Annotated in this window: 59 protein-coding genes and 1 pseudogene (1 of these 60 cut by a window edge); 36 read left to right on the top strand and 24 right to left on the bottom strand. The window is 38.6% G+C overall.

What is annotated here, in order from left to right:
• Both GSQ84_RS19700 and GSQ84_RS19695 read right to left on the bottom strand, forming a co-directional pair.
• Positions 1–553 carry the start of a hypothetical protein gene (locus tag GSQ84_RS19700; protein WP_158799062.1) on the bottom strand. It extends 914 nt beyond the left edge of the window, so 553 of the gene's 1,467 nt are visible here — the first part of the coding sequence; the start codon lies at positions 551–553; its stop codon lies off the left edge, out of view.
• A gap of 185 nt (positions 554–738) precedes the next feature.
• Positions 739–1,095 (bottom strand): helix-turn-helix domain-containing protein, encoded by a 357-nt coding sequence (locus tag GSQ84_RS19695; protein WP_158799061.1) that lies wholly within the window; start codon positions 1,093–1,095, stop codon positions 739–741.
• 120 nt (positions 1,096–1,215) lie between these two features.
• Between GSQ84_RS19695 and GSQ84_RS19690 the strand changes: the two genes are divergently transcribed.
• The 3 genes from GSQ84_RS19690 (at position 1,216) to GSQ84_RS19680 (ending at position 4,189) form a co-directional block, all read left to right on the top strand.
• Positions 1,216–2,280, top strand: coding sequence for an NADH:flavin oxidoreductase (locus GSQ84_RS19690; RefSeq protein WP_158799060.1), 1,065 nt, complete (start codon positions 1,216–1,218; stop codon positions 2,278–2,280).
• A 570-nt stretch (positions 2,281–2,850) separates the two neighbouring features.
• Positions 2,851–3,495 (top strand): HAD family hydrolase, encoded by a 645-nt coding sequence (locus GSQ84_RS19685; protein WP_254070923.1) that lies wholly within the window; start codon positions 2,851–2,853, stop codon positions 3,493–3,495.
• 94 nt (positions 3,496–3,589) lie between these two features.
• Complete coding sequence (locus GSQ84_RS19680; RefSeq protein ID WP_158799059.1) at positions 3,590–4,189, top strand: FMN-dependent NADH-azoreductase; 600 nt, start codon at positions 3,590–3,592, stop codon at positions 4,187–4,189.
• 53 nt (positions 4,190–4,242) lie between these two features.
• On the opposite strand, the gene GSQ84_RS19675 is transcribed toward GSQ84_RS19680, so the two are convergent.
• From GSQ84_RS19675 to GSQ84_RS19655, 5 genes are all read right to left on the bottom strand, one after another.
• Positions 4,243–4,428 (bottom strand): YtxH domain-containing protein, encoded by a 186-nt coding sequence (locus GSQ84_RS19675; RefSeq protein ID WP_158799058.1) that lies wholly within the window; start codon positions 4,426–4,428, stop codon positions 4,243–4,245.
• A gap of 51 nt (positions 4,429–4,479) precedes the next feature.
• Positions 4,480–4,761 (bottom strand): YtxH domain-containing protein, encoded by a 282-nt coding sequence (locus GSQ84_RS19670; RefSeq protein ID WP_158799057.1) that lies wholly within the window; start codon positions 4,759–4,761, stop codon positions 4,480–4,482.
• A gap of 279 nt (positions 4,762–5,040) precedes the next feature.
• Positions 5,041–6,330 (bottom strand): DUF2268 domain-containing putative Zn-dependent protease, encoded by a 1,290-nt coding sequence (locus GSQ84_RS19665; RefSeq protein ID WP_158799056.1) that lies wholly within the window; start codon positions 6,328–6,330, stop codon positions 5,041–5,043.
• A 403-nt stretch (positions 6,331–6,733) separates the two neighbouring features.
• A complete protein-coding gene (locus GSQ84_RS19660; RefSeq protein ID WP_158799055.1) occupies positions 6,734–7,561 on the bottom strand; it encodes a sensor histidine kinase KdpD in 828 nt (275 codons plus the stop codon).
• A gap of 173 nt (positions 7,562–7,734) precedes the next feature.
• Complete coding sequence (locus GSQ84_RS19655; protein WP_158799054.1) at positions 7,735–8,151, bottom strand: hypothetical protein; 417 nt, start codon at positions 8,149–8,151, stop codon at positions 7,735–7,737.
• A 210-nt stretch (positions 8,152–8,361) separates the two neighbouring features.
• Between GSQ84_RS19655 and GSQ84_RS19650 the strand changes: the two genes are divergently transcribed.
• Positions 8,362–9,549, top strand: coding sequence for a PAS domain-containing sensor histidine kinase (locus tag GSQ84_RS19650; RefSeq protein ID WP_158799053.1), 1,188 nt, complete (start codon positions 8,362–8,364; stop codon positions 9,547–9,549).
• A gap of 5 nt (positions 9,550–9,554) precedes the next feature.
• Here GSQ84_RS19650 and GSQ84_RS19645 read toward each other — a convergent pair whose 3' ends face one another.
• Positions 9,555–10,418 carry a universal stress protein gene (locus GSQ84_RS19645; RefSeq protein WP_158799374.1) on the bottom strand — a complete coding sequence of 288 codons (864 nt, stop codon included), beginning with the start codon at positions 10,416–10,418 and terminating at the stop codon, positions 9,555–9,557.
• A gap of 284 nt (positions 10,419–10,702) precedes the next feature.
• On the opposite strand from GSQ84_RS19645, the gene GSQ84_RS19640 reads away from it, so the two are divergent.
• On the top strand, positions 10,703–11,740 hold the full coding sequence (locus tag GSQ84_RS19640) for a response regulator (RefSeq protein ID WP_158799052.1): 1,038 nt from the start codon (positions 10,703–10,705) through the stop codon (positions 11,738–11,740).
• Here the strand turns inward: GSQ84_RS19640 and GSQ84_RS19635 are convergent.
• From GSQ84_RS19635 to GSQ84_RS19625, 3 genes are all read right to left on the bottom strand, one after another.
• Positions 11,737–12,486 carry a YoaK family protein gene (locus tag GSQ84_RS19635; RefSeq protein WP_158799051.1) on the bottom strand — a complete coding sequence of 250 codons (750 nt, stop codon included), beginning with the start codon at positions 12,484–12,486 and terminating at the stop codon, positions 11,737–11,739. The genes GSQ84_RS19640 and GSQ84_RS19635 overlap by 4 nt on opposite strands.
• 35 nt (positions 12,487–12,521) lie before the next feature.
• On the bottom strand, positions 12,522–13,556 hold the full coding sequence (gene adhP / locus GSQ84_RS19630; RefSeq protein ID WP_158799050.1) for an alcohol dehydrogenase AdhP: 1,035 nt from the start codon (positions 13,554–13,556) through the stop codon (positions 12,522–12,524).
• A 203-nt stretch (positions 13,557–13,759) separates the two neighbouring features.
• Positions 13,760–14,179, bottom strand: a complete 420-nt coding sequence (locus GSQ84_RS19625; protein ID WP_158799049.1) for an Hsp20/alpha crystallin family protein — start codon at positions 14,177–14,179, stop codon at positions 13,760–13,762.
• Between the two features lie 335 nt (positions 14,180–14,514).
• On the opposite strand from GSQ84_RS19625, the gene GSQ84_RS19620 reads away from it, so the two are divergent.
• The 3 genes from GSQ84_RS19620 (at position 14,515) to nhaA (ending at position 17,500) form a co-directional block, all read left to right on the top strand.
• A complete protein-coding gene (locus GSQ84_RS19620) occupies positions 14,515–14,697 on the top strand; it encodes a hypothetical protein (protein ID WP_158799048.1) in 183 nt (60 codons plus the stop codon).
• A 146-nt stretch (positions 14,698–14,843) separates the two neighbouring features.
• Positions 14,844–16,109 carry an arsenic transporter gene (locus GSQ84_RS19615; RefSeq protein WP_254070921.1) on the top strand — a complete coding sequence of 422 codons (1,266 nt, stop codon included), beginning with the start codon at positions 14,844–14,846 and terminating at the stop codon, positions 16,107–16,109.
• 71 nt (positions 16,110–16,180) lie between these two features.
• Positions 16,181–17,500 carry a Na+/H+ antiporter NhaA gene (nhaA, locus tag GSQ84_RS19610; protein ID WP_158799047.1) on the top strand — a complete coding sequence of 440 codons (1,320 nt, stop codon included), beginning with the start codon at positions 16,181–16,183 and terminating at the stop codon, positions 17,498–17,500.
• Between the two features lie 311 nt (positions 17,501–17,811).
• Here nhaA and GSQ84_RS19605 read toward each other — a convergent pair whose 3' ends face one another.
• The 3 genes from GSQ84_RS19605 to GSQ84_RS19595 are packed head-to-tail and all read right to left on the bottom strand — an operon-like array spanning position 17,812 to position 19,517.
• Positions 17,812–18,339, bottom strand: a complete 528-nt coding sequence (locus GSQ84_RS19605) for a DUF892 family protein (protein WP_158799046.1) — start codon at positions 18,337–18,339, stop codon at positions 17,812–17,814.
• A 17-nt stretch (positions 18,340–18,356) separates the two neighbouring features.
• Positions 18,357–18,719 (bottom strand): two-component system response regulator, encoded by a 363-nt coding sequence (locus GSQ84_RS19600; RefSeq protein WP_158799044.1) that lies wholly within the window; start codon positions 18,717–18,719, stop codon positions 18,357–18,359.
• 39 nt (positions 18,720–18,758) lie between these two features.
• A complete protein-coding gene (locus GSQ84_RS19595) occupies positions 18,759–19,517 on the bottom strand; it encodes a helix-turn-helix domain-containing protein (protein WP_254070920.1) in 759 nt (252 codons plus the stop codon).
• Positions 19,518–19,554: 37 nt separating this feature from the next.
• On the opposite strand from GSQ84_RS19595, the gene GSQ84_RS19590 reads away from it, so the two are divergent.
• Positions 19,555–20,760 carry a PAS domain S-box protein gene (locus tag GSQ84_RS19590; RefSeq protein WP_371416417.1) on the top strand — a complete coding sequence of 402 codons (1,206 nt, stop codon included), beginning with the start codon at positions 19,555–19,557 and terminating at the stop codon, positions 20,758–20,760.
• Positions 20,714–21,400: a cell wall metabolism sensor histidine kinase WalK gene (locus GSQ84_RS19585; RefSeq protein ID WP_158799040.1), complete on the top strand. Its 687-nt coding sequence runs from the start codon at positions 20,714–20,716 to the stop codon at positions 21,398–21,400. Before GSQ84_RS19590 ends, GSQ84_RS19585 begins: the two co-directional genes overlap by 47 nt.
• A 181-nt stretch (positions 21,401–21,581) precedes the next feature.
• On the opposite strand, the gene GSQ84_RS19580 is transcribed toward GSQ84_RS19585, so the two are convergent.
• Positions 21,582–22,556, bottom strand: coding sequence for an MBL fold metallo-hydrolase (locus GSQ84_RS19580; RefSeq protein ID WP_158799038.1), 975 nt, complete (start codon positions 22,554–22,556; stop codon positions 21,582–21,584).
• Positions 22,557–22,649: 93 nt separating this feature from the next.
• A complete protein-coding gene (locus tag GSQ84_RS19575) occupies positions 22,650–23,588 on the bottom strand; it encodes an NADP-dependent oxidoreductase (protein WP_158799036.1) in 939 nt (312 codons plus the stop codon).
• Between the two features lie 84 nt (positions 23,589–23,672).
• On the opposite strand from GSQ84_RS19575, the gene GSQ84_RS19570 reads away from it, so the two are divergent.
• Complete coding sequence (locus GSQ84_RS19570; protein ID WP_158799034.1) at positions 23,673–24,515, top strand: AraC family transcriptional regulator; 843 nt, start codon at positions 23,673–23,675, stop codon at positions 24,513–24,515.
• Positions 24,516–24,637: 122 nt separating this feature from the next.
• Here GSQ84_RS19570 and GSQ84_RS19565 read toward each other — a convergent pair whose 3' ends face one another.
• Positions 24,638–24,781: a hypothetical protein gene (locus GSQ84_RS19565; protein ID WP_158799032.1), complete on the bottom strand. Its 144-nt coding sequence runs from the start codon at positions 24,779–24,781 to the stop codon at positions 24,638–24,640.
• 174 nt (positions 24,782–24,955) lie between these two features.
• Between GSQ84_RS19565 and GSQ84_RS19560 the strand changes: the two genes are divergently transcribed.
• The 18 genes and pseudogenes from GSQ84_RS19560 (at position 24,956) to GSQ84_RS28095 (ending at position 41,712) form a co-directional block, all read left to right on the top strand.
• On the top strand, positions 24,956–25,594 hold the full coding sequence (locus GSQ84_RS19560) for a (2Fe-2S)-binding protein (protein ID WP_158799030.1): 639 nt from the start codon (positions 24,956–24,958) through the stop codon (positions 25,592–25,594).
• 13 nt (positions 25,595–25,607) lie between these two features.
• Positions 25,608–26,591: a xanthine dehydrogenase family protein subunit M gene (locus GSQ84_RS19555; RefSeq protein ID WP_158799028.1), complete on the top strand. Its 984-nt coding sequence runs from the start codon at positions 25,608–25,610 to the stop codon at positions 26,589–26,591.
• Positions 26,588–28,912 (top strand): xanthine dehydrogenase family protein molybdopterin-binding subunit, encoded by a 2,325-nt coding sequence (locus GSQ84_RS19550; RefSeq protein ID WP_158799026.1) that lies wholly within the window; start codon positions 26,588–26,590, stop codon positions 28,910–28,912. Before GSQ84_RS19555 ends, GSQ84_RS19550 begins: the two co-directional genes overlap by 4 nt.
• A gap of 152 nt (positions 28,913–29,064) precedes the next feature.
• Complete coding sequence (locus GSQ84_RS19545; protein ID WP_158799024.1) at positions 29,065–29,406, top strand: winged helix-turn-helix domain-containing protein; 342 nt, start codon at positions 29,065–29,067, stop codon at positions 29,404–29,406.
• Positions 29,407–29,491: 85 nt separating this feature from the next.
• A complete protein-coding gene (locus GSQ84_RS19540; RefSeq protein WP_158799022.1) occupies positions 29,492–31,699 on the top strand; it encodes a TonB-dependent receptor domain-containing protein in 2,208 nt (735 codons plus the stop codon).
• Between the two features lie 51 nt (positions 31,700–31,750).
• Positions 31,751–32,866 carry an XdhC family protein gene (locus tag GSQ84_RS19535; protein ID WP_158799020.1) on the top strand — a complete coding sequence of 372 codons (1,116 nt, stop codon included), beginning with the start codon at positions 31,751–31,753 and terminating at the stop codon, positions 32,864–32,866.
• Positions 32,866–33,456, top strand: a complete 591-nt coding sequence (locus GSQ84_RS19530) for an NTP transferase domain-containing protein (protein ID WP_216848994.1) — start codon at positions 32,866–32,868, stop codon at positions 33,454–33,456. The genes GSQ84_RS19535 and GSQ84_RS19530 overlap by 1 nt, the downstream gene beginning before the upstream one ends.
• Positions 33,453–34,433, top strand: coding sequence for a GTP 3',8-cyclase MoaA (gene moaA / locus GSQ84_RS19525; RefSeq protein ID WP_158799019.1), 981 nt, complete (start codon positions 33,453–33,455; stop codon positions 34,431–34,433). Before GSQ84_RS19530 ends, moaA begins: the two co-directional genes overlap by 4 nt.
• Positions 34,433–35,620, top strand: coding sequence for a gephyrin-like molybdotransferase Glp (gene glp / locus GSQ84_RS19520; RefSeq protein ID WP_254070919.1), 1,188 nt, complete (start codon positions 34,433–34,435; stop codon positions 35,618–35,620). Before moaA ends, glp begins: the two co-directional genes overlap by 1 nt.
• The gene (locus tag GSQ84_RS19515; RefSeq protein WP_216848993.1) at positions 35,617–35,766 is read left to right on the top strand and encodes a hypothetical protein; all 150 of its coding nucleotides are present in this window, start codon (positions 35,617–35,619) and stop codon (positions 35,764–35,766) included. The genes glp and GSQ84_RS19515 overlap by 4 nt, the downstream gene beginning before the upstream one ends.
• A gap of 4 nt (positions 35,767–35,770) precedes the next feature.
• The gene (locus GSQ84_RS19510; protein WP_158799018.1) at positions 35,771–36,004 is read left to right on the top strand and encodes a MoaD/ThiS family protein; all 234 of its coding nucleotides are present in this window, start codon (positions 35,771–35,773) and stop codon (positions 36,002–36,004) included.
• Positions 36,005–36,016: 12 nt separating this feature from the next.
• Complete coding sequence (locus tag GSQ84_RS19505; RefSeq protein WP_158799017.1) at positions 36,017–36,460, top strand: molybdenum cofactor biosynthesis protein MoaE; 444 nt, start codon at positions 36,017–36,019, stop codon at positions 36,458–36,460.
• 1 nt (position 36,461) lies between these two features.
• Positions 36,462–37,370 carry a bifunctional molybdenum cofactor biosynthesis protein MoaC/MoaB gene (gene moaCB, locus GSQ84_RS19500; RefSeq protein ID WP_158799016.1) on the top strand — a complete coding sequence of 303 codons (909 nt, stop codon included), beginning with the start codon at positions 36,462–36,464 and terminating at the stop codon, positions 37,368–37,370.
• Between the two features lie 563 nt (positions 37,371–37,933).
• On the top strand, positions 37,934–38,653 hold the full coding sequence (locus GSQ84_RS19495) for a LytTR family DNA-binding domain-containing protein (RefSeq protein WP_158799015.1): 720 nt from the start codon (positions 37,934–37,936) through the stop codon (positions 38,651–38,653).
• Between the two features lie 139 nt (positions 38,654–38,792).
• Complete coding sequence (locus GSQ84_RS19490) at positions 38,793–40,310, top strand: glycosyltransferase family 39 protein (protein ID WP_158799014.1); 1,518 nt, start codon at positions 38,793–38,795, stop codon at positions 40,308–40,310.
• 406 nt (positions 40,311–40,716) lie between these two features.
• Positions 40,717–41,328 carry a virulence RhuM family protein gene (locus GSQ84_RS27925; RefSeq protein ID WP_216848992.1) on the top strand — a complete coding sequence of 204 codons (612 nt, stop codon included), beginning with the start codon at positions 40,717–40,719 and terminating at the stop codon, positions 41,326–41,328.
• Positions 41,329–41,331: 3 nt separating this feature from the next.
• Positions 41,332–41,544, top strand: a pseudogene (locus GSQ84_RS28430) (type II toxin-antitoxin system death-on-curing family toxin); the annotation flags it as partial.
• Positions 41,545–41,553: 9 nt separating this feature from the next.
• Positions 41,554–41,712: a hypothetical protein gene (locus GSQ84_RS28095; protein WP_254070918.1), complete on the top strand. Its 159-nt coding sequence runs from the start codon at positions 41,554–41,556 to the stop codon at positions 41,710–41,712.
• Positions 41,713–41,968: 256 nt separating this feature from the next.
• On the opposite strand, the gene GSQ84_RS19475 is transcribed toward GSQ84_RS28095, so the two are convergent.
• Positions 41,969–42,463 carry a hypothetical protein gene (locus tag GSQ84_RS19475; protein ID WP_158799010.1) on the bottom strand — a complete coding sequence of 165 codons (495 nt, stop codon included), beginning with the start codon at positions 42,461–42,463 and terminating at the stop codon, positions 41,969–41,971.
• Between the two features lie 364 nt (positions 42,464–42,827).
• Between GSQ84_RS19475 and GSQ84_RS19470 the strand changes: the two genes are divergently transcribed.
• From GSQ84_RS19470 to GSQ84_RS19450, 4 genes are all read left to right on the top strand, one after another.
• Positions 42,828–43,712, top strand: a complete 885-nt coding sequence (locus GSQ84_RS19470) for an AraC family transcriptional regulator (RefSeq protein ID WP_158799008.1) — start codon at positions 42,828–42,830, stop codon at positions 43,710–43,712.
• A gap of 92 nt (positions 43,713–43,804) precedes the next feature.
• Positions 43,805–44,575, top strand: a complete 771-nt coding sequence (locus GSQ84_RS19465; RefSeq protein ID WP_158799006.1) for an SDR family NAD(P)-dependent oxidoreductase — start codon at positions 43,805–43,807, stop codon at positions 44,573–44,575.
• A 609-nt stretch (positions 44,576–45,184) separates the two neighbouring features.
• On the top strand, positions 45,185–46,054 hold the full coding sequence (locus GSQ84_RS19460; RefSeq protein WP_158799004.1) for an SDR family oxidoreductase: 870 nt from the start codon (positions 45,185–45,187) through the stop codon (positions 46,052–46,054).
• A gap of 652 nt (positions 46,055–46,706) precedes the next feature.
• Positions 46,707–47,285 (top strand): Crp/Fnr family transcriptional regulator, encoded by a 579-nt coding sequence (locus GSQ84_RS19450; RefSeq protein ID WP_158799002.1) that lies wholly within the window; start codon positions 46,707–46,709, stop codon positions 47,283–47,285.
• Between the two features lie 104 nt (positions 47,286–47,389).
• Here the strand turns inward: GSQ84_RS19450 and GSQ84_RS19445 are convergent, their stop codons facing one another.
• On the bottom strand, positions 47,390–48,343 hold the full coding sequence (locus GSQ84_RS19445) for an L-histidine N(alpha)-methyltransferase (RefSeq protein WP_158799000.1): 954 nt from the start codon (positions 48,341–48,343) through the stop codon (positions 47,390–47,392).
• 129 nt (positions 48,344–48,472) lie between these two features.
• Positions 48,473–49,231 carry an SDR family NAD(P)-dependent oxidoreductase gene (locus tag GSQ84_RS19440; protein ID WP_158798998.1) on the bottom strand — a complete coding sequence of 253 codons (759 nt, stop codon included), beginning with the start codon at positions 49,229–49,231 and terminating at the stop codon, positions 48,473–48,475.
• Positions 49,232–50,968: 1,737 nt separating this feature from the next.
• Between GSQ84_RS19440 and GSQ84_RS19435 the strand changes: the two genes are divergently transcribed.
• Both GSQ84_RS19435 and GSQ84_RS19430 read left to right on the top strand, forming a co-directional pair.
• A complete protein-coding gene (locus GSQ84_RS19435; protein WP_216848991.1) occupies positions 50,969–51,259 on the top strand; it encodes a hypothetical protein in 291 nt (96 codons plus the stop codon).
• 137 nt (positions 51,260–51,396) lie between these two features.
• The gene (locus GSQ84_RS19430; RefSeq protein ID WP_158798996.1) at positions 51,397–51,972 is read left to right on the top strand and encodes a DUF4142 domain-containing protein; all 576 of its coding nucleotides are present in this window, start codon (positions 51,397–51,399) and stop codon (positions 51,970–51,972) included.
• A gap of 213 nt (positions 51,973–52,185) precedes the next feature.
• Here the strand turns inward: GSQ84_RS19430 and GSQ84_RS19425 are convergent, their stop codons facing one another.
• On the bottom strand, positions 52,186–53,553 hold the full coding sequence (locus GSQ84_RS19425; protein WP_158798995.1) for a hypothetical protein: 1,368 nt from the start codon (positions 53,551–53,553) through the stop codon (positions 52,186–52,188).
• 265 nt (positions 53,554–53,818) lie between these two features.
• On the opposite strand from GSQ84_RS19425, the gene GSQ84_RS19420 reads away from it, so the two are divergent.
• Positions 53,819–54,631, top strand: a complete 813-nt coding sequence (locus tag GSQ84_RS19420; RefSeq protein ID WP_158798993.1) for a hypothetical protein — start codon at positions 53,819–53,821, stop codon at positions 54,629–54,631.
• Between the two features lie 336 nt (positions 54,632–54,967).
• On the opposite strand, the gene GSQ84_RS19415 is transcribed toward GSQ84_RS19420, so the two are convergent.
• The 3 genes from GSQ84_RS19415 to GSQ84_RS19405 form a co-directional block, all read right to left on the bottom strand.
• Positions 54,968–55,513, bottom strand: coding sequence for an RNA polymerase sigma factor (locus GSQ84_RS19415; RefSeq protein WP_158798991.1), 546 nt, complete (start codon positions 55,511–55,513; stop codon positions 54,968–54,970).
• An 856-nt stretch (positions 55,514–56,369) separates the two neighbouring features.
• Positions 56,370–56,609 carry a hypothetical protein gene (locus GSQ84_RS19410; RefSeq protein WP_158798989.1) on the bottom strand — a complete coding sequence of 80 codons (240 nt, stop codon included), beginning with the start codon at positions 56,607–56,609 and terminating at the stop codon, positions 56,370–56,372.
• A 72-nt stretch (positions 56,610–56,681) separates the two neighbouring features.
• Positions 56,682–57,671 (bottom strand): hypothetical protein (locus tag GSQ84_RS19405; RefSeq protein WP_216848990.1); only part of this gene is annotated, 990 nt, incomplete at its 5' end.

Genomic DNA, 57,671 nt, shown 5'->3' with positions numbered 1-57,671 from the left:
AACTATCATATACCGATGCGGGGTAACCTGCAATTCCGTCGTTGAATACAGATGGCCCCATAAACAAGCCATATTTCTCATCGTAAGTGAAATGCTCCAGGTCTTTCATCGTGTTTTTAGCACATCGATAAGCCGACACTAAAAAAGCCTTATCGCCTGTTACTTTATAATGGTTCATGGCAGCAATCGTCCATATGTTTTTGTCCCAGTACTGATGCCCTACCGAATCTTTCTTGATTGTCACGCTCCACAAAGAGTTTTCCGCTACCTGAGGTCTTAATAAGCTCGCGCAGTTCCAGGAGTTGATCGCAATATCCCTTACCCATTCGCCACCATAATCGCCACCAGCCGCTAATACACCACGTCTTACGTTGATATCAACAGTATTGACAGCCAGGTTAAAAGCGTCAACCAGTGACGGGTTATCCGACTTTATCTTTTGGGCACTTACTGAAAATGGTTTGGATACTACTAAAAGGAATAAACCTATAAAAATGTATTTTATGAAATGGAGAGGATTTTCGCGGTGTTTATTGATCATTGGTTTGGCCATTTGAGGTTGCTTTATTACAAGTACAAATAATTATAATGGCGGCGAAACTATCAATATTTTTCCAAAAAAATACAAACGATTGTGAATTAAATACCAAGGTATACCACATTTGTTTTTCGATAAAAGAGCATAATGATGCTGCCAAACTAAAGATCGGGACAGATTCATCCTCAATAAATTTTATTTCATTTGCCAGGGCTTATACTCATCTGCATATTCCCTTCGGTCACAAACTTTGTTTCCCACTCTTCCAGCAAAGAAAAAATAGGTAAAAGCGCTATCCCCTTTTCTGTAAGTCTATATTCCACCCGTGTGGGTAATTCCTTAAATTCTTGCCGGGTAAGTAATCCATCTGCTACCATTTCCTTTAACTGGTCTGTAAGTACTTTTCTTGATATGACACGAATGCGTGCCGCGATCTCACCAAAACGTAAAGAGCGGTTTTTGATCACAATAATAATTACTGGTTTCCACTTATTACCAAGTGCTGCAATGGCATTCGCTAACGGACATCTACACCTGTTGAGTTTAGCTTGTTTCATGCTACTAATCTGTTACTAATAACCGTTACTATAAAGTAACCAGTATTTTTTAATATCTGTTACAAAAGTAAACCAATAATACTTCCTTTGTATAACAATAAAGAAAAATAACATTTTAAGATGAATACAGAGTCATTGTTCCGTCCGTTCTACTACAAGACTCTTCAATTGAAAAATAGAGTTGTTATGGCCCCAATGACAAGGGCACAATCTCCCGGTGGGATTCCGACACAGCAGGTAGTGGATTATTATGCCAGGAGAGCGGCTTCCGAAGTTGGACTAATTTTATCTGAAGGTACTGTCATTAACAGGCCAGCTTCTAAAAACATGATTGATGTACCAGATTTTTACGGTACCGAGGCGTTACAGGGCTGGAAAAGAGTGATAGACTCTGTGCACCAAAACGACGGCAAGATGGGGCCTCAGATATGGCATGTAGGTGATACCAGAAGGGACGAGAAATATCCGGCTGTTCCAATGGAATCTGTATCAACTATGACCTTAAATGATATTGAAAATACTATTCAGCAATTTGCGGCTTCAGCAAAAGCGGCGCAAGAATTAGGATTCGATTGCGTTGAACTTCACGGTGCACATGGTTACCTGATTGATCAGTTCTTTTGGGAAGTTACGAACACAAGGACAGATGAGTACGGGGGTAAAACGTTGAAGGATAGAACTAAATTTGCGGTTGATGTGATCAGGGCAGTCAGGGCCGCAGTTGGTGATGAATTCACTGTCATTATCCGTTTGTCACAATGGAAACAACAGGATTTAGCCAGCAGAATTGCAGTTACGCCGGCAGCGATGGAAGATTGGTTGTTACCGATGAAAGATGCTGGAGTAGATATTTTTCATTGTTCGCAACGCCGGTTTTGGGAGCCTGAATTTGATGGCAGCGATCTGAACTTTGCCGGATGGGCTAAGAAGATAACAGGTCAACCCACAATTACGGTCGGATCAGTTGGTCTTAAAGGCGATGTTATCGGAGCCCTTGCAGCCGGAGAGAATAGCGAAAAAGCCGATCTTACCGAGCTAATACGCAGACTTGAAAGGCAAGACTTTGACTTGGTTGCGGTTGGACGTGCCCTGCTTAATGATTATCAATGGCTGAAAAAAATAAAGGAAGGAAAATTAGGTGAATTAAAGGATTTTTCTGCATCCAGTATCGGCACTTTATTTTAGGAAACGTGGTTCGTTAAAAAACAATTCCCGAAATATAATTCTATTTGTTACAGTTTTGCCGAAGTCCAACGAAATTTGCAATTGTACATAGCACATTTAAACAAATTCAGTAAATCTTAAAATTATACAAACTGCGCTGTCCTTCGTTTTTCTGATAACAAAGTGAATATAAAAAATCGAAGGACAAGCCGTTCTAAAGTCTTTAGCTAAGATTTTACCATCTTTATAAATCAATTATATGCGTATCCGGTATATCATTGATAATTGATTCTCCAAACGCAGATGCCGGAGATTGGTAGCCTACCTATCTTTCTGTAAAGATTTCAAATTGAATGGTTAAAGTATTCTAAAACAATCGTTTTAGATAATTATCTATGTCATAAATAAGCCAGTTTAAGTTTCTAAGCTCTTCCAGTTTGATTTATTGTTTTAGATTTAATAAATCCAGTTAGCATAAATCGTCATTTTAAAAAGCTAAAGGCGGCTGGAAAGCAATTGAAAAACATAAGCAACGCTGATCAAACAATAAAAAACCTGGTCTAATGATACACAGCAATAGAAAAATAAATTTTGATAAAAATTAACACTGTTATTTTTGATTTAGACGGAACACTTGCAGATACCTTACCCCTATGCATTGCTGCCTTCAAAAAAAGTATTGAACCCTTATTAGGCAAAACTATAAGTGAACGTGAAATTATAGCCACCTTCGGTCCTTCAGAAGAAGGAACAATTAGGCAACTGGTTCCCGAGCATGAAGAAGAAGGTGTAAAATCATACCTGAAATATTATGCGGCATTACACCATACCTGTCCGCAGCCATTTGACGGCATAAAGGAGCTATTGCAATTTTTGGAGGATAAGGGAGTAAAACTGGCTATGGTGACCGGAAAAGGTGTTCATAGCACAGATATTTCACTGCAGCAATTTGGCCTGACCGAATATTTTACTATTCTGGAAACTGGTAAACCCGAAGGACCAGATAAGGTAAATGGGATCAAACGAGCCCTTAAGCGTTTAAACGCTGATGTAAACCAATGTATTTACGTTGGCGACGCACCAAGCGATATTGTGGCTGCTAAAGCAGCAGGAATTTCAATAGCAGCTGCTGCCTGGGCAAAAACAACCGACGATAAAGAACTCCTGCCATTACATCCAGACTGGATTTTTTATACAGTTGAGGAGTTCAAAAACTGGATCGCAGATTTAATCTAACATCTGCTTAAATTTAATACCATAGATCAAGATCGGAAAAGCTAAACTATGTCTATCTTGACCTCATTCATTATTAGAAAAAAAAAAAGAACATATGTCACGTATATTAAATATCATTTCGAGCCCAAGAGGCGAAGCATCTAACAGTATTAAATTGGCTAATGCCATCATTGACGAATTAAAAGAAAAAGATTCTGCAGCAGCCGTACATGTAAGAGATCTGACCAAAGGTCCTTTCCCTTACCTGGAAGAAGTACACCTGAATGCATTTTTCTCGCCTGTTGACAATCATACTGATGGAGATAAAGAAGCGATCCGTCATTCTAACGAAGCTGTTAAAGAAATTATGGACGCCGATGTGATTGTAATTGGCGCACCAATGTACAATTTTAGCATTCCTGCAGTATTGAAATCATGGTTTGACCATATCACACGCGCTGGGATCACCTTTAAATATACGGCTGAAGGTCCTCAAGGACTTGTTACTGGTAAAAAAGCTTATATAGCTGTTACTACTGGCGGTGTTTACAGTTCAGGAGATGCAGTGGCTTATGATTTCGTTACTCCTTACATCAAAACCATTTTAGGTTTTATCGGTATCACCGATGTAACTATTGTAAGAGCTGAAGGATTTGCAGTAGCAGATTTACAGGCAACTGCATTAGATAAAGCAATCGACAGTATCGTATTGTAGTTCTAACCTAAAAAAACGGGCTTTCTCAATCGAGGAAGCCCGTTTTTTTATAATTAATAACCTTCGGGAGCTTGTTCTTCCTTTAGGTCGTCCTTAATCCCTTTGACTTTATCCAGCCACTCAGGCGCCTGATCTTTTAGCGCTTCTAATTTTGTTCTGCCAAACTCATCCTGTTCAGTCAGAAATTTATAAGTACCATATACCGCAGCACTTATTACTAAAGTTTTGAATAATCCCATTTTTCTAAGTTTTATTGTACAAAATATTAACAGCTTGACGCTAAGAATGTTTTAAGCAACGTGTGCCTGGTGGATCAGCTCTTTGATATCCGATTTAGGCTTTTTTTGTCTGCCAGTAGTTACAGCCTCAGGTTCCTGCCCGGTTTCATCTGGCTGAACGTCATTAAATATCCTTTCAGCAATTGTTTTACGAACAGATTTCCCACTAAAAGGAGTAAACAATAAACTAAAAGCTGCCCCAATAGCCAGTCCCGCAATAATTCCTATAGCTACATTGGTATCCTGATTCGATTTTTGTGCGATAGCATTTGTCAATATGTTCTTGATTCTCATGATATTTAATTTTGAACTTTAACAAGCCTTATTGTTTTTTGTTTAAAGAATGATCAACTATTAAATGATCTCCAGCATTTTATTCTTACCCTAGCGCCTGCCTGTAAGATCAATCAGCATCATGACATCAACATCATCGATTATTCGAGCCATCGCATATTTCCTTCGTTGTTTAAGATTTAGAATGGCTTCAACAAATGGTTACTCTGCCCAATTTGCCAGCAGAACCTGTTACTAAAATTTTCATATCCATCAAAGATTAAAATACCTCAGTTACCATTAAAGAGAGGCAACTTTATCTTTCCATTTGCTTTTCGCTAAAAAAGCCTTATAATCCTGGATATGCAGCATGTCATAAATGGCCTGATTTTTATCCGCGCTCTGCTCGTAATAAGATCTACATATCTGATAACCGATCCAATATCCCTGATCTGGCAAGTTATCGGGAGTGGCCTGTTGTGAATTGGCAATCCAATTCCCATATCTGTTGTAGTACATATCTTTACTAAACTTGCTCCAGATCTGTTTTTCCTTACCTTTCGTCCAGGCATACAGCACCGGGTTGGCCGTGCGGCCGGTAATCAATTCTCCAATAAAATCAGCCATGCCTTCCACTATAACGTAATTCAAGGTTGTTGTATCGCGTTTCATGCTGTCCTGCTGGAAATGGATCAGTTCATGACCTACCAGATCAGGCAGCACATCAATATTATTGAGTCTTGTTCTCTTTTTAAAGCTAAGTTCATCAAGTGGTACTTTGTTATCCGAGGCTGCCTGATTGACACCTAATAACAGGCCCAGATCGGTTGACGTACCACCACTTGTAAAAGCGCCGATTATAAAGTACTCATTGGGGAACTGTGCTTCTCTATAAATAGACTTCAACTTTACATATGATGCTAAAAAATCAGGTTTATACTGATCTGTCATGAATGTGTTTTTCCGTATGGCAGCGTAAAACGCCGGCGCCGATCGGATATGCTGGACAAAGAAGTCGATGCTGCTCACCTTGGCGTCCATATATTCATTCATACCGTCAGTCGCCCGGTCAAAATAAAGCTTTTTAAAAATCTGCGTGAAATGTGCCGTGTCCTTCACTGCTTCATCGTAGGCTTCCCAGAAATGATGGATATCTGTTGTGATAAACCGTGCTTTTGCCGGGTCGTCATTTAGAACCTTTTTGCGTGTACGAACACTGTTTACCAAAGTACTCCACTGCGGCAAGCTGTGCAATGGCACCAGATCTTGATCTTTAAGAAGATTGACCTTATTGCCATAACCAGCTTGTATGGACTTCTTTAAAACCAGTATAGCTGAGTCGGCCATGCCCTGAAGGCTGATACAACAACCCATGTTGTAATAAGCAGTAGCTTTTTTACCCGGGAAATCGCTTCTTTCTGCAAGCGATGCATAGTATCTTCCGGCGAATTGATATTGTTTGGCCTTATAGAGACTATCAGCCTGGCGCTGCACTTCTGAGAGTGATAATTTTTCCTGGCAGAAGGCTGCGCTAAAATAGGAACTTAGAAATAGGCAAAGACAAAAGTTTGTTAGTAAGATTTTCTTCATAACTGAAATAAAGTTTCCACAATTAAGACGGGGAAATTATGAGGTTGTTACAGTGAAATCGACAAAATTTAAGTCCGTATTTATGGAAATAAGTACAAGAGCATTTTATAATTGATACAAGGTTAATGTATAAATCTGCCCCTGCCATACAAAATTGAACGCATTATTGACGATTTGACAATAATAAGCAGTACTTCGGATAGAAAAGCAAAATCTACTTTGATGCAATTCAGATTGATTGAATAGAATATATCTATTATTTAATAATACTTTGATCTAATATAAGCTGTCAGCACATATTGAAATTTCTTGGGTTTACGATCTAATAAATTTGAATATTACTCATTTCTATAAAAGTACAGATCATCAAATCATGGCTTGTACTTTTTTGCTAAACCATCACTTAAGAATTTGCGGAAAAAAATAACATGAAAGTAGTTCCAACATCTTGTACGCTCTCCATCGTAATCTGTCCCTTCATTAATTCAGTGTAACGTTTTACAATATTTAGCCCCAATCCTGTTCCCTGAATATTTCCAGTATTGTTAGCCCGAAAAAAGGCTTCAAATAAACGTTTTTGATCTGCCTCCGGAATACCTATACCATCATCCTTAACCTGAATATGACATTTTTCATCCTGAATATCAGTGGTCAACTCGATACATCCATCCTCACTAGAATATTTAATCGCATTAGAGATTAAATTCACCAAACAGTGTTTCAGTAACTTTTTATCTAGGTTTAACTTAGATCCTGTGCCAATATCCACATATTTGATACGTTGACCCGTTTTTTTGAGGATTTGCATTTCATTGATCACCTCTTCAGCAAGTACTTTCAGATCAAAATCGCTCCAAACGGGATCTATTTTACAGGAATCAATTTTCTCCACAGAAAGAAAATCATCCAAAATAGCCGTCAGATCTCCGACAGCCTTTTTTATCTTATCCAGATGCGCATTTATTTTCTGCTGATCGAGGCGTTCATGGTAATCTTTTATTAAAGATGCTGACAAATGGATTCTGGTTAGGAAGGTTCTAAATTCATGAGAGGCAATAGATACAAACCGGGATTTTGTCTGGTTCAACTCTTTTTCTTTTAGAAGAGTTATATCAGTTTCGATCTTAACTTTATCCTGCACTTCGATAATATTCTCTAAAAAATTGATCCTGTCTAATAACATTTCCTCTGATAAAGGAACATCATGACTGTTTACTATGTTGTAATTCATAATTTGCTAAAAATATTATAAGACCAGGCTTTTTATTGCTTTAAACAAAGACCTTACGATGCTGATTTGATATTAATGAACCATCCATAATATTGTTTCTTATTGATGAACGAATTTACCGTTAAGCAACAGGCGAAAAGGTGACGGAGATCAACAATTAAGGTGACCTTAATTCAGTTTTTTAACTTATCCGCTTTTAATAGTATTTCTATTAATCTGAATATATCCTTTTTAACCTGACGGTATTCTTTGGTTATGCTCATCATTATACATTCAATTACACCCTGCGATTCCTTTAATTCTTCTTTATTATCCAACAATGAATATTTGGCCAACAGACCAAGTTTGGTAAGCTGAAGACTAATCATCTGTTCGCACTCATATTCATCTTTATCCAGAACCATCAATAGCTTTCCGTACCTTTTTAATTCTTCAATGTAAGATTGATCACAAAGTTCCATAAAATGATCTTCCAGCAAACCGCGCAGGAAAGCCGTTTCCAATTTAAAGAATTCTAAATCTGAGGCCCAGTGTTCTGCCATAATATAATATTGCTGTGATATCACAGACATTTCGTTTACGATTTTCATTTTCCAAATGTTTTATACCAGTTTATAACAATGATGAGATGCTAATTTTATGATATAAAGTTATATTTTAATGATTGGCGACTGGGTGTTACAGATCATTTCAGGACGTGATGCTCATCAACTAAACCCAATATCTATTTAATAAAATAAAATCAACTAACAATAGCTTAAGTTTAGCGTTGTATAGTTAATTATACCGCCTAAATTATTATGGAGAATGCCGCATTATTAGTAGCTATTATCAAAAATGCAATCGATGGGATTATAACCATAAATGATCAGGGTATGATAGAATCCATTAACCCCTCAGCTTGTAAACTATTTAAATATGCTCCGGAAGAAGTAATAGGCAAAAATGTAACGATGCTTTTACCCCCAAGCAATTCCGACGATCCAGAACAACATATTCCTTCCTATAAATTATTAGAGAAATCTGAAGAAAAAGCAATTGAGCGTGAAGTCATCGGATTGAAAAAAGATAATACGCTTTTTCCTTTCCGTATCGGAATAAGTGATGTACAATATTCTGGGAGAAAAATATATACCGGGTTTATTCATGATTTAAGCCGTGAAAAGGAAGCCGAAGAGAAACTTAAGGATTATACCACTCATTTAGAAGAGTTGGTGGAGGTCCGTACCCATTTATTAAAAGATACAATCATTGCCCTGCAAAAGGCCAAAGAAGAAGTAATTTTCTCGTTAAAAAAGGAGAAAGAACTGGGACAGTTAAAAAGTCGCTTTGTATCTATGGCCTCACATGAATTCCGTACTCCACTAAGCGTATTACAATTGTCAGCCACTCTAATTGATGAGTATACGAAACCATTTAACATCCCCAAAGTAAATAAACATGTGGGGAAGATCAAAAACGTTATAAACGAACTTACCACAATATTGGATGACTTCCTTTCACTGGAAAAACTGGAAGCAGGCAGGATAGAGCCCGTTTTTAATTCTTTTAATATGGTTGAACTCGCAGAGGAAGTCCAGGCAGAAATGCAAATGCTGGCCAAACAAAATCAAACAATCATTTATGATCATTCCGGCAGCACGAGCATGCTCAACCTGGATCACAATCTCCTTAAACATTGTATTATAAATTTAATAACGAATGCGATAAAATACTCTGGTGAAAATACCCGTATTAATTTTAAAACCGAGGTTAATGATCAGTTCTGGACAATTTCAGTAAAGGATCAGGGTATTGGAATTCCAAAAGCAGATCAAAAACATCTATTTGAGCCCTTTTTCCGTGCACATAACATAGGTAATATTCAAGGTACTGGCCTTGGATTGAATATTGTTGCACGGTATACCCAGCTGATGAACGGCACAATTATTTATAAAAGCAGCATGAACAAAGGAACTACATTCAAGCTATCTTTTGCAAGGGCATAAGGCAATTACTGCGCCGGGAAGACCAGTAATGGTATAGCCAAATGTTTAACAATTTTTTGTGTAAGGCCACCTGAGATCAACCTTTCTATAAAATTACGTTTTCTGGGCAGAATCGCTAATATGCTGATATTTTCATTAGCGCATAACCATTCTAAACCTATCTCAGTATTATTGTTATTTAAGTATTTATAGTAAAAATGAGGATAACAGGCTTTAAGCGAAATTTCTGTCAATAGTTTTTCACTTTGTTCTGCTGATAGTGGAGAGTCATGCTCGTCAACTCCAACATGCGCAATCAGAACATCAGCGTTAATGGACTTTGCAAAAGCTACAGGAGAAAAAATACGTTCCAAATCAATGTCTATATGTGTTAAATCAGACGCGAAAGCTATCCTTCGGATATTGGTTTTAGGTGCAATTGGGGGCACTAATAACAAAGGAACCGTAGTTTTTAAAATCATATTTTGAATGTGGTTGCTCAGTAAAATGTTCCTTAAGCTGCCACTCTCATGTGTTCCCATTATAATTAGGCCTATTTCATAGCTTTCAACAGTATTTGTTAGTACGTCTTCTACTGTGCCGGAATAATTTATACTTTTTATGATTGGATTAAATCCTATATGATTCTGATATTGCAAATGTTTTTTTAGATCTTTTAGTTCCATATCACTAAGTTCTTTTAATACATCTTCACCTCCCATCGGCCATAATACAAAATCTGCCTGTGGAATTTCAGCCAGAACATTGATCACATTACAAAGAATAATGTTTGCTCCAATCTGGTTCGCTAAGTGATAGCCATACTCGGCGGCATGAGTGGCATTGACTGAAAGTCTGTTAAAATAAGTAAGCTTTTCATTAGAAAATATCTGTTATTAATGATAATGAAGCTACCATAAACGCATATTATTACTTTTAAGAAAATTTCACCTATAATCTCACTAGTTCGCTTATAATTACTAACTAAAGGTATATAATTTAACCTAATGATATAATGATAAAAATCATCTTAAAATATGATCACACACAAGCAAAATAATTTAACTCCTTATCAAACAAATTTGACACTTAACTGTTGTATCTTGCGGTAAGATATTTTTATTCCAATAGCCAAATATGCTCTCCTACTGAATTCACAGATTTATATTATCCTATGAGCAAGAAAATATTGATTATTGAAGATAATAATGACATTCGTGAGAGTGTTATTGAAATATTAGAACTTTCCGGCTATACTGCTTTTGGTGCAGATCAGGGAAAAACAGGCGTTGCACTCGCTTTGAAACATCTTCCAGACGTGATTCTGTGTGATATAGCGATGCCTGAAATAGACGGCTATGGCGTTTTATATTTACTGAAGAAAAATCCAGCTACGGTGGGAATAACATTCATTTTTTTAACTGCCAAAGCCGAGCGGTTAGAATTGAGAAAAGGTATGGAAATGGGAGCCGACGACTATTTAACCAAACCATTTTCTGATATAGATCTGCTAAAAGCTATAGAGGGGAGACTAAATAAAAAAGAACTGGTAAGAAACTCTGAGCAATTGAGCAATTTACTTACTAAACATAATGGCTTATTGGAATTAGAGAAAATAACTCAGGCATGTAAAGCCCGGAGATTAAAGAAGAGTCATATTCTTTATTTTGAGGGCGATTCGGCATCTGGAATTTATCTGGTAATTAGTGGAAGGGTAAAAACCATAAAATTAGCTAAGGACGGCCGTGAATTTATGACAGGAATTTACTCCGCTGGTCAATACTTAGCGATAAATGTTATTCTTTCTAATGAACCTTATACAGACACTGCTACAGCAATGGAAGATTGTGTGGTTTGTGTAATCCCTAAAATACAGCTTGACGGGCTACTGCTTTTACACCCCGATGTATCTGGTGAATTTATTAAACTGTTATCTAATGATATCAGGGAAAAGGAAGAGCAGCTTATGCAACTGGCCTACTTTTCAGTAAGGAAAAAAATGGCAGAAGCCATCTTGCGCGTAAATAAGCATAAACCAGCCGAACATGACTATTTTAAAATATCCCGTGAAGATTTGGCTGCAATGGCTTGTATGGCAACTGAAACAGTGAGCCGTACTTTATCTGATTTCAAAACAGAGGGGCTGATTGAAAGAAATGGAAGTACGATTACTATTCTTAATCTTGCAGGGCTCACCAAAATGAAAAATTAACTCACGCTGCGTTTGTTTTTCATAGCATACGTAGCCAAGCGATAATAACGCTGCGCTTTTATCCTCAACAAATCATAAACCAGAGCAAAACATAAAATAAATATCGGTGCATAAAAAGACAGGAAACTAATATGACGAAATAAATAAGCACCAGACACAGCTCCAGTCATAAAAAAGACTATAATAACCAGGTTAAGTTTTATTTTAGATTTTAGCACAATACGCTTTTGATCAGGAGCATTGAATAGCTGAGCAAGTGCTATCCCAAGATCAGTAAATGTTCCGGTAAGGTGTGTAGTTCTTACAACAGATCCAGAAACCATGGAAACCAAAGCATTCTGAATTCCCATTGCAAAAAGTAAACTGCCTGCAAATAATTCCTGAACTGCCCTCGTTCCATGGTATCTATTGCCATATAGTGCCGAAACAAGAAGAATTAATATTTCAACAAGTAACGGAATAACATAAGAAAAACGCTGGTTAGCACCTGTTAAGGAAAGAATTAAACCAGAAAGAAAGGCACCAGCTAAAAAAAGCAACATCCATAATGCAATGAAAAGAGAACTACACCAGTCTTGTAATGAAATTTTTTCTGCAAATGAGGCTGCATGACCCGTTACGTTAGTGGTTAAGATCGAAAAACCGAGAAAACCTTCAGCATTTACCATACCAGCTGTTAACCCAAGAAGCGTAGCTAATCTAAGATTATGCACTGTACTTCGCCTGGTACCCAAGTGTCTTAACATATGTAGTATGATTGTGAGTCAGGAACTAATCAAAGTTATGGTTTTGCTATCTCCAAGACTATTCTGCCACTGATATCGCCTCTTTTCATATCATCAAATACAGTATTTATATCTTCAAGTTTAGCTGTATGAACTTTGGTTTTCACCTTTCCCTCTAAAGCAAATGAAATCGCTTCCTCCATATCCTTGCGGGTCCCAACGATGGAACCGCGGATAGTGGTACCGTTAATTACAGTATCGAAAATGGAGAGGTCAAAACTTCCGGCTGGCAATCCATTTAACGATAGTACACCTTTACGTCTAAGCGCTGAAAGTCCTTGTTTAAATGCGATGGGCGATGGTGCGGTAACCAAAACGCCGTGCATGCCACCTGTCTCCTTTTTGAGAAACGCACCAGGGTCTTGTTCCTTGGCATTTACAATAAGGTCCGCACCAAGGCTTTTTGCAAGCGCCAGTTTATCATCGGCGATATCGATTGCTGCCACGTGAAACCCCATAGCCTTTGCATATTGAACTGCCAGGTGACCCAAACCTCCAATACCAGAAATTGCCACCCATTCTCCTGCCCTTGCATCAGTTTGTTTTAAGCCCTTGTATACGGTTACACCAGCGCATATGATAGGTGCCATTTGTGTAAAATTGATATTTGCAGGAAAATGTGCTACATACCTGGCATCTGCAACTACGTATTCTGCAAAACCACCATCAACGCTGTATCCGCCATTTTGCTGAGTTTCGCAAAGCGTTTCCCAACCAGTATAACAATAGTCGCAGTGGCCACAGGCACTATATAACCATGGCACCCCTACAACGTCTCCTTCCTTGATATGCTTAACCCCTTTTCCTAAAGCAACAACATAACCCACTGCCTCATGACCTGGGATCAAGGGCATTTTTGGTTTTGCAGGCCAATCTCCCTCACAGGCATGCAAATCGGTATGGCAAACACCACAAGCAATCACTTTGACCAATATCTGGTTTTCACCTGGTTCTCTAACAGGCATTTCTTCGATGTGTAATGGCTGACCGAATCCACGGATAACGGCAGCTTTCATTTTTTTAGGGATCATAATATTTTTTATAAGGTAACTTCTTGATAGAATTCAGTAATCATTAAAGGATCCTGCCTTTGCATGGAAGTATAAAAATATAATTACTATACCTACTAAAATGCCTCTAACTATTGTCAGTTTACGTCTGCTAATATGATTCATATCTTGTTTAAATCAATTGTGATTTATAAATACATCTACTGACTATCAATATCTTAATACTAACTAATTTTTATTTTCTTCTGATTACTGACTTCAGCATCCGCCTTTTTGAGGCGGATCTTTAATAAGCCCCCATGATAATTTGCCGTAATTTTATTCTGCAATACATTTTCGGGCAATTTAAAGGACCGGCTAAAAGAAGTCCGGGAAAATTCTTTCCTCGTGTAATCTTCATTTTCTTCTCTGCGTCTGCTACTTGTTGAAGCACTGATCATTAAATTACCATCATCAGTAGAAACTGTAAAATCACCTCTTTTAAAACCTGAAGCAGACAATTCCATTTCGTAATTTGTCTCGGTTTCGCGAATATTTACCGATGGGATAAAGTCCACAGAAAGACTTGAAGCATCGAAGTCATCAAAATTCGCTAATCCAGCAGGCAATATTCCTAGTTCTTCTGTTTTCGTTAACGTTTTCATATGTTTTATATTTATAATTTAAAGGTCTGATTTTCAAAAACATTAGTATTGATCGTCATCAATGATTATAGTGATATTCATCATGATATGACCAAGAGTAATTTTTCATTGTCAACCCTGATCTTTGAATTAAGGTCAAGAAATCTTCATTAACAAAATATCGCAACATTTAAGTCTTGTAAATTACATATTAATACTAAAAAGTTATATAATTAAAACATAAAGTAATTAATAATCATAAAATGACAAAATATTATAAAAAAATAAATGACACGCATCAACAATTCTGATGATCTGGGTCAATTTTATCGGTTCGATTATTATTACATTTAAATATGAAAACGATTAGAGAAATCAAAAAAGAACTGACCAGACTAAAATTAATTATACAGACTGCCAGGGGCATTGATCGGGAAGATTGCCCAGAACTTTCCACCAAAATAGAAGCACTTGAATGGGTACTGGAAATGAAAGATGAGGTAGGTGAAGCTATTAAACTGGATAATATGATACTTTAATAACGGCTACAAAATGTGCAGACCAGCGGTAGAAACAACAATCATATCATCTCGTCTCGGTACTCCATTAGAAATAAAAATCTCATAAAGGATATTGACCTTATGCAACTATAAAGCCAACTGACAAATAGCTTATTGATTTAATAATGTACATTACAATGATGTATGTTACCATTTGGATTATTTCATTTTTAACGATAGCTGCGGTTATTATCCGTCCATTTCAAATTGCTGAAGCCTTTTGGGCGGTAAGTGGTGCATTATTACTGGTTATAAGTCGATTAATTTTACCTGCCGACGGTTTAGCCGGTATCATTAAAGGAACAGATGTTTATTTATTTTTGGCAGGAATGATGCTGCTTGCCGAAACCGCAAGGGAAGAAAAACTTTTTGAATGGCTGGCAGTGCATGCTACAAAAGCTGCCAAAGGCTCGGCCAATAAACTTTTCTTTTTAATCTATTTGGTAGGAATTATAGTCACTGCATTCTTGTCAAACGATGCTACAGCAGTGGTTTTAACGCCAGCAGTAGCAGCAGCGGCAAAAGTAGCAAAGGTAAAATCCTCTATGCCATATTTACTAATATGTGCCTTCATTGCCAATGCGGCTTCGTTTATTCTTCCCATATCTAATCCTGCTAATCTGGTAATTTATGGTCAGCATATGCCCTCCTTGTTGCATTGGCTGGCTCAATACATATGGCCATCTGCTTTTGCTATCGTTGTTACCTATTTGGTTCTTCGCTTTACGCAACGTAAAGCATTACAAGAAAAAATAGAAACCAATATATCTATCCCAGTTCTTAGCCAGGGTGGTAAAACTGCCCTCTATGGCATTGCAGCAACGGCAATCATCTTGTTACTTTCCTCAGCAATAAATATTCAACTTGGCTTACCTACTGCTATAACCGGCATTATAACTTCTGCCGTAGTGGTAATCAGGGCTAAAAAGAATCCATGGATAGTTATCAGAGGAGTTTCCTGGTCTGTAATACCACTTGTTGCTGGTTTATTTGTAATTGTTGAAGCACTTAACAAAACGTGCCTTATTCAAACTATAACTAATATATTAAATCAAAGTGTAGCAAATACAATTCCCGGCACAACATGGGGAAGCAGTTTCATCATTGCCTTCACCTGCAATGTGATGAATAATCTCCCTGTAGGCCTTATTGCCGGTAATGTTTTACAGAGCGGGCATTTACCAGAAATAATCAAAAGCGCAATTTTGATCGGTCTGGATCTTGGTCCAAATCTTTCCATTGCAGGTTCTCTTGCTACTATACTCTGGTTAATAGCCTTGCGGCGTGACGGCGAAAACATTAGTTTCTGGAACTTTTTAAAACTGGGCTCACTGGTAATGACACTTGCACTTTTATTTGCTATAGGCTCCCTATATTTAACAAATTATTGATGATCTGCCATAGATTCCATGATTGCAGATACAAGTTGTTACACCAGTAGATTATTTTACCTTTCAAAAATATGAACAAGACTCCTATAGAAAAAATAACTGCCCCCTTACATCGCTTTATTCATTTGGAGTATACCAGTGGTATTGTTCTTCTTATCAGTGTGATTATAGCTATAGTCTGGGCCAATTCTTCTTATCAGGACTTCTATCACCATCTGTGGGAAATTAATTTTTCTGTTGGATTTGATACCTTTATACTAAGTAAGCCAATTCATATTTGGATAAATGACGGCTTAATGGCTATTTTCTTTTTTGTTATAGGACTAGAGCTAAAACGTGAATTTATGGATGGTGAACTTTCTACGTTGAGTAAAGCGTCCCTTCCCATGATGGCTGCCCTGGGTGGGATGTTTGTTCCGGCATTAATATATTATTTAATTAACCAAGGCACTGATGCCGCACATGGTTGGGGAATACCAATGGCAACTGACATAGCGTTTGCCCTTGCACTTTTGTCAATGGCAGGCAAACATATTCCGTCCTCAGTAAAAGTTTTTTTATCAGCCCTGGCAGTAGCCGATGATTTAGGTGCCATTCTGGTGATTGCCTTCTTTTATACAGCAGGGGTTAATTTTGTATCTTTAGGTATAGGCCTGGTATTTCTTGTTGGACTTATTTCAGGCAATATTTTAGGAATTAGGAGCAGTGCGTTCTATTTGATATTAGGAATAGGTGTTTGGATAGGTTTTCTTTTATCAGGTGTTCATGCCACTATTGCAGGCGTACTGGTTGCTTTCACTATCCCCGCAAAGACCCGTATTAGTGAGGGTGATTACTCTGGGAATTTGAGGAATTTATTATCAGATTTCGACAAAGAAATTCCTCGCAATAGCACGCTCACTACTCCCAAACAGCATCGTACAATACAGCATGTTAAAAATCTTAGTGAGGCTGCTGAAACCCCATTACAAAAAATTGAGTATATATTACATCCCTGGGTTGCATTTCTGATTATGCCATTGTTTGCCTTAGCTAACTCTGGAATTCATATGGGAGCAGATATATTGACAGCTGTTATCAATCCTGTTTCTATTGGCGTAACCGCGGGCCTTGTGATGGGGAAATTTGTAGGCATCCTGTTATTTACATGGCTAATGATAAAAACAAAGCTTAGTAAGCTTCCATATCAGGCGAATTGGAAACATATTATTGGAGTTTCATTATTGGCTGGTATCGGATTTACCATGTCTTTATTTATAAGCGGACTTGCATTTAAAGACCCTGTCTTTATCGATCAGGCAAAATACGGAATCTTGTTAGCTTCAATTGTTGCCGGAATCCTGGGGACGGTAGTTCTCAAAAATATTAAAGGAAAAATTTATAAAGTTTAAATCTGTCAAAACTGGTGCTTGAAAATTAGGAAATTACTGAACGTGGAGAAATCATAAAAAATTGCTGCAGAAAAAAGGAGTTAAATAACCGATAGTAACCGCAAAGAAAATGATGGCCATCAACTTTCATCCCAACAACTTTCCTAACTGACCGGGTTAACTCTTTGACACCTTACAAATGGGAACCCTTTACGAAGAACAATCGGGTTATTTCTATATTTTTACTAAAACATTCTTTAGTCATTTTGGCAAATTAAAATCAAACTACAAGATGTTAAAAGGACTATCGAGGCTTCAATTCCGGAGATTTATTAACTAACGATATATTTAGAAGATATAAAGAGCAATAGAATCCTGTCTGATTTTGCCTCATCACAGTTCTCCTTCAATAATTTGCCTACTTGTTTGTTCTTTAATTTTACTGCGGCCATTTGAAGGACCTGAAATGATGCCATTTCAATACTTTCAATATTTTGAAGGTAAAAAATAATGGAAAGATCCTGCAGTTCAGATTCACCAATCTGTTCGCTAATGGCCTCGAACGCATCATCTATCAGGCCGATCTGTCCATGAATGCTGCCTGTAGACACCTCCGCATCAAGCAGGGTATAAATTAATTGCATTCTTGTTATTTGTTTCTCTACATCTTCAACTGTTTCGGCTATAGCATTTCTGAGTTCCGAAAATTGCACCTCAGCAGCAAGTAATGGCAGCTTAGAGACCAGGTGAAGTTTGGCGGCATATATCCGGTCAAGATGCATTAAAAAGAAAACTTTTAATTTTTCAGAGCCCAAATTTATTTTATTCCACGAATCTGGTTTTTCTGAATGTTCATTCATAAATTACAAAATATCTGTTAAGTTAAGAATTCTTTTACTTTATCTACAAGCATATGAATATTGAAGGGCTTATTGATGAAACCATTTGCGCCGCAGTCACTTACCAAAAACTCAATATTTTCCTCCGCACTAATAAGAAGGACAGGAATGAGGGCAGTATCCAGCCTGGATTTGAACTCGGTACAGATCTCTACTCCAGTCTTTGGAAAACCTGCAATCCTAATATCCAGCAAGATCAAATCAGGGTTAAGACGGTTTACTTCTTCAGGCGTAGTACCAGAACTATATAAAATAGTTTCATATCCCTCCCCTTCCAGTATAATATCGAGTATGGATAATATATCCTCATCATCATCAATCACTAGTATTTTTTTTCTCATAATCTTTCAGGCAATCACTTATCTTTCTACTTTAATCCATTATTTAACTAATTCCGCAATATCGATCCCATAGATCTCGTAAAAGAGTTTTTTAAAATGTGCCCTCGAACCGTAGCCGGCAATATTAGCTATCTCTTTTATTGTTCGGTATTTACCTGAAGCAATTGCTTCCCATGCAAGTTGAAGACGGATAATCCTAATCAGTTTATTAGGTGTTATACCTAATATGCGATTAACTTGTCTGAAGAGTTGCCGCTCACTGATCGCCAGTTCACTGCTTATAAACCCTAAATTCAACTCTGGCCTGCCGGCATAATTTCTAACTGTTTTTTCAAATCCATTGAGCCACTCCTGATCAATGGACGAAAGTTTATTGCCATCTGTTCGCTGTTCGGCAGAAGATTCCACGACACCAATCTTTTTTTTGATGATATCTTCTGTTTGTTTAAACTTTTGCTTTTGCTCTTCATTTAGCTTCAATAAAATAGCGGATATTCTTTCATATTCCTCTAATTGCTTTTTATAAGTAATATCCTTTGCAATCGCAAATACCATTTTATCCCGTTCAATTGGAATGGATGTCCAGGAGAGCCAAACAATCGAACCGTTTTTAGCCAGATATCTATTTTCAAACTGTAATAATACAACACCATTCCTTAAGCCATCACGCTTTTGAGAAGTAATCCCACGATCATCGGGGTGAACAAAGGAATTGATAGGGGAAGCAAAAAGTTCCGCATTGCTATACCCTAAAGTTTTAGACACAGCTGGATTTATTTTTTTTAAAATAACCGTCATAGCCAGCTATACATAGCAGATCAGGTGATAACTCAAAATAATACTCCAAACAGGGATCAACGACTATACCCACACCTTTAAAACAATCATCGACGCCTCACCCTTCCCGGTATACTTATGTATGGGTGAAGATCTCCTCGTCACCATTGCCAATGAGTCAACCTTAAAGGCATGGGGGAAAACAGAAGACGTAATTGGTAAACCATTTCACGAAGTTCTTCCAGAACTAGAAGGCCAACCATTTCGTCAATTATTGCTTGACGTGTATCATACCGGTATTGGTCATTCATTTACCGATAAGAGGGCAGATATCATTGTAGAAGGCATCTTGCAGACATTTTATTTTACCTTTTCCTATCAGCCCTTCAGGGATGATGATGGCACGTTAAAAGGGGTTTTCTGTATTGCGAACGACGTTACCGAATTGGTACTGGCAAAAGCTAAACTTGCTGCTTCAGAAGAATCAGCCCGTCTGGCAATAGCGGCTGCTCATCTTGGCTCCTTTGATAATAACTTGTTATCAGGTGAAATGTTCTGGGACGCAAGATGCAGGGAACTTTTCGATATTCGAGATCAGCATAGGATCAGCTACAACGGTGATTTTTTGCCGGGGCTGCATCCAGATGATCGTGAGCGGATCGATGATCACATCAGAAAATTCTCTTTTATAAATAAAATATCTGATGGAGATTACAATGTAGAATACCGGGCAATCGGTGCCGGGGATGGAAAAACGCGGTGGGTCAGATCAAAAGGAAAAGTATTCTTTGATCAAAAGAACAATCCTGTGCGCTTTATCGGAATAGTAATTGATATTACTGATGTGAAACAGGCTGATGAACAAGCTGCATTGTTAACCGCAATTATCAACTATTCTTATGATGCAATTATCAGTATGAACCTTGATGGCATTGTAGAAAGCTGGAATGAAGCAGCTGATAGAATATTTGGCTTCTCGTCAGAAGAGATGATCGGGCAGTCTATTTATAAGATTATTCCACAGAGAGGACATCAGGAAGAACAGCATATTTTATCTCGCCTGAAAAAAGGGGAACAGGTGGAGCATTATGAAACAAAACGGCAAACTAAGGATCTTAAACAACTGGATGTGTCGTCAACTATTTCTCCGATTCTGGATAAACAGGGAAATATCGTCGGGCTTTCGAAAATCGCCAGGGATATTACCGATCAAAAAAATGGCCGAAAGACAAAAAAGCGATTTTATTACTATAGCCAGTCATGAATTAAAAACCCCTTTAACAACTATCAGGGCTTATGTTCAAATGCTGCTTTCCAGGGTCAGTGAGGAAGGGGATTCCTTTAAGATCAATGCACTGACGAGGGTTGACAGACAGGTCAACAAAATGGCTTTACTTATCCAAAATTTTCTCAACAATGCCAGGCTGGCGGATGGGAACCTGCAATTGGAGAAAGCTCCAATTGATATGCGTTTATTACTAAATGAGGTGGCCAATGATGCAAAAATATTGTCCCATACCCATAAAGTTATATTGATTGATACAGAAAACCTTTTTGTAATGGCCGACCAACAGAAGATTACCCAGGTCCTGGAGAATTTAATCAGTAATGCGGTCAAATATTCTGCCACAGGAACTCAGATTATTATGCGCTGTGAAAAATATGGCAATAACGTCCGCGTATCCATTTCCGACCAGGGTATTGGAATTAGCAAGCGCGATCAAGGCAAAATGTTTGATCGGTTTTACCGGGTGCGAAACGAAAACGTCAAAAACGTAGCGGGCTTCGGTATCGGACTTTACCTGGTAGCTGAGATTCTGCGTTTGCATGAAAGTAAGATATACGTTGAAAGCAAGGTAGATGAGGGCACAAAATTTTATTTTGATCTTCCTATGATCAGATAGTATTTTGATATCATATTCAGGCATCATTGATTTAAATTACCATTTAGCGATTTAAAATAGCATAAACCTCTGCAAAAAGTATCTACTTAAAATGTCTAGACTGATATATTTGGCTTCGATAAAAAAATACACCTACCTAAATCTATCATTCAAGATATATTCAGGTAGGTCTGTATTTTAATTATTGCCCTATTCCATTGCTGGAGTAATTAATTGGTATCAATTTAAATTTTTTGCCATCTGAACTGATGTGTCCTATCCCGGGAAACGAGCTATGGGAAATACCCACCCAATATCCTTTTGCAGCTGCATCAGCTAGTGCTTTCTTTCTTGTGATCATGGCCTCTTTCCTATCGTAGTCATAAACACTGGTAATAGAAGGATCTGCAAATTGAACTACATCCGATACCATGATGTCTCCCCAAAAAACAATCTTCTGACCTTTACTTTCCAACGCATAAAAACTGTGACCAGGTGTATGCCCCGGACTTGCTACAGGCATTATACCGGGAAATATTTCATTGCCAAATTCAAAGGTCTTTAATTTTCCGGCCTTGATAATTGGAGAAAGTTTTTGCGTAGCCCCATCAAAAAACCTTTTCATTTCCTTAGGGGCTTTTTCTTTATTAACAGAGCTGAGATAGTAATCAGCCTCTATTTTACTGATGTATACATCAGCATTTGGAAAGGTCAATTCACTTCCTTTTGTTAGCCCGCCAATATGATCCATATGGATATGAGTCAAAAGAACGGCATCAATTTGTTCAGGTTTGTAACCTATTTTCTCAAGGCTACTAGTCAGGCGACCTAAAGCTGGACCATAAGCATCTGCAGCACCTGCATCTATTAGAATCAACTTGTCGCCGGTCTTAACCAGATAAGCATTTACAGAGCATTCCAGGGTATCACTTTGGAAATTGGCCTTCATTAATTGTTTGATTTCACCTGGCTTTCCATCCTGTAAAAGCTCATTCAATTTTTGGGGCGTTGTGCCGTCAGAAAGTGCCGTAATTTGCAGATCACCAAGGGCCATCTGGTAATAACCGGGTTGATTGAACTGTTTTGAAGTACCATTTTGTGCACTTGCTGTAAAAGTTAATGCTACAGATAAAAAACCTGTATAATATATTGAAGATGCTTTTTTTATGAATTTCATATTGTTAAATTAAATCCGCGATGCGGATAAATGTGATTTAATCTGTTAATTATCTATAGCGTACGCCGGAATCGATTTCATGATATCAGGAAACTAAACGTTTACCACAATCTTACCTACTGTTCTGCCGGTCTCAATCTGCTGATGGGCATCAGCCATCTGGCCAAAACCAAAGCTTTTTGAGATATGGGACCTCAGTTTTCCATTTCCCAAAAGCCCGGCTAAATAGGCCATGTCCTTACCGTTGGACTGAACCAACAAATGTTTACCAATAACATTTTTGGCTTTTAACTGCGCTATCAAATTTTCATTAAACTGGGCTACTATGCTCATCACCTTTCCACCATTTTTGATCACAGGCAATGATTTGATAATATTATCCGGGCCCAGACAATCCATAACAAAATCAATATCATGTGTAGCATCGGCCAGGTTTTGGGCATTGTAATCTATATGCTCATCTGCCCCAAGCGAAAGTACAAACTGCTTGTTGGCAGCAGATGATGTGCCAATTACATACGCACCTAGCTCCTTAGCCAATTGTACCGCATAATGTCCTACACCTCCCGAAGCCGCATAGATCAATACCCGGTCGCCCGGTTTTACACCTGCTTCTCTCAAAACTTGCAAGGCGGTTAACGGAGCCAGGGTTGCAGCTGCGGCTTCCTCAAAAGAAATATTACCAGGCTTTAAGGCCAGATGTTCTGCCGGTGCAGCTACATATTCTGCGTAGGCATTCCCCACACCTGGAAAATTAACCATACCAAATACTTCGTCACCAATATCAAATCTTTTGGAATTAGTAGCTATAACAATACCAGCTATGTCCCATCCCAATATCAGGTCAGCTTGCTTATTTACATTACCATAATTATAGACCCCGCCGCCTTGTCGCGTTTTCGCATCAACAGGATTAATACTGATTGACTTTACCTGCACTAACACTTCATCATTATTTATCTGTGGGACAGCGATGTCACGCATCACTAAGTTTGTGGTTGCCCCAGGTTCAACCAAAATAATTGCTTTCATACTGTGTTTTTAATACAGCAAATATGTACCAATTAATTATCACATTAACAGTACAATTTTTCTATAATATAGTATATTTGTAACATGGAAAAAGAGGTACTTCACGAATCCTACTCTATAAAATATGCTACATTTGATGTATGCCCTAAACCAGCCCACCAGCATACATTTTTTGAACTGGTTTATATACTTTCGGGCACAGGTATGCAGTGCATCAATAAAAGCACTTTTAAATACCAGCCGGGACATTTATTTTTATTGACCCCCGAAGACTGTCATTCCTTTGACGTCCATACCACCAGCCAAATGGTCTTTCTGCAGTTCAACGACATTTATATCCAAAACAATTCACTGGTTGCCGAGAATGTCAGGAGACTAGAGTTTATCCTGCAGAATGCTAATCATCAGCCGGGCTGTATATTTAGAAACAAGGCTGATAAATTGCTGGTCAATCCTATTATTGAAGCAATTATCCGTGAACATGAAAATAAAGACCTGTACAATCAGGAACTGGTTCACCAATTGGTGAATACCCTGATCATCATTGTCGCCAGAAATATTGCAAAATACCTTCCCGAAAAAGTTAATGTTTCAACTGAAGAAAAGGCTTTAGATATTCTTCAATACATTCAGCATCACATTTATGATCCCGGAAAGTTAAAAGCCGAGGCTGTCAGTTCTCATTTTGGAATATCCAACTCTTACCTGGGGAGGTATTTTAAAAGGCATACCAACGAGACTATGCAGGGTTATATTGGCAAATATAAAACTAAGCTGATACAGCACCGGTTGAAATTCAGCGATAAAAGGCTAAATGAAATAGCAGATGAATTTAGCTTTGTCGATGTAAGCCATTTAAACAAATTTTTCATCCAGCAGACAAGTATCAGCCCCACTGCTTACCGTAGTACAGTTCGTATGCACTAATTTTTCAAACGAAAAATTATATTCTGTTTAGAGGATTTTTCGTGAGAAACGGGCAGGAAAGTTCACTGCGGGATGACGAGTCGGTTGGACTACCTCCTACCTACGCGGTAGCTAAAGGGTCGCTACGTGTCTTGGTTACAGATATTACGCAGCGACCCTTTAGCTACCGCGTAGGTAGCCTGTACCAGAATGCATCTTGCATGGGGGGATGATGATGCCGTGAAGGGTGTTATGATCTGGCTTTCTGTAATTACTGACTTTTTCATCTTCCTGTTTTAATTTACAATTTTTCACCTTTCAAAACACTCCGATTTTTAGTGAGGGCCAGTTACCAAATGCTATTAGTGATTTTTGTTTAGATTGTTTCTGTTTAATTTATTATAACTTGCCTCATTAAACATTTGATTCCATTTGGTGTTAACTCACCATAAATCAATGTTATGGCTGATATTACAGACTGCTCACCTGAAGAGAATAATCAATCAAAAGGCAGCACATCAAGACGGAAATTTTTATCCCAGCTCACCGTTGCAAGTGCAGGATTAACACTCGCACCGTTGCTGTCCGGAGCCGTCGCACCGGAAAAGGAGCCCGAAATAATGGCTGTGGCATCCGCAGAAATTACAGCTGTAAATTTAACCATCAACGGTAAAAAGCATATTCTTAATCTCGATTCCAGGGTTACGCTGCTTGACGCCCTGCGCGAAAAGCTTTCCCTGCCCGGTACAAAAAAAGGTTGTGATCACGGTCAATGTGGTGCTTGTACAGTATTAGTTGATGGAAGACGGATCAATTCCTGCCTTAGCCTGGTAGGTTTATGCGACGGCGCCGAAGTAACAACGATAGAAGGATTGGCCAGCGGAGATCAGCTGCATCCCATGCAGGAAGCGTTTTTGAAACATGATGGTTTCCAGTGCGGGTACTGCACGCCAGGACAAATCTGTTCGGCAGTAGGATTAATTAAAGAAGGCCACGCACATACAGACGCAGAAATCAGGGAATCTATGAGTGGTAATATCTGTCGCTGCGGCGCTTATCAAAATATTCTGGCGGCTATCAAAGAAGTTCAAACTGCTTAATCCTAAAAAAACTATGGAACCATTCAAATTGATTAGGGTGCAGGACGGACAGTCGGCCATTAATGCTACCCTGACAGCCGGATCAAAATTCATTGCAGGTGGCACCAATATGCTCGACCTCATGAAGCTCAATATCGAAACACCCAAACAGGTTATCGATATCAATAAACTTTCACTATACCAAATTGAAGAACTACCAAACGGTGGGATTAAAATAGGTGCGCTGGTTAAAAATAGTGACCTGGCTTATCATCCTGCCATTGCAAAAAAATATCCGGTACTCTCGGAAGCCTTGCTTTCAGGGGCTTCGCCACAACTAAGAAATATGGCCTCCGTTGGCGGCAATTTAATGCAGCGTACCCGCTGTCCTTATTTTTACAATGCTGATTTTGTCTGTAACAAAAGGGTTCCCGGTTCCGGCTGTGGCGCAATAGCTGGCTATAACCGCAATAACGCTATTTTAGGCACTAGTGCCCAATGTATTGCTACCCATCCGTCTGATATGTGTGTGGCCATGGCCGCATTAGGTGCAATCATACATGTACAGGGAGTAAAAGGCGTAAAAACTATCCCATTTAGTGAATTTCATTTACTGCCAGGGCAAACACCGCACCTGGAGCATAATCTTAGGCAAGGTGAGCTGATCACCCATGTTGAAATTCCTCCAATAGCTTATGCCGCCCGGTCTCATTATTTAAAAGTGAGGGATAGGGCATCCTACGAATTTGCACTAACGTCAGCAGCTGTAATATTAGATATACAGAACGGACGAATCTTAAAATCACATATTGCCTTAGGCGGTATAGGAACCAAGCCATGGCGGGCAGATCTGGCCGAAAAGGTCTTAAACGGAGCTATAGCTAATCAACAAACCTACCGTGCTGCGGCAGAGGCTGCCTTAAGCCAGGCAAAAGGTTATAAAGACAATTCATTTAAAATCGAACTGGCCAAACGTACACTCGTTCGCGCCCTAACCACAACAGGAGGCATATCATGAACCCATCTATAGGAAAACCGATAGACCGTGTTGACGGCAGATTAAAAGTTACCGGCGCAGCAACTTATGCCGCTGAATTTCCCATCAAAGATCTGGTTTATGGGGTAAGCATTACCAGTACCATCACCAAAGGCCGTGTTAAAAATATTGACAGCCGCCAGGCGCTGAAAGTGCCCGGCGTTATCGGGATTATGACCAGTGAAAATTCTATGCAATTGCACTTCCCTGCCGGTTCAGATCCAAGTAATGGTAAGTTTGCAGAAAAAGACCTGTTGCCTTTACAAAATGACAGGGTATTTTATGGCGGACAACATATTGCCATTATTGTTGCCGAAACATTTGAACAGGCAGAACAAGCTGCTGCATTGGTTAAAGTAACTTATGATGAACAGCCGGCAACTATCGGAATAGAAAAAAACATAACTACTGCCTACAAACCTGCTTCGGGCTTAGGAGGAGGTGAAGCACAAATCAAAAGAGGCGATGTAGAAACAGCGATGCTATCTGCAGCTGTAAAAACAGAAGAAACTTATACCACCCCTGTTTATCATCACAATGCTATGGAGCCACATGCAACCATAGCACAATGGGAAGGCGACAAACTCACCGTTTATGATGCTACCCAATCGGTAATGGGCGTTAAAGGGTTATTAGCTGCCACCTTAGGCATTCCCGCAGAAAAAGTTCAGGTCTACGCATTATACATCGGTGGAGGATTTGGTTCAAAAGGTTTCACCTGGGCAAATACTTTACTGGCCCCAATGGCGGCTAAACAGTTTAATCGGCCTGTTAAGCTCGTGCTGAGCAGGCAACAGGTTTTTTCTGCCGCGGGACGCAGAACACAAACTATACAGAAAATTACTTTAGGTGCCGACCAGACAGGGAAGCTATCAGCAATCAAACATGCCACAACCTCCGAAACTTCCTTTGTAGATGAATTTGTGGAAACTGCCGGTTTAGCCACCAGCATGCTCTACAGCAGCCCGAATCTGGATGTTAGTCATGAACTGGTGCGGTTAAACAGAGGCACCCCCTGCCCTGCACGTGCACCCGGTGAAGCACCCGGCACTTACGCACTGGAAGTTGCGATGGATGAGCTGGCCCATCAATTGAAAATGGATCCGCTTCAACTGCGCCTGATCAATCATGCAGATATGGAAGAGCAGAAGAAAAAACAATTTTCTGAAAAGAGTTTAAAAGAATGTTATGAGCGTGGTGCCGAAGCTATTGGCTGGAAGAATCGCAAAGCAGAACCGGGTACTTTAAAAGAAGGTAATTACCTGGTAGGTTATGGTATGGCAACAGCTACTTATCCGGCCAACCGCAGCGCATCTACCGCTAAAGCAACATTATTTGCAAACGGTAATGCAGAAATATTATGCGGAACACAAGATATTGGCACCGGAACCTACACGGTGATGACACAGGTTGCCGCTGATGGTTTTTCACTATCTCCAGATAAAGTTAAAGTAAAACTGGGTAACAGTTCTTATCCTAAGGGAGCCCAATCCGGCGGATCGCAGGTATCGGCCAGTGTTGGCCCTCCTATTCGGGCAGCGGCCCTGGGTGTGATCAGCAAATTAATCAATTTGGCAATTTCAGATACCGCCTCCCCGCTGCATGGGTATAAAGAAGAAGATATTGCGGCTGACAATGGCCGCATTCATTTGGTAAAAAACCCCGATAAAGGCGAAACCTATTCGCAGGTCATGACCCGTCAAGGATTGGATAAACTGGAAGCGCAGGCAAAAACCAATGTGTCTACCAGGCAGCAAGGGCCGCCTACACCAGCCCCCGCCGGCAGTCCTGAAGCTAAAGCAGAAGAAGAAAGCAAAACCAATAAAGCCGTTCAGGAAGATGAAAAAACCGACCGGAAAGATTTCGCCTTTCATTCTTTTGGGGCACAGTTTGTTAAAGTACTGGTTGATCCCGACCTGGGTATGATCAGGATAGACAAAATTGTTGGCGTAATGGATATTGGTACGGTAATGAACCTAAAGACAGCTACTAACCAGATTATGGGCGGAATGATTTTTGGTATTGGAATGGCCCTAATGGAAAATACACAATACGACCCTAATAATGGTCGCGTAGTTACCCGCGACCTCGCTCAGTATCTTGTTCCTGTGCATGCAGATATTCCGGAGATAGAAGTGCAGTTTATCAACAAACCTGATACATTCATATCGCCCATCGGTGCAAGGGGAATTGGTGAAATTGGTATTACCGGAATTACTGCGGCCATTGCCAATGCAATTTACAATGCAACAGGGAAACGGGTTAGGGATCTGCCAATCACTCCTGATAAATTAATCGCTTAGTTGATCAGCTTTTCCTATTACCGGGGTGTTAATATAGACACCCCACCGGTTCGTTAACGTTCCCAACCGTAATAATGGTAGTAAATACAGTAATATGTATTATACTCATCTTAAAAAGATATATGATGTTTGTAGCTATAAGATAATCAGGTATGTCAGTTAAATTTAAATATAACGGCACCCTTTGGATTGAAATTGAAGGTGAACCTGTATTTGGCCCGGGGCGGGTAGAACTTTTAGAGCGTATTCAGCAAACAGGCTCTATCCGGCAGGCAGCAATTCAGATGGGAATGTCTTACCGGCAGGCCTGGCAGATGGTAGAACATATGAACAGCCACCTATCTCATCCTGTTGTTATTTCTCAGCGCGGCGGCAAGGGCGGCGGCAACGCCGAAGTAACTCAAAAGGGAATGGATGCGATAAAACAATTTAAAGCTTTTCATTTGCGCTTCCATCAGCTATTAGCAGAGCAGAGTAAGGACATTAGTTTGTAAGCCTCTAAAATTTAATTTTAATATTCAAAACTATTTAATACCTATCGTTATTCCCCCATAGGAATAACGTAACTTAAATCCACCTATGAAGAAAAAACTACTTTATTATTGTATCTGTCTCATTTGCGCTGTTGGTTTTACCCAGCAGGTTAATGCACAGGTAAAACAAAAAAACGCAAAAGCGCAAAGAGACTCTATCCTTACTTTGGATAGCGTAGTGATTAAAGATAATCGCTCCAAACATTTACCTGATGTTTCAGGAACCAATGTATTTGCGGGAAAAAAAACTTATCTGATTACCCTGGATGCCGGTAAGTCTAATCTCAGTAACAGTACCATTCGCACCATATTTTCTACCGTACCAGGCGTAAATATTTGGGAAATGAGCGGTAACGGTTTCCAGGTAAATATCGGGAGCCGCGGCACAGATACCCACCGCTCAAACGAAGTAAATGCGAGGCAGAATGGTTACAATACCAACTCCGATCTTTTTGGTTATCCCGAAGATCATTATGCCCCCCAGTTTGACGGAGTGGACCAGATCCAGATTGTGCGCGGATCGGCCGCCCTGCAATTTGGAAGTCAGTTTGGCGGCATGATCAATTATAAGATGAAAGAAGGCGATAGTACTAAAGTGCTTGGCATACAAAGCGAACAGTCTGCCGGTTCCAATCATTATTTTAATTCCTTCAATTCTGCTGGTGGCAGAAGTGGCAAATGGAGTTATTATGGCTATTTTGCAAGTCGCTCAGGTGATGGCTACCGGAAAAGTTCTGCCTTTAATGGCCAATGGTTTTATGGTAATGTGAAGTACCAGTTCAATGATAAAATTAGTCTGGCTTTACAGTTTTCGAGGGTTAACCTCAAAGAACAGGACGCTGGCGGACTAACAGATGCGCAATTTAATGCCGATAGCAGGCAGGCCACCCGTAACCGTAACTTCTTCGACCCGGAGATCAATATTCCGGCACTCTTGTTAAACTACAAACTAGGCGAGCAAACCAAGCTTGAAGTAACTTCACATATGATATCGGGCCAGCGAAATAGCGTACAGTTTTTAGCTAACCCTGGCGTGGCAGATACGATAAATAAAAAAACTAACAATTATAATCAACGACAGGTTGACCGTGACTATTATCTTGGTTTTACAACCGAAGCCCGACTGCTTACCCGTTACAAACTGGGCGATCAGACCAGTACGTTTACTTCAGGAATCAGGTATTTTACGGAGAAAACAACAAGGGATCAAAAAGCAACTGGTACCACAGGCTCTGACTATGACCTGACCACCCTGAGCCCGTATGGCATACAGCTCGACCTGCATACCAATAATTATGCTGCCTTTGCAGAGAACATCTTTCAGATTACCCCTAAATTTAGTGTTACACCAGGCGCCCGGTTCGAAGTTGTTAATACCAGTTTAACGGGTTTAATCGATAATGCCAAAGATTACGTGTCTTATGCCAACAAGCGTAATTTCCCGCTATTTGGTACCGGCTTACAATATGAGCTAACCAGCAGTACCCAGCTTTACGGTAATTTTTCACAGGCTTACAAGCCCTTCACCTATGCCAATATTATCCCCGGAAACGACCTGGCCGTTGTAGATCCTAATTTGAAAGACACCCGTGGCTACAGTGCAGATCTGGGCTATCGCGGTAGCGCAGGCAATATCTTCAATTTCGATTTTGACCTGTATTATGTTTATTATGGTGATAAGGTGGGTAACCTTACCCGTACCGATGGAAATAATCAAAGCTATATCTATACCACCAATATTGGTAATGGTGTAGCCAAAGGGGCAGAAGTTTATACTTCACTATCGTTATGGCATATCTTTGATCAGCAATCAAATAACGATATCAGAGTATTTAACTCTTTCTCTTACGACCATGCGCGTTATACTAGTGGAACCTTAAGTACAGGAACTTCAAATATAAGCCTTAAGGGAAATTGGCTGGAAGGAACACCACAATTCATTAACCGTGCAGGTTTAACTTATTTAAATCATAGCATAACCACCACATTTCAAATGAGTTACGTTGGTAAAAACTTCACAGACGCCAACAATACTATCTTTAATTCTACAGGCTTAAGTGGTATTGTACCAGCATATCATGTTTTTGACTGGTCTTTCAATTATAGCTTTTTACAACGATACCATATTTTCACTAATATCAACAACGTGCTCAATGCCAAATATTTCACCCGTCGTATTACCATTCTTCCTGGCCCGGGCATTTTACCGGCCGATGGCATCACTTTTAATGTTGGCTTTGGTATAAAGATTTAAGTTGTCTAACGAAAATCACTAAATTGCATCAGTCCCCTACTCTTTGCCCTTATGAAAGAAATTGCTGATATCATTAAAGCTTACCATAGAGCGGCAGCTGAAAATAAAAAAGCTGCCCTTGCTACAGTAGTTAAACTGGAAGGTTCTTCTTATAGACGCCCCGGGGCAAGAATGCTGGTTACCGAAGATGGCCTGTTAACCGGTGCCATCAGTGGTGGTTGTTTAGAGGGGGATGCCCTAAGAAAAGCACTTTCTGCCATAATGCAGCAGGAAAACAAATTGGTTACTTATGATACTACTGATGAAGATGATGCAAAGTTTGGCGTGCAGCTTGGCTGTAACGGCATTGTCCACATTCTATTTGAACCCATTAATATTGCCGATGAACTAAACCCTATTGTGCTATTAACTGCGCTGCATAATAGACGTGAAGACGCTGTATTGGTCACTTTATTTTCATTAAATAGAAAGCTGCAATTGGGTACCAGTTTGTTATACAATGCTACAAATACGTTGTCAAAGTTACCTTCTGCACTTTATAATGAAGTTGTGGAAGATACATTGACGGTATGGGAAGACAAAACATCACTATTTAAAATCTATACAGCAGAAGAACAGCCCATAGATGCTTTTTTAGAATTTATACGTCCATCTATTTCTTTGATCATCGCCGGAGCGGGAAATGATGCACAACCTTTGGCCGAAATGGCCTGGTTGCTGGGCTGGGAAGTAACCATTGCAGATGGGCGTCCGGCACATGCCACGGCACATCGTTTTCCGCATGCAAAAACAGTACTGGTTGTAAAACCAGAACAATTATTGGCTCACATCAATATAGATGATCAAACCGCATTTGTGCTGATGACGCACAATTACAATTATGATATTGATTTATTAAACCGTCTTTTATCAACAAAAGCCCCCTACCTCGGTACGCTTGGGCCTAAAAAGAAACTGATCAGGATGCTGGATGAATTGGGAATAAATACAGCAGTAAATGAATCCAGGATATATGGGCCCATTGGTTTGGATATCGGTGCAGAAACTGCAGAAGAAATAGCCATTTCTATAGTGGCAGAAATCAAATCCGTTTTTACCGGCTCGTCTGCACGTTTTTTAAAAGATAAAAAAGATCCTATTCATACCTATAACATAAAGGAAAACTAGTGGCTACGGGAATCATCATATTGGCCGCAGGAAACTCCAGCAGAATGGGCCAACCCAAGCAGTTTTTAAATTACCAGGGAAAAACACTTTTGGAGATAGTGAGCAATGAGGCATTGAAAACGCCTTTCAGACCAGTGATGGTGGTACTTGGGGCTTATGCAGAGGAGATCTTAAAAAAGCATCATAATCCCACAATCAGCTATATCTTCAACGAAAACTGGCATCTAGGTATGTCATCCAGTATTGCTACAGGACTTTCAGCAATGCTGGACCAGCACAAAGACATAGAAAATGTAATTCTGTCTGTTGCCGATCAGGTTTTTATCAGCAACGGAATTTTTGAAAAACTCCTTTTGGAACATGAGCTAACCGGTAAAAATATCATTGCCTGCAATTATGCGCAAACAATAGGTACCCCGGTCTTGTTCCATAAAAACTATTTCCCGGAGTTGTTATTACTTAGCGGAAATGAGGGGGCCAAAAGCATGTTAAAAAAACATAAAGAAGATACGGCCGTCATTGAATTTGAACTTGGCCATATCGATATAGATACTGAAACAGATTATCACCATTTAATTCATCCTAAATGATAGCAGATTCTTTTGGAAGAGTGCACGATTACCTAAGGGTATCGCTTACTGATAACTGTAATTTTCGCTGCTTTTATTGCATGCCCGAAGAGGATTATGATTTTACACCTGCTTCGCGATTAATGCAACCCGATGAAATATTGGAACTGGCAAAGATATTTGTAGCACAAGGGGTAAAAAAAATCAGGCTTACCGGCGGAGAACCTTTGGTCCGTAAAGACGCGGCCCAGATTATTTCTGCATTGGGTAAACTCCCTGTAGAACTGGTAATCACTACCAATGGAACCCGAATTGCAGAACTATTGCCAACTTTACTGGAAGCCGGAATAAAAACTGTTAACATCAGCCTGGATACGCTGCAGCCCGAAAAGTTTATGCTCATTACCCGCCGTGATGTTTTTCATCAGGTTCGAAGCAATATAGACCTGCTGCTGCACCATAAAATTCGCGTAAAGGTGAACATGGTAGTAATGAAAGGATTGAACGATGACGAGATTAAAGACTTTATAGAATGGACAAGGCTCCATCCTATTCAGATCCGGTTCATTGAATTTATGCCCTTTAGCGGCAACAAGTGGACCAGCAATAAGCTGTTTTCACTGGAGGAAATCCTTACTCAGATACAAAAAGACTTCACTGTGCTTCCTGTGGATGGCGCAGCACATGATACCGCAAAAAGTTTCATGATCCCTGGTCATGAGGGTTCTTTCGCCATCATCAGCACTATGACTGCCCCCTTTTGCAGTACCTGTAACAGAATGCGTTTAACGGCCGACGGCAAATTAAAGAACTGCCTGTTTAGCAATGGGGAGACAGATTTACTTACCGCATTAAGAAACCATGAAGATGTACTCCCATTGATTATATCTTCGATATGGAGCAAGAAAAAAGAGCTTGGCGGACAGTTTGACACGCATTTTAAAAATCTTGATGCCAGTACCATTAACAACAGAAGTATGATAACTATTGGAGGATAATGAGCATGATCAGTGTTAATGAAGCAAAACAATTGATAGCGGATCAGGTTCATCTGCTCGAACCCGTTACTTTATCTCTTAAAGTTGCCTCAGGCCACGTTCTGGCAGCAGATATTTACGCAAATTACGATATACCCGCTTTCCCGCAATCTTCTATGGATGGCTATGCATTTATTTTTGCCGACCAGAAAAAAGAACTGAACGTTGTTGGAGAAATGGCCGCGGGAACAAACCAGGTGTTAACTATTAAAATTGGTGAAACCAGCAGAATTTTTACTGGAGCCCCCCTGCCTGATGGCGCAGATACAGTAGTAATGCAGGAAAAAATAAGCCAGGTCAATGGCAAAATCCGCGTTGATGATGAACAGCTCAAACCAGGATCGAATGTTCGTGATAAGGGTTCTGAAATTAAATCTGGTGCATTGGCTATGCAAAAGGGAAATCTTTTGGGCCCGGCGGCCATCGGCTTTCTGGCAGGAATTGGTATCACAGAAGTAGTAGTTTTTCCAATGCCTAAAGTTGGGCTCATCGTAACCGGCAATGAATTACAACAACCCGGAACTGAACTTCAGTTCGGTCAGGTGTACGAATCAAATTCTTATTCGCTTTCTGCCGCCTTACAGCAGGAGGGAATAACTGATTTAAGAATTTACCAGGCTGATGATGATCTGGAAATATTAACAGCGGTATTGGAAACTACCCTGCAAAATAATGATGTTGTTTTGTTGAATGGCGGGGTGAGTGTAGGTGATTATGATTTTGTAATTGAAGCATCAAAACGCTGTGGCATTGAACAGATTTTCCATCGGGTGAAACAGAAACCGGGTAAACCCTTATTTTTCGGTACAAAAGGTAATCAAATGATATTTGGCTTACCAGGAAATCCTTCCTCTGTACTCAGCTGTTATTATAATTATGTACTGCCGGCACTAAATGGCCTGTCGCACAAAGAAAACAGCATTGTAGAAATAAAGGCCCGGCTAAGCCATGATTATAAAAAACCATCAGGACTCACGCATTTCCTTAAAGGAAGGTATGAAAATGGCTATGCGAGCCCTTTAACAGCTCAGGAATCTTATAGATTGAGCTCTTTTGCACAGGCCAACTGCCTGATCTGCCTTAATGAAGACCAGGAAGAATTTAGCAAAGGAGAAATCGTAAAAATAATGTTATTACCAAATTCATGATGGAACAATCATTTATCCTCTTTTTTTGCCTGCTTTTTGTGGTTGCTTTTTTATATGCCTCAGTTGGGCATGGTGGTGCAGGTGGTTCCGTTGCCGGCGGCATTTGTGTTGCTTATTTTGGTGCCCATAAATTAATATTTGCATAATACAATGGAACTGGAGATTATTAGCTTTGGAAAAATTGCTGAAGTGATTAACAATCAGCGAATAGATGTGTCTGGTCTTAGCACCACAGATGAGCTGAAAGCATATCTCGAAAAATCCTTTCCGTTGCTCTCAGAAATGAAGTACAAACTGGCAGTAAATAAGAACATTATTCAGGAGAATCATGATCTCAAAAACAATGATATTATAGCGATCATGCCACCTTTTTCTGGCGGATAAAGAGGAAATCAAATGAGCGATAGAAAAATAAAAAACATTTTTGTAAGTGGAAAAATAGATCCTGCATTCATTGCCGAGAGTATTTCCAAACACAGTACAAAAACAGCCATTGGAGGCCACAGCATATTCATGGGTCAGGTGAGGCGAGACGAGATTGACGGCAAGTTTGTCGCCGGAATAGATTATACTGCATATGAAGAATTGGCTTTGGAGAAAATGCACCAGATCAGGGAAGATATTTTCGAGAAATATCCTCTTAGCTGTCTGCATGTGCACCATAGTTTAGGTACAGTGCTTGCAGGAAACATCTGTTTATTTGTATTTACGTCCTCTGCACACCGCAAACCAGCAATTGAAGCCTGCGAAGAACTGGTGGAAAGATTAAAAGCAGAACTGCCTATCTGGGGCAAAGAAATATTTGAAGACAATTCCCACCAGTGGAAAGAAAATAGTTAATATGGTAAACATCACAAAAAAATCAAGCACCCTTAGGATTGCCATTGCTGCGGCTACTGTAAAAGTATCAAAGCAAGAGACCATTGATGCGGTAATACAACGAAAAATACCTAAAGGTGATGTTTTTGAGTTTGCACGTGCAGCAGGTTTATTTGGCGTAAAAAGAACCAGTGATGTTATCCCTGACTGTCATCCACTACCTATCGAATACACAGCGATTAGTTATGAGATTGAAGGGCTGTCAATTATCATCACAGTGGAGGTACATACCATTTATAAAACCGGAGTAGAAGTTGAAGCAATGCACGGCGCATCTGTTACCGCTTTAACAATATATGATATGCTGAAACCCATTGACAAGGGAGTTGAAATTCAAAACATTCGGCTGCTTAAAAAATCAGGAGGGAAATCAGACTTTAAACACGCCAAATTTCCGGAAATAAAAGCTGCAGTAGTAGTTTGCTCTGATTCTATTTTTGCAGGCCAATCTCAGGATACTTCAGGAAAAACAATTATTGCACGACTGGAACAATTTGAGATCAGCACTACAAAGTACGAAATTGTGCCCGATGATCTGGATACCATCCGACAGGTAGCCAAAAAGTTAAGCGGGCCGGAACATCAGCTCCTGATATTTACGGGCGGAACAGGTCTTTCCCCGCGAGATCTTACACCAGAAGCTATCGCTCCCTTAATTGACCGCCCGATACCCGGCATCATGGAAACTGCCAGACAATATGGCCAGGAACGCATGCCTTATGCCATGTTATCGAGAGGTATAGCAGGATTTATAGGTGAAACTTTGGTTCTTACCTTACCGGGATCAAATAGTGGCGTTGAAGAGAGTATGGAAGCCCTGTTTCCACAGCTATTGCATTTATTTAAAATTAACAAAGGTCAAAAGCATTAAGTATTTCATCTGAACCCAACAAAAGCTTAGTTAAAGAAGCTTTTGTTGGGTCCTATTCAATTACGATTGACTAAGGTAAAATCATCATAACAAGGTGTCATGCAGCCCCGGCCAGTCCCTTTACCGATTTCGAAACGTGCATGTGACACTGAATCATGACTGGTTAAATCTGCCTGAATGACCTCAACACTATTCAATCCATCTGCTTTTAAACCCTTTTCTAAATTCCGGCTTCCGAGGTAAACATAAAATTAAGGGTGAAAAATGATTGCTCCAGTAGTTTTACGTGCCTGTACATCCGTATGGGCTTTCGCGGCATCAATGTAACTTTTCTGGAGCCAATTATTCTAATATGTTAAAAATGCAGTTTATTTGCTATTGGAATGATGTTATTTATAAATCACAGCATAGAACTGTTTAATAGGAAGACAAATTATCCCGTAAGGTATGAATCCGGAAATTTAGCTAAAATTGCAGGTGTTCAGTTCTTATTAATATTTATTACGCTTTACTTATTTAAGCCCTTTACCGTAAATGTATCGGAACAAAAATTAAACTATTTAATGATTTGTAGCCTGCATGCACTATTGCCGGCATTGATTGTTTTCGGTTATATTAGTATACTCGGCCACATTAGAGAAAAACTTCAAATTAGTGACTGGACATTAAAAAAAGAGCTATTAAATGTAGCGCTCATATTTTTGATGATAGGTTTGGCGAGTTTCTTATTACGCGGATTGATCTATACAAATCCGGACAATATTTCCTGGTACTACTTATTTATTGAAATGAGGAATGCTTATTTAGCGGGGATCATATTCTGTATTTATTTAGTTGCTGCCCAGGTTTATTTTAAAGCAAACGTTAATGAGAAAACTGCTCATAAAGTTATCGACCCTCCTGCCGAACGTGTAAAAGAAGAATCGAAGTCTTCTTCCGTATTTATAAAAGCCCATGTTAGGATCGACGACTTCCGGCTTCAGGTTGATGATTTATTGTTCGCCAGGGCTGAGGGGAATTATGTGATCATATACATTTTCAAAGACGGCCGTTTACAGAATGAACTTAAAAGAATTTCGCTGAAGCATTTGGAAACACAAGTTGCCGCTTATCCTTATTTATTGCGTTGCCATCGCGCCTATCTTTTGAATATTAAGCGAGTGGCTAAACTAGCGGGCAATTCGCAAGGATACTCTATTTCATTTGAGGAAACCGAAGATAAGGTGCCTGTTTCCCGAACCTATTTAAACCGCTTCGACCAAATTTATAATCAACCCCTATAGAACCTTGACCATACCTTGTTATCTACAACAAAACATAGTCAGCCATCACAAGCTTTGAACATCGCTTAATAGTTCAGCTACCTTTAGAGAAATATTATTAGCAGCAATACCTGCTGCGTAGTTTTTTCAAATGTTAAGCATGAAAAATATAAAAAGCACAACCCTAATTATTCTATCATTCTGTGTAATCGAGTTAATTCTACATCTGTTTGCTGATTACATTTCTGGGTTTCATTCTGACGAGTTATTGCACATAGCAACTGGTAACCATCCGGCTATTGGCTATATGGAATTCCCGCCAATGATCGGATGGATGGCCTGGGTACAGAATCAATATGGATCAACTTCGGTGTTTATCCATCACATTTTCACACATGTGGCCACTGTACTTATTTTGATCCTGATCGGATTAACCACCATTGAATTGGGCGGTAAATCCAAAGCAGTCTTTATCGCGCTGCTCTGTATCGTGATCTCACCAGGGTTTGACAGATCGCATCAGTTGTTTCAGCCGGTTGTTTTCAGCGAATTTTTTTGGGTACTGTCTTTTTATCTGCTGGTAAGGTTTGTAAAAAAGCAAGATAACCAAAATTTATTTTACCTAACCCTTGCCCTTGCGTTTGGCTTTCTCACCAAGTACGATATCGTGTTTCTCATAGCAGGGATTTGCAGCCTATTTTTTTTAAAAAACATGCAAAAGTTATTGTTAAGCAATCAGATATGGAAATTCATCTTATTGTTCGTTGTTATCATAGCACCCAATTTATGGTGGCAATACGCACATGATTTCCCCATGTTCCAAATGTTTTCGCGTTTATATGAAACCCAATTGGATAAATTAAGCATAGGAGGTGTTTTTAGCTTGTTAATAATTGACCTTAATCCGGTCACATTTTTTATATGGCTGCCGGGATTGTTTTTCATGTTCAATAGGGAGTCTAAAGCACTCTATCTACCTCTGGCCATTTGCATCGCATTAACGATACTGTTGTTAGCGCTGGCAAAAAGCAAACATTACTACTTTTTTTCAGCTGTTATATTTCTGATCATCTTCGGCAGCATCTGGTTCGAACAAAGAATATTGATCTGGCAAAAGTGGTTGCTATATCCTGTTAGTGCCCTGTTTATTTTGACAGGATTGTTTCTGCTACCGTGGGGATTAATGGTATTGCCCCTGAACACTTTTATCGGGGTTTACAAATTAAATAAGGGAGAACATAAGTTTGGGATACCAGATGAATATTACGCAAAGGGCAAATGGGACAAAACAATGACGGCTATAAAAACTGTTTATGATAGTTTGCCCGCCAAAGAAAGGCAGGAATGCTTGATTTGGGGAAAGCATTACAGTCAGGCAGGTGCCGTAAATCTCCTTGGCGGTACTTATGGTTTACCTAAGGCCTTCTCCTATCACGGAAGTTTTTATTTATGGGCACCTGGCGGGCAAATGCCCGAAACGGTTATAGCTTTTACAAATGGTGAGGCCACAATTGATTTCTTTGATAACTATTTCAACTCCGTAGTAGCTGTAAAAAAGGTATATAATTCTTATTCGGATTTTGAAGAGGATAACTACCAAACTATTTATATCTGCAAAAAGCCGAAACAGAGTTTTGACGCACTAAAGATGCTTTTCAAGAAAAGGGTTTTTGAGTAAATAATTAGTTGCTGCTTATTATTTATAAGGTCGCTTTCTGAAAAGTACTTTCTGAACTTCTTCTAATTATTATGCAAAAAAAATAGAATCGCTTATTTATAATAAATTGCTGTATGACGGCAGATAAGTATGCATCAACGACATAAGGGAAAGAAACATCCTTGCAATGCAATGGTTCAACCTTTGTCCGTCTGGGTCTCCCCCGCCGGAGATCGAACAGTCATTACAAAACATATAAATAATATTTTTAAAGAAAATGAACTTGAGGAAAAATGAAATGTGCAAAAAATGCACATTGCTAATTCAGACAAACCGGTAACACTTTATACATCTTATACAGAAGTGACGGCACCAAGCGAATCGCAGATTATGCACTGGTTGCATTGACTCTGATGATTGCAGAAAAATGCAGAACGATCAAATTGTTATTTATGAAACGGAAAATGGTGAAACGGTAATTGATGTAAAGCTGGAAAATGAAACTATTTGGCTAACTCAAAAATTGATGTCAGAGTTATTTGAAAAAGATTCTGACACGATAGGGCTACATATAAAAAATATCTTAACTGAGGCAGAACTAGATGAAAAAGCAACTACCGAGCTTTTCTCGGTAGTTCAACAGGAAGGAAAAATAAGCATAAAAAGAAATTTAAAGTTCTATAACCTAGATATGATCCTATCAGTTGGATATCGTATAAACTCCAAAAAAGGTACTCAATTCCGCATTTGGGCCAACAAGATTCTAAAAGACCATCTTCTTAAAGGCTATTCAATTAATGAAAGCCGGCTAAGAGAGCAAAATGAACAATTACAATCTCTCAAAAACACTGTAACACTCTTAAGTAACGTCCTTGAAAATAAATCTCTAAACAATGACGAAGCCACCGGATTATTAAAAGTAGTAACTGATTACGCATATGCCCTGGACATTCTTGATAAATATGATCATCAGGAGCTAACCATTGAAGGAACCACAATTGAAGAATTGTTCATTATAGATTATTCAGATGCTAAATAGGCAATCCATGATCTGAAAGAAAAATTTGGGGGCAGTTCGTTATTCGGGAATGAAAAGGACGAATCCTTTAAAGGATCTATTGCTACAATTTATCAAACCTTTGGCGGTATAGATCTTTATCCCAGCGTAGAAGAAAAAGCAGCTAACCAATTATATTTTGTGGTCAAAAATCATTCATTCTCTGATGGGAACAAACGTATAGCTACTTATCTTTTCGTTTGGTTTATGGAAAAAAATGGCATTCTTTATAGAAGTGATGGCTCCAAACGTCTTGCAGATAATGCCTTAGTAGCGCTAACTCTGATGATTGCTGAGAGTAAATCTGATGAAAAAGAAATGATGGTCAAAGTAATGGTCAACCTGATCAATACAAATAATCAATAACCAAAAAGCCTTAGATTTCTCTAAGGTTTTTAAGTCGTACACCTATCCGCATTAAGATCGAACCGTTTTATAGATGATTTAACAATAATAAGCTGTATTTCAGACTAATATACAAAAACAACTCTGATGTAGTAATTTACTAACATCTGTTAATGAATTAGCGGGTAATATTTTATGAGTTGAGGGTTTCTATCCCAATACAGATAATATAGTATTGGGATAGGCAACCTTCGGCATCTTTCGCATAAGATCAGTGTTACTTAAAAAATTGAGATAAAAAGTTGAGTCCGGCAGTTGCTGCTGCTTTGTCGTCATCCGAACTTTCTCCCCCTGCGAAAACAGTCATGAGATACCCCGATGAGACTTTCATTATCACTCCGCCAGGATATCCGTACTCTCCTTTGATCGGCGGCCTTATTCCGCTTCCGCTATCTTTGTAGGTATCAGCCATTTCGGCGACCTTAGAACCGGCATAGGCTAGCATATTATAATTACCACGCCTTAAATGACCCACTACCTCCATTTTCGAGATCCACGATCTAACAGAGTCTCCTGGTATAAATATTACCATTGCAACGCCCTGAATTTTAAGTTCACCAGCGGTTTTTGCAATAACAGATAGCGCATCGTCCGCATGTTTTAAAAATATTTTTTCGCCCTTTTCCCTTGGAACTGTTAAATCACCCTTAAAAGAACAAAACAGTGTCAAAATCAAAACAATTGGAAAATATAAAGAATACTTTTTTTTCATAAATTAATTTTTATTTTCTTATTACGTAAAGGTATCATAACAATTGTATTTTCTTAAAATTTCTCAGTGTAACTTTGGATTGTTTTAAAGAAACTACTGGATTGCCTCCTTACCGGCTTGACCAATCCAATATCATAAAAGTGTTATTGATCAGCTGTGAAGGCATGGATTTAAGTGTTTCGTGGCTTGCATTAGGCATGATCGCCAATACAGTTGGGAGATTTTTTTATCCATGCATTATCCTTTTCAAAGATTGAGAAAACAATAGTTAGCCAGTTAAGAGAAATACTTAGTAAATTCGCCAAAAGGAATCAGATTGATCTGAGTTTTATAATCATAACCATTTGACAGATAAGCTTTGCCATTGAGAAAAAAAACAGATATAGCACAATTTCACCTACACAAGGACGAACCGCAAAAACTACAGTTTCAGGTACATTCGTTGAATGCATATTTGTTAAAGAACACCAAACACACGCTTAAACCACACGTTCATAGTTACTACCAGATCATTTGGTTTAAGAAAGGCTACGGAAAACATTTTGTTGACTTTAAAGCCTATGATATTCAACCCAATAGTGTGTTTTTTATCTCCAAAAACCAAATCCATTACTTTGACAGCTATTCAATGTATGAAGGCCTGCTGGTACATTTTAACCAGGATTTTTTATTAGACAGCGAGAATAGCACCGATATATTATTGAAATACAATATTTTCAATAATTTGGATAAAGATCCCTTTTTTATTATCCCAGATGATTCGGTTGGTAAACTTGATCACCTGATCGGTGAATTTGAAAGAGAAATATTAGCAGTAGACAAGTTTGCACATAAAGAATATTTACAATACCTGCTAAAACTTTTTCTCATTTCCATTCAGCGTTTGGAAAACATCAAACCATCAAATATCGCGGCTACTAATAATCAAAACCATGTAGTTGCCCTGAAATTCAAACAAATTCTGGAGATTAATTTTAAACAACTCCACACAGTGCAGCAATATGCCGATCTTTTGAACGTATCTGCTAAAACACTTACTAATTACACCAACAGCACTTTTATCAAGAGTCCGCTTAAAATAATTAGTGAACGGATAACACTCGAAGCGAAGCGCCTGCTTTGGCATTCCGATTCAAGTATTAATGAAATTAGTTTTCAGCTTGGGTTTGATGACCCGTCCTATTTTGTAAAGTTCTTTAAAAAGCAAACCGAAATGTTGCCAAAACAATTCCGCAGTTCAATTTCCTGAATTTACCATTTCTTTTCCCTTTTGATCTTATTCACCTGCCAGAAGCTTAGCACCTTTGTGTAAATCAAATTAACATTTTATAACACAAAAACATGGATAATCAATTTGTAAATAAATCAGCTATCGTAATAGGTGGTAGCAGTGGTATCGGCAAGGCGAGTGCAAAACGAATATTACAACAAGGTGCTGAATGGGTTGCTATCATTGGCTCTTCTGCCTCAAAATTAGATGACGCTAAAACGGAACTATCAGCTTATGGACAGGTAAAAGTATTTAAAGCCGACCTAACCAAGTGGCCGGAAGTAGAAAAAGCAATTGAATTTGTTAAAGAATTGGGAAAAACTGATTTGCTGGTAAATGCCGCTGGTGTATTTAATCCTAAAAACTTTATAGAACTTACTACAAGTGATTATGACAGCTATCTTGATTTAAATAAAGCGACTTATTTTGTTACGCAACAGGTAGTAAAAAATATGATCACTCAAAATTATGGTTCAATTGTAAACATAGGTTCTATGTGGGCTCAGCAGGCTGTATTGGCAACGCCATCAACAGCTTATTCTATGGCAAAGGCAGGTATTCATAGTTTAACACAACATTTAGCCATGGAACTGGCGGCCAACCAAATTCGGGTTAACGCGGTATCACCTGCTGTTGTGGTCACCCCTATTTATGGCTCTTTTATTGACAAGGACAAAATTGAAGAAACGTTACAAGGCTTTAACGCCTTCCACCCAATTGGCCGTGTAGGCAGACCGGAAGATATTGCCAAAACCGTTTGTTTTCTTCTTTCTGAAGAAGCATCCTGGGTTACCGGAGCGATCTGGGATATTGATGGTGGTGTAATGGCCGGCCGCAATTAATATTCAAATTTTCAGATGAATACGTTACCCCAGCCGCATTAAGATCGAACCTTTTTATAGATGATTTGATAATAATAAGCTGTATTTCAAAAATATAAATAGAAGCAACTTTGATGCAGTAAGTTAACTTTATAAAGTTGGATTTCTTCTGATTTATGAAAACCTGACTAAAATAGGTCATACAAGTAAGGGACATGTAAAATACATCTAATAATGTAAAACATTACTGTGAGCAAGGCTTAGAATCTAAACTAATCTCAAAAACAAAATCTGGACATTTCTAGTGAAATCAAATTAAAGTGAAGCACTTACTTGTAGTTATTTCGATTCTCAAGTACTAATCATCAAAAAAGCAAAATCAATTTGATTAATGAATGAGTTTAAAAAATAACGAAGAAAACAAATCATAGAATTAGATAAAACAATGGATCATCAATACCAAATCCGAACTGCTGTTAACTCAGGTTTTATTACGGCTACTGTATTTTCTAATTCCATAGATGTGATATTTATCACGCATGTTTTGCGTCATATGCCGTCGCTTCCAGACCGGGATTGTTTTCACCTTTGTCCTGTCCCAGAATAAACTGAGAAAGCAATACAAATATAATGTCTCAAACAATTTTAGTAACAGGAACAAGCTCAGGCTTTGGAAAATTAATAGTAAAAACACTGGCGGTTAAAGGTCATAGCGTTATCGCTACTATGCGTAACGCAACTACAAAAAATGCAGAAGTTGCAAAAGAACTGGCTGCAATTGATAATGTGGAGGTGGTCGAACTGGACATCGCGAATGAAGAATCAGTAAATGATGGATTCAAATCAGTTCTTAAAAAATACGGTCACATCGATATTCTTGTAAATAATGCAGGGGTTGTAGGCTTTGGCCTTTTCGAAGCAACTTCAATCGCTAAAATGCAAGCTATTTTCGATATCAACCTTTGGGGCACCGTACGCACAACGCAAGCCATTCTGCCGTCTATGCGCCAAAACAAATCAGGCTTAATAATTAACATCACTAGCGGACTGGGCGTTTTCGCAGCACCATTTGTTACACCATATGCAATGTCAAAATTCGCAGCAGAAGGTTTGGCAGAAGGCTTAAGAACAGAAGTTAGACCATATGGTATTGAGATTGTTACCATCCCGGCAGGACCTTTCCCAACAGGAATAGATAGTAAGGCAGCTGGATTCAGCGCGGACAAAACTGATATTATGGAATCATACGGCCCGGAAGCTGCTGCAGCATCTGATAGATTCGGTGGTGAAATGGTTGCCAGTATCGAACGTACAAAGGCTGATCCACAAGAAATTGCTGATGCTGTTCTTGAAATCATTAACCTTAAACCAGGAAACCGTCCTAACAGTGTTGTTGTAAACCGTATGGGACTTGGTGCTGAACAAAAATATTTAGATTTGAAACCTGTGTATAAACAAGAAATGTTTAACGGAATCGGTTGGAGTGAATTTGCAAAGTAACAGTCTTTTTCAAAATTAATTAGCCGATACCCGGCCAAAGGTAAGATGTAGTCAGTCTTACACTTACCTGGTAATTCAACAGCAGGATAAGGCCTAATAAGCCTTACCCTGCTGTCGAATTACTATACAATATTTCTTTGGGTTAAGTCTCCAGGAAAACGCTGGGTCTTGGTTCACTAAGCCCTTTAAAGGAGCTAAAATGCAATTAATAGACGGAAAATTTGTCTAAGAAAAATTAAAAAGTAATACCGCCATTAAAGCAGCATCTTTTTAAGCCAGAACAGAAAGAAGGCCACATCTAGCTGCTATATTGGGTAGCAACGGCGTTAGCGAAATCTATGTAGCCAGTAAAATAAAAACTGTGAAGCTGTTGGTTTCAAATCGACGCTTGTACGCTTTGAGATTGATATTAGTGAGGCTGAAGTATTAAAAAAATAAATGAGTTGAATAATGACCCGGAAATAGACGGCATTATTATACAACTCCCCTTCCGGCGCATATCGATCCTGAAAAAATCACCGATTAATGGCCGGATAAGTGTCAACACGACCATGGAAAGTGTTGCCCGCCTTCCGTCACAAGAATAGCATCTTTTTTATTTGTAGCTGATAAACGACTATTTTAAATAATTTTGTTTAAGACACAAAAAACAATGTTTGAAAAATTTGAACAATATCTGATTGAAAAAGCCGGACTGAACGAGCAAGAAATTGCCGCGGTGAGGGCAGTCAGCGTTGAAAAAAAAATTCGAAAAAAGCATTATCTGCTTCAGGAAGGGAATGTTTGCGTGAACAACTGCTTCGTTGTAAAAGGGTGCCTGCGTTTGTATTTTGTAGGTGAGGATGGAACTGAACATATACTTAGGTTTGCGGTAGAAAACTGGTGGATGAGCGATCAGGAAAGCCTAAATAATGGTATACCATCTAAGAATAACATAGATGCGCTCGAAGATTCAGAAGTGATCCTGATCAGTCAAGCAGATTATGTCAATCTTCAGATGACTATCCCGAAAGTATGTGAAATGGTTGAAAGAATTAAAGCACGGAGTCTCGAAGCCAGCCAGCGCCGAATACTTAGCAATATCAGTTTTTCAGCTGAAGAAAAATACAAGAACTTCATTAAAACATACCCGGACATTTTTTACCGGATTCCACTCCGTATGATCGCCTCCTATCTGGGTTTCTCAAGGGAAACACTTAGCCGAATCAGAAGCCAATTTGTTCAAAAATAATACGAAGATCTTCCCGTGGCTTTACCTATGTCAATGGTATTCTTTGTAAAGGCCTAAACTATCTATACCTTTCATGGATCTTTATAGAGATTAGATCTTCTTGGTTAAATCTTAATCCAGATCGTATCAGCAAACCATTTTCGGCTGTCTGTCAGGTGGCCAGATGGGATAAAACCACAAGCATATGCTAGTTCTTCAATTTGTCTGAGTGTGTACTTTTGAGAGATTTCTGTCCAGATAAATTCGTTTTCTGTAAAAGTTACTTGTTCCTTCCCAATCTTCACATTTGCCGCTTTAAGGCTAATCAAAAAGCTTTTACAACTACCCGTCTCTGGCTCATAACTACAATAGTGTTCAAATGAGCTGACCTCAAAATTTGCTTCCAATTCCCGGTTAATCCGGTGGAGCAGATTAAGATTAAAACGAGATGTAGCTCCGGCCGCATCATCATAAGCGTTTCTGATGGTCTTCGGATGTTTGATCAGATCGAAACCAGTAATAAGTATGTCACCTGAACCCATAAGGTCGTGAATTTCCTTAAGAAATATCATGGCTTCATCCTTTGTCATATTACCAATATTCGCTCCTAAACAGAGAATGACTTTTCTTCTGGAAGATTCTTTGATTGCTTTCTCTAGCATTTCTATGTATTCTCCGCGATAACCCTTGATCATCTTGCCGGGAATCTCGTGTGGTAGTGTGATCTCCAATTGATCTATGATATCCGGCGAAATATCGATTGGAAGGTAATTGAATGAGATCAGGTCTTTATTAAGTTGCCTTAACAAAAAGATAGTCTTGCTACAGTCACCCGGACCCAACTCTATTAAATCAAAAGACTGGTCTGCGCGGGTGATTTGCCGGGATAATTCTGCTGCCTGTTCTGTAAAAATTTCCATTTCACTGTCAGTAACGTAATATTCCGGACTGTCCATTATTTCCTGGAACAATTTATCACCTTCTGAATCATAGAAATATTTCGGATACAAGCGCTTTGGAATTTCCTGAAGCCCCTTTATCACATCCATTGCGAAAGTATTATTTGTAGTGTTCGTCATATTTGCAATTTGCTCATTATCTGCATTTTTCAAAGAGGAAAAAATGTATAAATGGTTGTGATAAAATTTAATGTAATTTTATAAAAAGGGTAAGCCAAATACAAGGTACTTACCCTTAGTACCAACTATTTAAAAATGGTACACCCCACCATCAGCAACGATTTCCTGACCGATAACGAAAGAAGAATCGTCAGAACCCAGAAATACCGCCACTTTACCCATTTCTGAAGGAAGTCCTATACGCTGCATGAGATTGGCGCTACCAACGTGTTGTTTCAGCTCCATAGCAAGATCTTCGGCAATGCCGAGCTTTTCAAAGACCGGCGTATCTATAGTTCCTGGGCTTAATACATTGATCCGAATTTTTCTATGGGCTAGGTCTTTCGAAAATGAACGGGCATAGTTCACTATTGCTGCTTTAGCACCTCCGTATGTCGTCAGTCCGTCTAAAGGTTTGTGCGCTGTAAGAGAGCCAACCATTACTACCGATGCCCCATCTTTTAAGTGTGGAAGGGCTTTCTGTACAGTAAAAAAAACACTTTTAAGATTTAGATTTATTATTTTATCAAAATCCTCCTCTGTCACATCCGCCATATTTCCGGCAGTACCTGCACCAATAGCGCCACCTGCATTTACGATTAAGACATCAATTTTACCGAATTTTTGTTCTGTCTCTGCAAACATGGCAGTCAATTCGTCCAACTGCGTCACATCGCATTTGATTCCAATAAATTTATTGTCAAGTGCGGCTAAGGAGCTTTTCAGGGTGTCTTCATTTCTGCCCACAATTGTGCCTATTGCACCTTCTGCTACAAATTCTTTTGCTATACCGAATCCTATTCCGCTATTTCCCCCTGTTATAACTGCTACTTTGTTTTTAAGTCTCATTTTTTATAAATTTAGTTTTTTGTTCGCGGCGGATAAATGATTATATCCCGCCTTTTCTTGAGCCCAAAAGTAGATCGATTGTATAAAAATGAAGAGGTCATTTGGCATAAAATACATGTGACATTTGTCAACAGGTCAAAAGAATTAATTTAGAGAAATTCAAGAAACGGTCTTTTTCTAAAGAGCATTTTCTGAGATCCTTCTAAGTATTATGCAGAAAAAAGGATTGTTTTTTCGGTAAAATATTGTTTCATATCAGCACATATACATCAATGGCATAATAGAATACATACGCTTGAAATCCAATGGTTCGATCTTAATACGGCTGGGTCTCCACCGCCGAAGATCGAACCAAATGGCGTTTACAAGGCAAATTAGCACATTACAAAATCGGTAAAAACCAAAAACCGCCTCTCAAAGTGCTTTAGAGAGAGTTTGTACACGGTGCCGGAGTCGAACCGCATATATTTTTAGCGTATCTTCAGAGAATATCAAATTTGGCCATATAAATTCGTAATCGTAAACACTTTATCAGTCATCCATAAACTGATAAAACCGCTGCATCTTCATAAGATGAATGTGTAGCGGTTTTATCCTTTTTGTTTAAAGAATAATTAATCCTATATTACATTATCAAAAAATATCAGCTATGAGATATCTAATCATACTAACAGCTATCATACTGACTACTATGGGGAACCACATACCTTCTAAAACAATGGCTACCTGCACCGGCAGCAAAACCTGCAGAGCCTGCAAGAACTGTAAATATTGCAAGCATTGTAAGAAAGATGGCGGAACCTGCGGTGTATGTAAATAGCATTATCATTAATCCATACTTCTAAGATATAGATATTATGAAAACTGATTTTTAAGTTTATTTTTCCTAATCAGGTCAACCAATTGCAAGCTATAATGCAAAAGAACATCTATAAGATTATCTATAAAATCCATTTCAAGTTTTCCATAATCTATTAACGCAGTTATTAAGGATTATAAAATTTCCATCGTCTTGAATCTCTGCCAAACTCTACTCTAATTGAAGGAATATCAACAAGTCCTATACATAACATTCTCTTTAACCAGCATTAGACACAGCTTGTTTGGTTATATTCTAGTTTAATATTAAGTTTGCCTTAAACAAGCCTTGGATCGGCTAATTTTCGGGGTTGGTTCGGCTATTACCCGAACCAACCCCCTATCAACACCCTACCAACCCCCTACCAACACCCTACCAAAACAAACCGAAGTCAAAACCGTCTCAATTTAAATTGACAAAATATAATAATTATAATTTTTTGTTACTATCATAAATTAAATTCATTCAGAAAAATAATGAATTTCAATTTTAATATTTTATAGTAAAATCTACAAAAAATAATAATATAATAATTAATTTTAATATGTATAATTAATTACTAGTAGATTATAATATTTATTTTTATAAATAAACTGATATAATTTGGCAGTTTACCACGGGAATAACTTTATTGATGTAAATAATTTTAATTAATAAATACAATTTTAGAAATTGAATCTCAAACCAAATATAAATTTGTATGAGTTCAATAAATAATGAGATGAGCCTTTTGGTCGGGTTAGCTATGTAACCTTATGGCTGCTTTAAATCCCATTAATGCTTTTTTACGCCGCCTATAGTAAACTATTACATTTTAGAACCACAACAAACGAAATTATGAAACAAGTACTTCCAAAATTCATCGCTTTGTAGTTGGCATGAATAGTTCCAATTACGGAGCTGCACATTTTAAGAAAAGCCTGGAACTTTATACCTTTCAGGGCGGTGGCTGTTATTTGTTGTTAGGCCAGGTAGAGGTTGATTATCACTTCCCTACCGTTACCATTACTAAGATGGCAAAGATGCCTTTTATTCCAGATCCACGGTTTTCAAACTCTGACGAGAGGCAATATAAAACGCACCAGAATATTCGTAAAGATGTAAGCATGACTAATCGGGCACCCTATCCGCAAGCGCAGGAAATCAATCTTCCAAGGTATAGAATTTGATTTGAACTAAATTTATAATTTATTTTGTTTTTTTTTAAGAGGATAATTCAAAAGGTATAATATTAGTTAAAACGAGTTTACTCCTTAGACTGGTGCGAATATTAGAAACATAATCACTTAACCTGAGTTATCAAACCATGGAAAACGAAACAAATCAACGCAGGGCTTTTATGAAAAAATCATTAGCCCTTAGTGCTGCCCTAACGTTAGGGGGTACCTTACTTGAAACCCTGAGCGCAGAGGCGGCTACAAATTATGTAGCCGGAAGCCCAATGGCAGCAAATGAAAAAGAATTTCGGATGGGCGTGATTGGCCCGGCTGAACTTTCCCTCGCTACCAGTCAAATAGCATCCACTAAAGCAACTAACAAGAATACTAAAGAATTTGCTGGATTTGAATTGGCAGAAGCTATTGCAGTAACAGGGGTATTAAAAGATTTAGGTACACCAGTTCCTGCAATGGATACCAAAGCGAAGGCTACCCTAGCGAAAATCAAATCAACACCTGCAGGTCCCGAATTTGACAAAGTTTATATTCAGGCTCAATTGGAAAACCATGAATTTTTACGCGATTTAGCTCAAAACTATATTAACAAAGGCAAAATGGCTGGCGCTGCCGAAAATCAGGGTCGTCATTTGGCTACTTTATCCTTAGCGGTTTTCAAAGAACATGTTGCAATTACATCTCGTATTCTAAAAGAACTTGGTGCGTAACATAGTTTGATCAAATAGCTAAAACGGTTTTGAAAACCCGAGCCTTCGATGTGTGTACACACATCGAAGGCTCTTCTATTCCCGTTATGCTCGATCTTAACTTTGCCCCTTTTTAAAATTTCTACATTGGTCATAATTACCTTTTATGTAACACGGTAAGTTTGTCTTGTTTGACCGCACTAAAATCTCAAACATTTATACAAAAACTAAGTATTATCTTTCATTTATTCTTGAGGGTTCTGGAGTGAGCCCCAGAGTTTTTCTTAGTCTGGCTACAGACCAGCACCACCATGCAGACTGCTCCCCGTTACCGGCATCTTTTGTTTTCCACACAGCCCTGGTCATTTTGGCAATGTCATTCTCATGGAGCCTGTTAGCCAGGGTAAAACCATCACCTTCCAGCCATCCGCCTTCCATATAAATCGGCTTAGCCGCATTGACAACTTTTATCAGCTGCAGAATTTCTTCTATCCTGCTGTAATTACTTTCCGATCTGGCAAAATCAATTTCCCATGCCATGCCTTTTCCAATAATTTCATTAGAAAAAGTGCTGTCAGGGTAGCCATCGGTAGGCATCCAAACTACATTGTTACTATGTTTTAAAAAGGTTTTTTCCATCACCTGGACAGTGTTTTTCATGACCTGATGATCTGCACCTTCCCATCCTGCAGCAACAGGTGATAGCATAACCCAGCCCATGCCATAATAGGGTACGCCGCCATTAGAATTGGGAAGAAACATTTCCAGATAAGTTGGTACGCCATACCGGGTGGTAACCAAATGTTTATTTATGCCCTCAGATAATATACCCAGTTTTTTATTCCAGTCGTTAGCCAAAGCTATTGAGTGGTGCCTCAGGGCTATCCTTGCCATATCTTTCATTGCTGCCCCTACAAAACTTTGTGTAAGGAGGTCCCAGGTATCCCACATCCTGCTTTCTTTAGAATGTTCAAAGGCTATGTTCCTTACTAAACCTGGTTCTATAGACCAGGTACCGTATTGAAAAAAGGTTCTGTCGCAGGTACGTGCCATGATCGCACTTACCTGTGGCCAGGTATCATCTTCAAATTTTGAAGGCCCTATCTTTAAAGCCAGCCGTGCCCAGGCAAGGATCACATGTGCTTGTCCGTCTATCTGATGCTGATCGTCTACAATGATATATTTGTTTTTTTCCTTTCCAATTACCCTGGGAATACGCTCCATCCCGTTGTCTTTGATAGCATTGAGCACACACTGGATGTTTAACTGTGCTTCTTTGTAACGACCTGTTTCCAAAAACAGGGAAACCAATGCGCCGGTAGTTCTGGGAAACATCCCCTGGTAAGAACCGGTAAGTGACTCGGGAAGAAACCCATCTTTTTGCATTCTATCCAGCAAACTATAATAAGTTTTTGAATAGAGACGCTCAAAATAGGGCGACTGCAGCATTTTTTTTACGTCTTCTTTTGCGGTATTGTCAGATACCCCGTCTTTTTTCGGGGATTCTTTTATTGCAGGGTAAGTTATAGAAGCAGAGACTTCATGGTAACTGATGCAAAACAAGGAGATCATTAAAGCAATTCTTGGGGTGAGCAGTTTCATTTTTCAGGTATAATTGATTTGTGTATAGCGTTATCAATTGACAAATTCAGCTCACTAATATAGTGACTTCAATTCCTATTCATCTTGTAGTATCTATTGTAATCATTTGGAGATAAAGGAAGGAGATATTCTAACTTTTTGAAGTTTAACAGGAAAGATGTATTTTAGTTAAAACTATAGTTAAATAAATTTGTTGCTGCATCAAAAGGCCTATTGCAACACATTTAAAATGCAGACTACCAGGCTAAACCGAATATATACCGCTATGAATGACAAACAAGTTATCTTAATATTGGCATCCTCTTTTTCGAAAGATCTCAGGAAAAAGTATGAGGCTATTGTCGAAGCAACCAGTGGTTATTGTGATGTTAAAATCCTTTTTCATAAAAAAGACCTCATATTACCGGCAAAGCTAAAAGAATTGGATGTGGAGGTTTTTACTGATGAAATTTTACATCAGGTTGGTTACGTTCCAATTGGCAATGCTATTGTACCCGGAAGTAATCATTTTCCTTTGTTACAATTTTACCTTAGAAATCCAGATTACGCTTACTACTGGTGTATAGAAGATGATGTGAATTTTAATGGAAACTGGAAAGACTTCTTTGGTTCATTTTCCAGTGCACAAAACTATGATTTTATTAGCAGTCATCTTAGAACTTACACGGAACACCCTGTATGGCATTGGTGGCAAACATTAGAAACTCCGGGTAAGACCATCTTAAAGGATCAAATGATGTTGTCTTTTAACCCTATATACCGTTTGTCAAATGATGCACTTTCTTATCTCGACCAGTGTATGAGAACGCAAGGCTGGAAAGGCCATCATGAGGTATTCATCCCTACCCTTCTTAAAGATGCCGGTTATCAGATAGCCGATTTCGGAACGGAAGGAAACCCCTCAATTCCCAGGTTCTCTTTTTGCACTTTAAGGAGCATGCGCTGGAAGCCGGTTTATTTTGTAACAGGTAGCAAAAAAAATCACTTATATCATCCTGTTAAGTCAAAAATATCCGTTCATGATGTTTTAAGGTATGCCAAAAGGGCATTTCAAAATAATTTAAATTACTTCAGCTAAGCTCGTCTTACTGCCCAGTTTCACTACATGCCGTAAATTCCGCTGTGAATGATCAGAGGCAGCTGTATTTTCCTCAATTATAAAAAACTCATATCACTCATTATCAGCCGATTTGAGTTTTCGATCCTGGTGAATTATTTACATTTACTGATCGATATGATAAACCTTACTATGGTTAAAAAATGATTGCCAGTAAGCCAAAAACGGAAAAACTATTGTACTTGATGAGTCTTTTCATTCCAATATTTTTAATAAAAATAAGCAATAATATTACTCTAATCGTTGAGAAGGATTGGTAATTTTCTTCATTTTCAATGAAAATAGATAAGATGGGATTTACGCCCTGATCATCAGCTCGTGTCTAATAAATTGCTTACGCAATTCAATTATGGCCATTCTGGCTCTAGTTTTAACTGTACCCAGAGGGATGTTTAACTCTTCTGCAACTTCTGTTTGTGTATAACCTTGAAAATACATCAAATCAATCACTTGCCATTCAATAGGCTTAAGGATAGATGTTAATTCTTTAATGCCAATTGTTTCTATATTCAGACAGTTAATATGAAATTCATCCACATAATCTTGTTCTAAATCAATTATATCTACCCTGTTTCCTTCACGTCTTACCGGGGCACTTCTGATATAATCTAATGCCTTATTCGTCGCAACTTTGGCCATCCAGGTAAAGAGCCCTGACTTATCGCTGTCATAAAGAAGAATATTGCGTGATATATTAATGAAAGTTTCCTGAAGCACATCTTCGGCTTCTTCTTCCTGCTTCACTATTCTAAATATAATTCCCAATAACGCAGGCGAATAATCCTTGTACAATCTGCGAAAAGAAAGTTCATCATTTGCCCTGAGGCCTTCTAATAATAGCATTTCATTTTGACTGGGATCTTTTAGCGCAAGTGTGCGGAGGGCATTATGGTTCACGTCGATGGTATAAGTATGATTAAACAAAACTCAGGCCAGCATCCATGATTTCTGGTGGCCTGTGTTACTACAACCATCAGGAATACCAAAATGTTCTTTTTGTAATTTATACGATACGACACATAAAGATGTTACATCAAAAATGAATTACAGAAGAAAGTATAATGGATAACTGAAAATCATTTCATACCATAAAAATCTGCGTCCTGTCTATTTAAATACTATCTTATAATAACCAATACATAAAGTGATCAGGAAATAACAAAGCGTCCATTTAAAAGCCCATCTGTGTTTTTATAAGCCGATCATGCAAGTTAACCTGCAGCTGTCTAAACAGCCAACGGCAAAACTATTACTAACAATTAGAGAATATTATCAGCTTCTTACACTAAATGTTGATTTTAATCTTTGTTACTGAGTGTGGAATTATTCATGCTGCCCTTTAATTTGAAGAATAATTTGATTCTTTTCGTCTAAGTGACTGCGCAAAAAAGTATTAGTTTGATTTTTATTTTGCGATTGGGCCTCGTCGATCCGCAATCGAGATTTATTGTTTTTCATTGTTAAAATGTATCCTTGGAACCCTCTTGTAATCCGAAGTTTATAGCTGTATTTGGCTTCCTTAACATTAATCTTTGAAGGTACAATTTCGCCTTTGTGATTCAAATAATGATGCATAAAGGATCCCTTCAATAGGATCAATCCGGATCTCTGCGATATATAAGGTTGTAAATCGAGCTACGATCACTTAATTTCCGGCGGATTTAAGAAGATATAACATTCCTCTTAATAATCAGGATTACTATCCATATATTTTTACACTCCAAAAGCTCAAAAACGGGAAGAGCCTCTCTTCCCATTCATTGGATAAAAAGTCACGTTGTCCCTCCTTTTCTTCTTCCGTCAATCTTTCGGATAATCTTAAACTAGAGAATAAGCTTTGGTAATAGCTATCGATTGTTGCCACTTTCTCTGGATCTTTATAAGTAACCAATAGGTTAAATTCGGGATTGGGAATGACAGAAGGACTTTGATTATTCATTATAATTTGATTTTACAGTTATTGATTCATTTTCGCATATTGATTAACGAACCATTTACATTCAGGTAGCTTTTAAACTTGTTGATAGTCAATAAGTTTTTTCAGGATATCCAGACATTCCTTATCTTTCACTACAGCAAACGCATCAATTATCATTGATCCATTATCATCTTCCAACCTGATATAATATTTAAACAGCGTAGCGATCATTTTATCCCTTAAAACTGGGTTACCTAACTTTTTAATTCTTTCATATACAATGGCATAATTAACAGTTTCAAAATCAATTAACACTTTCGTTTTTATGCTTTCGATCATAAACAGCGCATATTCCTTAGAATCTAATAAAACACTATCAGGGATATTGCGCACATCAACAAATTGGTATTGATCAGAAAAACTCTTCGCTAAAGCTTTGAAACCCGTTGTGTCTCTTTTTGACAGCTGATTATGCAGCTTAACCTGCAGATCGGTTAAGAGATGTCTTCCCATATTGCCTAGCACATCAGCATGTAATAAGTGATAAGAATAATCAGACATTTCTGGCTGGTACTTCTCTATGAGATCATAAAGCAGGTAAGTATACCTGAACGATTGGTTGTTCTTGTGATACTGATTGTCTTTTGTGAACTCTGGCGATACCTTTACCGTATCCGTTTCTACCGCATATAGAAATTCATTCTGGCATCTGTATTTTCCAGAAGCACGGCCAGAAAAGTCAAGATCATAAATATTTGGGACATCAGTTTTATGTACTGTTATTTTAATATTGTCTCCTGGTTCAAAGTGAAATTCCCTGGCTATGGTTACATCCATTAGATAACCAGTAAGCAATAAGGAAAAATATAAAGGTTTGGATTGATCTTTCAATTCGAAGATGTATGAGCTGCAAGTATTAGATTTAGGCTGTATCGTTGTTTTTCTCGCAGTGGACAAACCACGAGGATCTATCCCTTGCCCGTCGTATACGATTAGAAAAGGCCTGCTGGTCATTCCCTCTTCTAAAACAACTTCGAATACTACGTTCTTTTTAACAGGCGATGTAACGACAACCTGATTGCC

Origin of the sequence: Pedobacter sp. L105, assembly GCF_009765875.1 — a bacterium.
Classification (GTDB): domain Bacteria; phylum Bacteroidota; class Bacteroidia; order Sphingobacteriales; family Sphingobacteriaceae; genus Pedobacter.
This window is presented reverse-complemented; position numbering and strand designations above follow the sequence as displayed.

Coding starts and splice junctions, on each gene's coding strand:
- GSQ84_RS19415 (WP_158798991.1), bottom strand. CDS start 55,513: ATGCTATTATTAGAAGGCCTCAGGGCAAATGATGAACTTTCTTTTCGC.
- GSQ84_RS19595 (WP_254070920.1), bottom strand. CDS start 19,517: ATGACGGTTATTTTAAAAAAAATAAATCCAGCTGTGTCTAAAACTTTA.
- GSQ84_RS19600 (WP_158799044.1), bottom strand. CDS start 18,719: ATGAGAAAAAAAATACTAGTGATTGATGATGATGAGGATATATTATCC.
- GSQ84_RS19445 (WP_158799000.1), bottom strand. CDS start 48,343: ATGACGAACACTACAAATAATACTTTCGCAATGGATGTGATAAAGGGG.
- GSQ84_RS19615 (WP_254070921.1), top strand. CDS start 14,844: ATGTACATTACAATGATGTATGTTACCATTTGGATTATTTCATTTTTA.
- GSQ84_RS19670 (WP_158799057.1), bottom strand. CDS start 4,761: ATGAGAATCAAGAACATATTGACAAATGCTATCGCACAAAAATCGAAT.
- GSQ84_RS19655 (WP_158799054.1), bottom strand. CDS start 8,151: ATGAAAATCGTAAACGAAATGTCTGTGATATCACAGCAATATTATATT.
- GSQ84_RS19505 (WP_158799017.1), top strand. CDS start 36,017: ATGAGCGATAGAAAAATAAAAAACATTTTTGTAAGTGGAAAAATAGAT.
- GSQ84_RS19450 (WP_158799002.1), top strand. CDS start 46,707: ATGTTTGAAAAATTTGAACAATATCTGATTGAAAAAGCCGGACTGAAC.
- GSQ84_RS19625 (WP_158799049.1), bottom strand. CDS start 14,179: ATGAAAACGTTAACGAAAACAGAAGAACTAGGAATATTGCCTGCTGGA.
- GSQ84_RS28095 (WP_254070918.1), top strand. CDS start 41,554: ATGGAAAAAAATGGCATTCTTTATAGAAGTGATGGCTCCAAACGTCTT.
- GSQ84_RS19420 (WP_158798993.1), top strand. CDS start 53,819: ATGAATGACAAACAAGTTATCTTAATATTGGCATCCTCTTTTTCGAAA.
- GSQ84_RS19585 (WP_158799040.1), top strand. CDS start 20,714: ATGGCCGAAAGACAAAAAAGCGATTTTATTACTATAGCCAGTCATGAA.
- nhaA (WP_158799047.1), top strand. CDS start 16,181: ATGAACAAGACTCCTATAGAAAAAATAACTGCCCCCTTACATCGCTTT.
- GSQ84_RS19535 (WP_158799020.1), top strand. CDS start 31,751: ATGAAAGAAATTGCTGATATCATTAAAGCTTACCATAGAGCGGCAGCT.
- GSQ84_RS19490 (WP_158799014.1), top strand. CDS start 38,793: ATGAAAAATATAAAAAGCACAACCCTAATTATTCTATCATTCTGTGTA.
- GSQ84_RS19555 (WP_158799028.1), top strand. CDS start 25,608: ATGGAACCATTCAAATTGATTAGGGTGCAGGACGGACAGTCGGCCATT.
- GSQ84_RS19495 (WP_158799015.1), top strand. CDS start 37,934: ATGATTTGTAGCCTGCATGCACTATTGCCGGCATTGATTGTTTTCGGT.
- GSQ84_RS19410 (WP_158798989.1), bottom strand. CDS start 56,609: ATGAATAATCAAAGTCCTTCTGTCATTCCCAATCCCGAATTTAACCTA.
- GSQ84_RS19440 (WP_158798998.1), bottom strand. CDS start 49,231: ATGAGACTTAAAAACAAAGTAGCAGTTATAACAGGGGGAAATAGCGGA.
- GSQ84_RS19640 (WP_158799052.1), top strand. CDS start 10,703: ATGAGCAAGAAAATATTGATTATTGAAGATAATAATGACATTCGTGAG.
- GSQ84_RS19435 (WP_216848991.1), top strand. CDS start 50,969: ATGAATAGTTCCAATTACGGAGCTGCACATTTTAAGAAAAGCCTGGAA.
- GSQ84_RS19635 (WP_158799051.1), bottom strand. CDS start 12,486: ATGTTAAGACACTTGGGTACCAGGCGAAGTACAGTGCATAATCTTAGA.
- GSQ84_RS19545 (WP_158799024.1), top strand. CDS start 29,065: ATGTCAGTTAAATTTAAATATAACGGCACCCTTTGGATTGAAATTGAA.
- GSQ84_RS19540 (WP_158799022.1), top strand. CDS start 29,492: ATGAAGAAAAAACTACTTTATTATTGTATCTGTCTCATTTGCGCTGTT.
- GSQ84_RS27925 (WP_216848992.1), top strand. CDS start 40,717: ATGCAGAACGATCAAATTGTTATTTATGAAACGGAAAATGGTGAAACG.
- GSQ84_RS19550 (WP_158799026.1), top strand. CDS start 26,588: ATGAACCCATCTATAGGAAAACCGATAGACCGTGTTGACGGCAGATTA.
- GSQ84_RS19465 (WP_158799006.1), top strand. CDS start 43,805: ATGGATAATCAATTTGTAAATAAATCAGCTATCGTAATAGGTGGTAGC.
- GSQ84_RS19460 (WP_158799004.1), top strand. CDS start 45,185: ATGTCTCAAACAATTTTAGTAACAGGAACAAGCTCAGGCTTTGGAAAA.
- GSQ84_RS19570 (WP_158799034.1), top strand. CDS start 23,673: ATGGAAAAAGAGGTACTTCACGAATCCTACTCTATAAAATATGCTACA.
- GSQ84_RS19605 (WP_158799046.1), bottom strand. CDS start 18,339: ATGAATGAACATTCAGAAAAACCAGATTCGTGGAATAAAATAAATTTG.
- GSQ84_RS19650 (WP_158799053.1), top strand. CDS start 8,362: ATGGAGAATGCCGCATTATTAGTAGCTATTATCAAAAATGCAATCGAT.
- GSQ84_RS19695 (WP_158799061.1), bottom strand. CDS start 1,095: ATGAAACAAGCTAAACTCAACAGGTGTAGATGTCCGTTAGCGAATGCC.
- GSQ84_RS19575 (WP_158799036.1), bottom strand. CDS start 23,588: ATGAAAGCAATTATTTTGGTTGAACCTGGGGCAACCACAAACTTAGTG.
- GSQ84_RS19510 (WP_158799018.1), top strand. CDS start 35,771: ATGGAACTGGAGATTATTAGCTTTGGAAAAATTGCTGAAGTGATTAAC.
- GSQ84_RS19690 (WP_158799060.1), top strand. CDS start 1,216: ATGAATACAGAGTCATTGTTCCGTCCGTTCTACTACAAGACTCTTCAA.
- GSQ84_RS19580 (WP_158799038.1), bottom strand. CDS start 22,556: ATGAAATTCATAAAAAAAGCATCTTCAATATATTATACAGGTTTTTTA.
- GSQ84_RS19680 (WP_158799059.1), top strand. CDS start 3,590: ATGTCACGTATATTAAATATCATTTCGAGCCCAAGAGGCGAAGCATCT.
- GSQ84_RS19425 (WP_158798995.1), bottom strand. CDS start 53,553: ATGAAACTGCTCACCCCAAGAATTGCTTTAATGATCTCCTTGTTTTGC.
- GSQ84_RS19660 (WP_158799055.1), bottom strand. CDS start 7,561: ATGAATTACAACATAGTAAACAGTCATGATGTTCCTTTATCAGAGGAA.
- GSQ84_RS19675 (WP_158799058.1), bottom strand. CDS start 4,428: ATGGGATTATTCAAAACTTTAGTAATAAGTGCTGCGGTATATGGTACT.
- glp (WP_254070919.1), top strand. CDS start 34,433: ATGAGCATGATCAGTGTTAATGAAGCAAAACAATTGATAGCGGATCAG.
- adhP (WP_158799050.1), bottom strand. CDS start 13,556: ATGATCCCTAAAAAAATGAAAGCTGCCGTTATCCGTGGATTCGGTCAG.
- GSQ84_RS19430 (WP_158798996.1), top strand. CDS start 51,397: ATGGAAAACGAAACAAATCAACGCAGGGCTTTTATGAAAAAATCATTA.
- GSQ84_RS19560 (WP_158799030.1), top strand. CDS start 24,956: ATGGCTGATATTACAGACTGCTCACCTGAAGAGAATAATCAATCAAAA.
- GSQ84_RS19565 (WP_158799032.1), bottom strand. CDS start 24,781: ATGAAAAAGTCAGTAATTACAGAAAGCCAGATCATAACACCCTTCACG.
- moaA (WP_158799019.1), top strand. CDS start 33,453: ATGATAGCAGATTCTTTTGGAAGAGTGCACGATTACCTAAGGGTATCG.
- moaCB (WP_158799016.1), top strand. CDS start 36,462: ATGGTAAACATCACAAAAAAATCAAGCACCCTTAGGATTGCCATTGCT.
- GSQ84_RS19475 (WP_158799010.1), bottom strand. CDS start 42,463: ATGAAAAAAAAGTATTCTTTATATTTTCCAATTGTTTTGATTTTGACA.
- GSQ84_RS19515 (WP_216848993.1), top strand. CDS start 35,617: ATGATGGAACAATCATTTATCCTCTTTTTTTGCCTGCTTTTTGTGGTT.
- GSQ84_RS19620 (WP_158799048.1), top strand. CDS start 14,515: ATGAAAACGATTAGAGAAATCAAAAAAGAACTGACCAGACTAAAATTA.
- GSQ84_RS19665 (WP_158799056.1), bottom strand. CDS start 6,330: ATGAAGAAAATCTTACTAACAAACTTTTGTCTTTGCCTATTTCTAAGT.